The 57,206-nt window shown below is 64.9% G+C and carries 50 protein-coding genes and 1 tRNA gene (1 of these 51 only partly in view); 27 read left to right on the forward strand and 24 right to left on the reverse strand.

Annotation, left to right across the window (positions count from 1 at the left end):
* The 4 genes in view from VSR71_RS03425 to VSR71_RS03440 are tightly spaced (at most 28 nt apart) and all read right to left on the reverse strand, a layout consistent with a single transcriptional unit that may run on beyond the window.
* Positions 1–694, reverse strand: the 5' portion of a protein-coding gene (locus VSR71_RS03425) for a phosphoadenylyl-sulfate reductase (RefSeq protein ID WP_342912510.1). 110 nt of this gene lie to the left of the window's left edge; 694 of the gene's 804 nt are visible here — the first part of the coding sequence; its start codon is at positions 692–694; the stop codon falls past the left edge of the window.
* Positions 691–1,275 (reverse strand): DUF934 domain-containing protein, encoded by a 585-nt coding sequence (locus VSR71_RS03430; RefSeq protein ID WP_342912511.1) that lies wholly within the window; start codon positions 1,273–1,275, stop codon positions 691–693. Before VSR71_RS03430 ends, VSR71_RS03425 begins: the two co-directional genes overlap by 4 nt.
* Before the next feature lie 18 nt (positions 1,276–1,293).
* Positions 1,294–2,976, reverse strand: coding sequence for a nitrite/sulfite reductase (locus VSR71_RS03435; protein WP_342912512.1), 1,683 nt, complete (start codon positions 2,974–2,976; stop codon positions 1,294–1,296).
* A gap of 28 nt (positions 2,977–3,004) precedes the next feature.
* Positions 3,005–3,778, reverse strand: a complete 774-nt coding sequence (locus VSR71_RS03440; RefSeq protein WP_342912513.1) for a sulfite exporter TauE/SafE family protein — start codon at positions 3,776–3,778, stop codon at positions 3,005–3,007.
* Between the two features lie 165 nt (positions 3,779–3,943).
* Here VSR71_RS03440 and VSR71_RS03445 point away from each other — a divergent pair, with 165 nt between their 5' ends.
* From VSR71_RS03445 to VSR71_RS03460, 4 genes are all read left to right on the forward strand, one after another.
* Positions 3,944–4,885: a CysB family HTH-type transcriptional regulator gene (locus tag VSR71_RS03445; protein ID WP_342912514.1), complete on the forward strand. Its 942-nt coding sequence runs from the start codon at positions 3,944–3,946 to the stop codon at positions 4,883–4,885.
* Between the two features lie 85 nt (positions 4,886–4,970).
* Entirely contained in the window at positions 4,971–6,155 is a 1,185-nt protein-coding gene (locus VSR71_RS03450; protein ID WP_342912515.1) for a class I SAM-dependent methyltransferase, read from the forward strand.
* Between the two features lie 66 nt (positions 6,156–6,221).
* The gene (locus tag VSR71_RS03455; protein WP_342912516.1) at positions 6,222–7,403 is read left to right on the forward strand and encodes an ABC transporter substrate-binding protein; all 1,182 of its coding nucleotides are present in this window, start codon (positions 6,222–6,224) and stop codon (positions 7,401–7,403) included.
* Positions 7,404–7,417: 14 nt separating this feature from the next.
* Complete coding sequence (locus tag VSR71_RS03460; protein ID WP_342912681.1) at positions 7,418–8,329, forward strand: NAD(P)-dependent oxidoreductase; 912 nt, start codon at positions 7,418–7,420, stop codon at positions 8,327–8,329.
* 31 nt (positions 8,330–8,360) lie between these two features.
* Here the strand turns inward: VSR71_RS03460 and VSR71_RS03465 are convergent, their stop codons facing one another.
* On the reverse strand, positions 8,361–9,287 hold the full coding sequence (locus tag VSR71_RS03465) for an alpha/beta hydrolase (protein ID WP_342912517.1): 927 nt from the start codon (positions 9,285–9,287) through the stop codon (positions 8,361–8,363).
* A 194-nt stretch (positions 9,288–9,481) separates the two neighbouring features.
* Between VSR71_RS03465 and VSR71_RS03470 the strand changes: the two genes are divergently transcribed.
* From VSR71_RS03470 to VSR71_RS03500, 7 genes are all read left to right on the forward strand, one after another.
* Positions 9,482–9,566 (forward strand) — tRNA-Leu (locus tag VSR71_RS03470).
* A 176-nt stretch (positions 9,567–9,742) separates the two neighbouring features.
* Complete coding sequence (locus tag VSR71_RS03475; protein WP_342912518.1) at positions 9,743–10,972, forward strand: tyrosine-type recombinase/integrase; 1,230 nt, start codon at positions 9,743–9,745, stop codon at positions 10,970–10,972.
* 171 nt (positions 10,973–11,143) lie between these two features.
* Positions 11,144–11,881, forward strand: a complete 738-nt coding sequence (locus VSR71_RS03480; protein ID WP_342912519.1) for a hypothetical protein — start codon at positions 11,144–11,146, stop codon at positions 11,879–11,881.
* Between the two features lie 204 nt (positions 11,882–12,085).
* A complete protein-coding gene (locus tag VSR71_RS03485) occupies positions 12,086–12,295 on the forward strand; it encodes a helix-turn-helix transcriptional regulator (protein ID WP_342912520.1) in 210 nt (69 codons plus the stop codon).
* A 1-nt stretch (position 12,296) separates the two neighbouring features.
* Positions 12,297–14,834 (forward strand): DUF3631 domain-containing protein, encoded by a 2,538-nt coding sequence (locus tag VSR71_RS03490; RefSeq protein WP_342912521.1) that lies wholly within the window; start codon positions 12,297–12,299, stop codon positions 14,832–14,834.
* Position 14,835: 1 nt separating this feature from the next.
* Positions 14,836–15,477, forward strand: coding sequence for a hypothetical protein (locus tag VSR71_RS03495; RefSeq protein WP_342912522.1), 642 nt, complete (start codon positions 14,836–14,838; stop codon positions 15,475–15,477).
* A 126-nt stretch (positions 15,478–15,603) separates the two neighbouring features.
* Positions 15,604–15,993 (forward strand): HNH endonuclease signature motif containing protein, encoded by a 390-nt coding sequence (locus VSR71_RS03500; RefSeq protein ID WP_342912523.1) that lies wholly within the window; start codon positions 15,604–15,606, stop codon positions 15,991–15,993.
* 642 nt (positions 15,994–16,635) lie between these two features.
* Here the strand turns inward: VSR71_RS03500 and VSR71_RS03505 are convergent.
* Positions 16,636–17,676: an AraC family transcriptional regulator gene (locus tag VSR71_RS03505; RefSeq protein ID WP_342912524.1), complete on the reverse strand. Its 1,041-nt coding sequence runs from the start codon at positions 17,674–17,676 to the stop codon at positions 16,636–16,638.
* 108 nt (positions 17,677–17,784) lie between these two features.
* Here VSR71_RS03505 and VSR71_RS03510 point away from each other — a divergent pair, with 108 nt between their 5' ends.
* The 3 genes from VSR71_RS03510 to VSR71_RS03520 all read left to right on the forward strand — a co-directional run bounded on the left by VSR71_RS03510 (position 17,785) and on the right by VSR71_RS03520 (position 20,852).
* Positions 17,785–18,837, forward strand: a complete 1,053-nt coding sequence (locus VSR71_RS03510) for a 3-keto-5-aminohexanoate cleavage protein (protein WP_342912525.1) — start codon at positions 17,785–17,787, stop codon at positions 18,835–18,837.
* 144 nt (positions 18,838–18,981) lie between these two features.
* Positions 18,982–19,824: a TauD/TfdA dioxygenase family protein gene (locus VSR71_RS03515; protein WP_342912526.1), complete on the forward strand. Its 843-nt coding sequence runs from the start codon at positions 18,982–18,984 to the stop codon at positions 19,822–19,824.
* Between the two features lie 32 nt (positions 19,825–19,856).
* Positions 19,857–20,852 (forward strand): tripartite tricarboxylate transporter substrate binding protein, encoded by a 996-nt coding sequence (locus VSR71_RS03520; protein WP_342912527.1) that lies wholly within the window; start codon positions 19,857–19,859, stop codon positions 20,850–20,852.
* Between the two features lie 148 nt (positions 20,853–21,000).
* Here the strand turns inward: VSR71_RS03520 and VSR71_RS03525 are convergent, their stop codons facing one another.
* On the reverse strand, positions 21,001–22,038 hold the full coding sequence (locus VSR71_RS03525; RefSeq protein WP_342912528.1) for an AraC family transcriptional regulator: 1,038 nt from the start codon (positions 22,036–22,038) through the stop codon (positions 21,001–21,003).
* Between the two features lie 149 nt (positions 22,039–22,187).
* Between VSR71_RS03525 and VSR71_RS03530 the strand changes: the two genes are divergently transcribed.
* From VSR71_RS03530 to prpC, 7 genes are all read left to right on the forward strand, one after another.
* Positions 22,188–23,249 carry a 3-keto-5-aminohexanoate cleavage protein gene (locus VSR71_RS03530; RefSeq protein ID WP_342912529.1) on the forward strand — a complete coding sequence of 354 codons (1,062 nt, stop codon included), beginning with the start codon at positions 22,188–22,190 and terminating at the stop codon, positions 23,247–23,249.
* Between the two features lie 133 nt (positions 23,250–23,382).
* Positions 23,383–23,958: an RBBP9/YdeN family alpha/beta hydrolase gene (locus VSR71_RS03535; protein WP_342912530.1), complete on the forward strand. Its 576-nt coding sequence runs from the start codon at positions 23,383–23,385 to the stop codon at positions 23,956–23,958.
* A 134-nt stretch (positions 23,959–24,092) separates the two neighbouring features.
* A complete protein-coding gene (locus VSR71_RS03540; RefSeq protein WP_342912531.1) occupies positions 24,093–25,433 on the forward strand; it encodes an MFS transporter in 1,341 nt (446 codons plus the stop codon).
* A gap of 123 nt (positions 25,434–25,556) precedes the next feature.
* A complete protein-coding gene (locus tag VSR71_RS03545) occupies positions 25,557–26,537 on the forward strand; it encodes a quinone oxidoreductase (protein WP_342912532.1) in 981 nt (326 codons plus the stop codon).
* Between the two features lie 22 nt (positions 26,538–26,559).
* The gene (locus VSR71_RS03550; RefSeq protein WP_342912533.1) at positions 26,560–27,408 is read left to right on the forward strand and encodes a TauD/TfdA dioxygenase family protein; all 849 of its coding nucleotides are present in this window, start codon (positions 26,560–26,562) and stop codon (positions 27,406–27,408) included.
* A gap of 8 nt (positions 27,409–27,416) precedes the next feature.
* Positions 27,417–29,066: a fatty acid--CoA ligase gene (locus VSR71_RS03555; protein ID WP_342912534.1), complete on the forward strand. Its 1,650-nt coding sequence runs from the start codon at positions 27,417–27,419 to the stop codon at positions 29,064–29,066.
* A gap of 159 nt (positions 29,067–29,225) precedes the next feature.
* On the forward strand, positions 29,226–30,383 hold the full coding sequence (prpC, locus tag VSR71_RS03560; RefSeq protein ID WP_342912535.1) for a bifunctional 2-methylcitrate synthase/citrate synthase: 1,158 nt from the start codon (positions 29,226–29,228) through the stop codon (positions 30,381–30,383).
* Between the two features lie 683 nt (positions 30,384–31,066).
* Here the strand turns inward: prpC and VSR71_RS03565 are convergent.
* Together VSR71_RS03565 and VSR71_RS03570 are read right to left on the reverse strand one after the other, a co-directional pair.
* Positions 31,067–31,351 (reverse strand): BrnA antitoxin family protein, encoded by a 285-nt coding sequence (locus tag VSR71_RS03565; protein WP_342912536.1) that lies wholly within the window; start codon positions 31,349–31,351, stop codon positions 31,067–31,069.
* The gene (locus VSR71_RS03570) at positions 31,311–31,583 is read right to left on the reverse strand and encodes a BrnT family toxin (protein ID WP_342912537.1); all 273 of its coding nucleotides are present in this window, start codon (positions 31,581–31,583) and stop codon (positions 31,311–31,313) included. The genes VSR71_RS03565 and VSR71_RS03570 overlap by 41 nt, the downstream gene beginning before the upstream one ends.
* Before the next feature lie 210 nt (positions 31,584–31,793).
* Here VSR71_RS03570 and VSR71_RS03575 point away from each other — a divergent pair, with 210 nt between their 5' ends.
* The 4 genes from VSR71_RS03575 (at position 31,794) to VSR71_RS03590 (ending at position 38,061) form a co-directional block, all read left to right on the forward strand.
* Positions 31,794–32,537 (forward strand): M48 family metallopeptidase, encoded by a 744-nt coding sequence (locus VSR71_RS03575; RefSeq protein WP_063240163.1) that lies wholly within the window; start codon positions 31,794–31,796, stop codon positions 32,535–32,537.
* A 340-nt stretch (positions 32,538–32,877) separates the two neighbouring features.
* Positions 32,878–34,563: an aspartate-alanine antiporter gene (gene aspT / locus VSR71_RS03580; protein WP_342912682.1), complete on the forward strand. Its 1,686-nt coding sequence runs from the start codon at positions 32,878–32,880 to the stop codon at positions 34,561–34,563.
* Between the two features lie 96 nt (positions 34,564–34,659).
* Positions 34,660–36,345, forward strand: a complete 1,686-nt coding sequence (gene aspT / locus VSR71_RS03585) for an aspartate-alanine antiporter (protein WP_342912538.1) — start codon at positions 34,660–34,662, stop codon at positions 36,343–36,345.
* A gap of 90 nt (positions 36,346–36,435) precedes the next feature.
* Positions 36,436–38,061, forward strand: coding sequence for a bifunctional aspartate transaminase/aspartate 4-decarboxylase (locus VSR71_RS03590; RefSeq protein WP_342912539.1), 1,626 nt, complete (start codon positions 36,436–36,438; stop codon positions 38,059–38,061).
* A gap of 75 nt (positions 38,062–38,136) precedes the next feature.
* Here the strand turns inward: VSR71_RS03590 and hutG are convergent, their stop codons facing one another.
* The 11 genes from hutG to VSR71_RS03645 all read right to left on the reverse strand — a co-directional run bounded on the left by hutG (position 38,137) and on the right by VSR71_RS03645 (position 50,568).
* Positions 38,137–38,952: an N-formylglutamate deformylase gene (hutG, locus tag VSR71_RS03595; protein ID WP_342912540.1), complete on the reverse strand. Its 816-nt coding sequence runs from the start codon at positions 38,950–38,952 to the stop codon at positions 38,137–38,139.
* Positions 38,953–39,006: 54 nt separating this feature from the next.
* On the reverse strand, positions 39,007–40,413 hold the full coding sequence (locus tag VSR71_RS03600; RefSeq protein ID WP_342912541.1) for a formimidoylglutamate deiminase: 1,407 nt from the start codon (positions 40,411–40,413) through the stop codon (positions 39,007–39,009).
* Positions 40,410–41,684 carry an imidazolonepropionase gene (gene hutI / locus VSR71_RS03605; RefSeq protein ID WP_342912542.1) on the reverse strand — a complete coding sequence of 425 codons (1,275 nt, stop codon included), beginning with the start codon at positions 41,682–41,684 and terminating at the stop codon, positions 40,410–40,412. Before hutI ends, VSR71_RS03600 begins: the two co-directional genes overlap by 4 nt.
* Positions 41,681–42,289 carry a HutD family protein gene (locus tag VSR71_RS03610; protein ID WP_342912543.1) on the reverse strand — a complete coding sequence of 203 codons (609 nt, stop codon included), beginning with the start codon at positions 42,287–42,289 and terminating at the stop codon, positions 41,681–41,683. The genes hutI and VSR71_RS03610 overlap by 4 nt, the downstream gene beginning before the upstream one ends.
* Positions 42,286–43,986: a urocanate hydratase gene (gene hutU, locus VSR71_RS03615; protein WP_342912544.1), complete on the reverse strand. Its 1,701-nt coding sequence runs from the start codon at positions 43,984–43,986 to the stop codon at positions 42,286–42,288. The genes VSR71_RS03610 and hutU overlap by 4 nt, the downstream gene beginning before the upstream one ends.
* 209 nt (positions 43,987–44,195) lie before the next feature.
* Positions 44,196–45,770 (reverse strand): histidine ammonia-lyase, encoded by a 1,575-nt coding sequence (hutH, locus tag VSR71_RS03620; RefSeq protein ID WP_342912545.1) that lies wholly within the window; start codon positions 45,768–45,770, stop codon positions 44,196–44,198.
* Positions 45,771–45,835: 65 nt separating this feature from the next.
* Positions 45,836–46,594 carry a histidine utilization repressor gene (gene hutC, locus VSR71_RS03625; RefSeq protein ID WP_029046008.1) on the reverse strand — a complete coding sequence of 253 codons (759 nt, stop codon included), beginning with the start codon at positions 46,592–46,594 and terminating at the stop codon, positions 45,836–45,838.
* Positions 46,595–46,600: 6 nt separating this feature from the next.
* Entirely contained in the window at positions 46,601–47,380 is a 780-nt protein-coding gene (locus VSR71_RS03630; RefSeq protein WP_063240172.1) for an ABC transporter ATP-binding protein, read from the reverse strand.
* The gene (locus tag VSR71_RS03635; RefSeq protein WP_342912546.1) at positions 47,377–48,240 is read right to left on the reverse strand and encodes an ABC transporter permease; all 864 of its coding nucleotides are present in this window, start codon (positions 48,238–48,240) and stop codon (positions 47,377–47,379) included. The genes VSR71_RS03630 and VSR71_RS03635 overlap by 4 nt, the downstream gene beginning before the upstream one ends.
* 29 nt (positions 48,241–48,269) lie before the next feature.
* A complete protein-coding gene (locus tag VSR71_RS03640; RefSeq protein WP_428979344.1) occupies positions 48,270–49,205 on the reverse strand; it encodes an ABC transporter substrate-binding protein in 936 nt (311 codons plus the stop codon).
* 367 nt (positions 49,206–49,572) lie between these two features.
* A complete protein-coding gene (locus VSR71_RS03645) occupies positions 49,573–50,568 on the reverse strand; it encodes an NAD-dependent epimerase/dehydratase family protein (RefSeq protein WP_342912547.1) in 996 nt (331 codons plus the stop codon).
* Between the two features lie 9 nt (positions 50,569–50,577).
* On the opposite strand from VSR71_RS03645, the gene VSR71_RS03650 reads away from it, so the two are divergent.
* Together VSR71_RS03650 and VSR71_RS03655 are read left to right on the forward strand one after the other, a co-directional pair.
* Positions 50,578–51,636 (forward strand): CDP-6-deoxy-delta-3,4-glucoseen reductase, encoded by a 1,059-nt coding sequence (locus VSR71_RS03650; RefSeq protein WP_342912548.1) that lies wholly within the window; start codon positions 50,578–50,580, stop codon positions 51,634–51,636.
* A 288-nt stretch (positions 51,637–51,924) separates the two neighbouring features.
* Positions 51,925–53,112: an acetylornithine transaminase gene (locus tag VSR71_RS03655; protein WP_342912549.1), complete on the forward strand. Its 1,188-nt coding sequence runs from the start codon at positions 51,925–51,927 to the stop codon at positions 53,110–53,112.
* Positions 53,113–53,365: 253 nt separating this feature from the next.
* On the opposite strand, the gene VSR71_RS03660 is transcribed toward VSR71_RS03655, so the two are convergent.
* From VSR71_RS03660 to VSR71_RS03675, 4 genes are read right to left on the reverse strand one after another with little or no spacing between them, the layout of a single operon-like run.
* On the reverse strand, positions 53,366–54,082 hold the full coding sequence (locus tag VSR71_RS03660) for an ABC transporter ATP-binding protein (protein WP_342912550.1): 717 nt from the start codon (positions 54,080–54,082) through the stop codon (positions 53,366–53,368).
* A 31-nt stretch (positions 54,083–54,113) separates the two neighbouring features.
* The gene (locus tag VSR71_RS03665) at positions 54,114–54,890 is read right to left on the reverse strand and encodes an ABC transporter ATP-binding protein (protein WP_342912551.1); all 777 of its coding nucleotides are present in this window, start codon (positions 54,888–54,890) and stop codon (positions 54,114–54,116) included.
* Between the two features lie 13 nt (positions 54,891–54,903).
* Positions 54,904–56,061: an ABC transporter permease subunit gene (locus tag VSR71_RS03670; RefSeq protein WP_342912552.1), complete on the reverse strand. Its 1,158-nt coding sequence runs from the start codon at positions 56,059–56,061 to the stop codon at positions 54,904–54,906.
* A gap of 13 nt (positions 56,062–56,074) precedes the next feature.
* A complete protein-coding gene (locus VSR71_RS03675; protein WP_029045999.1) occupies positions 56,075–57,010 on the reverse strand; it encodes a branched-chain amino acid ABC transporter permease in 936 nt (311 codons plus the stop codon).
* Positions 57,011–57,206: the final 196 nt, after the last annotated feature.

The raw sequence follows: 57,206 nt of genomic DNA on the forward strand, positions 1-57,206 counted from the left end.
GCTCGCAGCCGATGCTGGGATAGCCCTTGGCGTGCAGGTCGTTGACCGGCACATTGTGGCGCTTCAGGTAGGCCCACACCTCGGCCTCGCTCCAGTCCGCCAGCGGGTTGAACTTGGGGATGCCGCGGGCTTCGTCCTGTTCCTCGAACGGCAGTTCGGCGCGCGTCACGGCCTGCTCGCGGCGCTGGCCGGTCAGCCAGGCGTCGGCGTGCGACAGCGCGCGGTTGAGCGGCTCGACCTTGCGGATGCCGCAGCATTCCTTGCGCAGGTCGATGCCGTCGTAGAAGCCGTTGAGGCCGTGCTTCTTCAGGTAGTTCTCGACTGCCTCGGCGTCCGGCGTGTATTGCTCGATGCTGTAGCCGTAGTGCGACTGCACCTTGTCGAGCACCGCCAGCGTCTCGGCGTGCAGGCGCCCGGTCTGCAGCGTGAAGACACGGATGCCGGCGCGCACGGCGGGGGAGCCGCGCAGGATGGCATCGGTCAGCACCATGTCTTCGGCCGCCAGGCTGGAGGCAAAGCGCGCGCGGAAGAAGCGCGCGGCGATGCCGGCGAGACGCTCGCCCAGCTCGCGCTCCTTCTGTTCCAGCGCTTCGATGCTGCCGGTGTACTCGGGCGCGACCCACAGAGCGGGCGGACGCAGCGCCGATACCGCGCCGGCATCCACCACGGGGATATCGCTCAGCACCGTGCTCATGCCGTGGCCTTCGGTTGCACGGCGCCGCCTTCGGTGCGGGCGCGGCGGAACAGCGGCAGCGGTTCGTCGACCGAAGCCTGGTAGGTCACGGTGAACTCGGTGAAGCCCTTGATGGCGTCGTCGATGTTCTTGTCGGCGCGCACCGCGAAGGCGTCGAAGCCGCAGCGCTTCATGAAGTTGAGCTGGTCGCGCAGCACGTCGCCGATGGCGCGCAGCTGGCCTTCCCACTTGTAGCGGGTGCGCAGCAGGTAGGCCGTGGAGAAGCCGCGGCCGTCGCGGAACACCGGGAAGTCCACCGCCACCAGCGACACGCGGTCAAAGTACGCGGCGGCATCGCCCGGCTCGTCTTCCGGGGCCAGCCACACGCCGGTGCGGGCGGCATCGCGGCCGGCCAGCAGCGCTTCATTGGCCTTCCACACCGACAGCGGGAACAGCACGGCGTCCTGGCCCTGCGCGGCGGCAGCGACCTGCTCTTCGGTCAGCGGTTGCTCTTCAGTGGCGCGCAGCACGGTCCAGTTGTCTTCGGCGATCACCGGGGTGACGTTCGCACCGTCGCGTTGCAGTTGAATGATCTTTGCCATGTTCAGTCTCTCCGGTCCTCAGGCTTCGGCGCGCTCGCGCGGCTGCTTGTCTGCGTAGACACGCTCCTTGAACGGGGCGATGCCGATGCGGGACAGGGTTTCGATAAAGCGTTCGTCTTCGATGCGGTTGGCCACGAAGGTGTCGATGATGCGGGTCACCACTTCGGGCATTTCCTCGGCGCTGAACGACGGGCCGATCACCTTGCCCAGCGCGGTCTTGTTGCCCTGGGCGCCGCCCAGCGTGACCTGGTACCACTCCGAGCCGTCCTTGTCGACGCCCAGCACGCCGATGTTGCCGACGTGGTGGTGGCCGCAGGCGTTGATGCAGCCCGAGATGTTCAGCGAGATCTCGCCCAGGTCGTAGACGTAGTCGAGGTCGTCGAAACGGTCCTGGATCGCCTGCGCGATGGGGATCGACTTGGCGTTGGCCAGCGAGCAGAAATCGCCGCCTGGGCAGGCGATGATGTCGGTCAGCAGGCCGATGTTGGGCGTGGCCAGGCCAGCCTTCTTCGCCAGTTGCCACAGCGCGTACAGGTCCTGCTTCTTCACGTCCGGCAACACCAGGTTCTGCTCGTGCGCGACGCGCAGCTCGCCGAAGCCGAACTGGTCGGCCAGGTCGGCCACGGCTTCCATCTGCGCGTCGGTGGCATCTCCCGGGGGCGAGGCCAGGCCCGGCTTGGTCGACAGCGTCACCGCGGCGTAGCCCGGCACCTTGTGGCCGTGCACGCTGCGGCTGACCCAGCGCGCGAACGCCTTCTCTTGCAGCAGGTGGTTCTCGTACGAGGCGTCGGTGTCGGCCAGCTTTTCATACGCGGGCGGCGTGAAGTACTGCGCCACGCGGTCGAACTCGACCGGCGTCAGCGTGGCCGGGCCGTCCTTGCTGTGCTGCCATTCTTCCTCGACTTCCTGCGCGAACTTCTCCACGCCGATGGCCTTCACCAGGATCTTGATGCGGGCCTTGTACTTGTTATCGCGGCGGCCATAGCGGTTGTACACGCGGATGGCGGACTCGACGTAGGTCAGCATGTGCTGCCACGGCAGGTCGTCCTTGATCACCGAGCCCAGGATCGGGGTGCGGCCCAGGCCGCCGCCGGCCAGCACGCGCAGGCGCAGCTCGCCCGCGTCGTTCTTGTAGGCGTAGATGCCGATGTCGTGCATCTGCACCACGGCACGGTCGTCGGCCGAGGCGGAGATGGCGATCTTGAACTTGCGCGGCAGGAAGGCGAATTCTGGCTGGAACGTGCTCCACTGGCGCAGCAGTTCGGCCAGCACGCGCGGGTCCGCCGACTCGTCCGGCGCCACGCCGGCGAAGTGGTCGGTGGTGATGTTGCGCACGCAGTTGCCCGAGGTCTGGATCGCGTGCATCTCGACGCTGGCCAGTTCGGCCAGCACGTCGGGCACGCGCTCCAGCTCCATCCAGTTGTACTGGATGTTCTGGCGCGTGGAGAAGTGGCCATAGCCGCGGTCGTATTCGCGCGCGACATGCGCCAGCTTGCGCATCTGGTCCGACGACAGCAGGCCGTACGGAATCGCCACGCGCAGCATGTAGGCGTGGCGCTGCATGTACAGGCCGTTCTGCAACCGCAGCGGCAGGAATTCTTCCTCGGTCAGCTCGTCCGACAGGCGGCGGCGCACCTGGTCACGGAACTGGGCGACGCGCTCGGCAACGATGCGCTGGTCATATTGGTCGTACTGATACATGGCGGGGTCCGTTCAGTATTCGTTGAATTCAGGAAACGAGCTTGATGGCGACAAGCGTCAGCGTGGTCGCCAGGGCGGCGCGCACAAGCCGCTCGGGCAGTGCCCGCGACAGTTGCGCGCCCAGCCAGATGCCGGGGATCGAACCCACCAGCAGCGCTAGCAGCAAATTCCAGTTGACGGTGCCGAGCCACACGTGGCCCAGCCCGGCCAGCGCCGTCAGCGGGACGGCGTAGGCGATATCGGTGCCGGCGACTTCGGCCGGCTTCATATGCGGATACAGCAGCAGGATCAGCGTGGCGCCAACCGCGCCGGCGCCGATCGACGACACCGTCACCAGCACGCCGATCACGGCGCCGACCACGATGGTGGCGATGACCTGGGCGCGGCCATGCAGCTGGAAGCGCGGGTTGCGCTCGAGCCAGGCCAGCATCTGCTTGCGGAACAGCAGCGACAATACGGTCAGCAGAACAGACACGCCGATGGTCACGCGGATCGCATGCAGCCACTGGGCGTTGAGCTCGCCGGCGCTCTTGAGCACCAGGATGGCCACTACCGCCGTCGGCAGGCTGCCGATGCACAGGCGCCGCACCACCTGCCACTGCACATGGCCATGCGCGCGGTGCGCGATCGTGCCGAAACCCTTGGTGATCGCCGCGAAAGCCAGGTCGGTGCCGACCGCGGTCGCCGGCGAGAAGCCGAACAGCAGCGTCAGCAGCGGCGTCATCAGCGAGCCCCCACCCACGCCGGTCAGACCGACGAGGACGCCTACAAACAGACCGGAAACGGTATAGGCCAGCGACATGGGGGACTCGGTGGGCCCTGGCCCGTGAGGCTCGCATCACAATCCGGGGGCTGCGAGCGGACGCACTGAGGGCAGGACGTTCATTAACAAAGTTCGAGAATCGTAATAAACTGGCCTCATACCTCAAACTAATAAGAAGTTGTTTGTTTATACGACCCGAGTTATATGAACCTGCACCAGTTTCGCTTCGTGCGCGAGGCCGTCCGGCAGAACTACAACCTGACCGAAGCCGCCAAAGCGCTCTACACGTCACAACCCGGCGTGTCCAAGGCCATCATCGAGCTGGAAGAAGAGCTGGGTGTCGATATCTTCACGCGCCACGGCAAGCGCATCCGCAGCCTGACCGAGCCGGGGCGGCGCATTCTCACCTCTGTTGAGAAAATCCTGCAGGAGGTCGAAAGCCTGAAGCGGGTCGGCATGGACTATGCCGCACAGGACCAGGGCAACTTCACCATCGCCACCACGCATACGCAGGCGCGCTACGCGCTGCCGCGGGTGATCGGCGAGTTCACCAAGCGCTACCCCAAAGTCCGGCTGTCGATCCAGCAAGGCAACCCGTCGCAGATCGCCGACATGCTGCTGCATGACCAGGCCGATATCGGCATTGCCACGGAGGGCATCACCGACGACAAGAGCCTGGTGTCGCTGCCGGGTTACCAGTGGACGCATATGGTGATTACGCCACCCGATCATCCGCTGCTGGACAAGAAGCACCTGGCGCTCGAAGACCTGATGGGCTACCCGCTGATCACCTACGACCCCCACTTCGCCGGCCGGCCCAAGATCGACAAGGCCTTCGAGCTGCGCCACCTGAAGCCGGACATCGTGCTCGAGGCGATCGACGCCGACGTGATCAAGACTTACGTGGAGATCGGCCTGGGCGTGGGCATCGTCGCCGGCGTGGCCTATGATGCCGAGCGCGACCGCAATTTGCGCGGGATTTCCGCCGGCCACCTGTTCGGCAGCAATGTCACGCACCTGGCGGTCAAGCAGGGCGCCTACCTGCGCAGCTTTGTCTACACCTTTATCGAGCTGTTCTCGCCGACGCTGAACCGCAAGCTGGTCGAACAGGCCATGTCGGGCGAGCACGAAGCCTACGAACTCTGAGCGCGGCAGCCCGCCGCCTCGCTATATAAGAAGCAGAACCCAACATGCATTCCCAATCCGTCACGCCGCGCCGGCCGGAGGCGCTGTGAGCGAACCCATCAGCGAAGCCACCAGCGAACTGCCCCGCATCCACTGGACCGAGGACGGCACCGAGCGCAGCGCCGCCTGGCGCTCCGAGGCCGGCAATCCGCCGCCGCGCCGCGTGGTGGTCGCCGACGACACCACCAGCGCCGACACCGCCTACCGGCTCGCCTGCGAAGGCACTGCCCTGCTGTGGCGCGGCGACTTCCAGAACGCGCGCCAGCTGCTCAACGCCATGGCGCGGCGTACCGAGCGCAAGCCCAAAAAGGCCAGCCGCCCGGGCCAGAAAGCCAAGGGGGCCAAGGGCGCGCCCGGCTCCACCACCGAGGCCTTCCACCTGCACCGGCTGTCGCAGTCGCAGCGCGCCCGCACGCTGGGCATGCTGCTGCTGCCGTTCGAGGCCGACCACAGCGTGCCGCTGCGCCGCGCGCCCGATGTGAGCGAAGCCTGCGAGCAGGTCTACGGCCCGGCGGGCGAGCCCTATGTAGCGTCGCTGCGCGAGTTGCTGGGCATGATCGGCGCCTATGAGTGGCGCAGGAAAGGCGTGGAGATCCCGGCGCTGGAAGACCGCATCCATCCCTGGTACGGCGTGTTCTCGCCGGTGCGGGGCGAGTATGTCGACCTGGTTGCCGCCGAGCCGCTACCGTCCAGGTCGCTGGCCTTTGACATCGGCACCGGCACCGGCGTGCTGGCCGCGGTGCTGGCCCGGCGCGGCGTGCAGCGCATCGTCGCCACCGACCAGGACCCGCGTGCACTGGCCTGCGCACGCGAGAACATCGGGCAGCTCGGCTACGCCGGCGCCGTCGAGATCGTGCAGGCCGACCTGTTCCCGCAAGGCCGCGCGCCGCTGGTGGTGTGCAACCCGCCGTGGGTGCCGGCCCGGCCTAGCTCGCCGGTCGAGCGCGCCGTCTACGACCCGGACAGCGCCATGCTGCGCGGCTTCCTCGATGGGCTGGCCGCCCACCTGGAGCCCGGCGGCGAAGGCTGGCTGCTGCTGTCCGACCTGGCCGAGCACCTGGGCCTGCGCCCGCGCGCGCAGCTGGAAGGCTGGATCGAGGCCGCAGGGCTGAAGGTGCTGGGCCGCTCCGATATCCGCCCGCGTCATCCGCGCGCCGCCGATCCCAGCGATCCGCTGCATGCCGCGCGGTCGGCCGAAGTGACCTCGCTCTGGCGGCTGGGCGTGCGCTGACGCGCGTGCCCTTGCAGGCGGAGTTCGGCTATCCTTCCCGTCACAAATAAGACTGGAGGAGACAAGATGCCGAAGTTGTTCCGCGCGTTGCCCCGCCTGCTGCCCACCGTCGTACTTTCCACCCTGCTTTGCGCCAGTGCCGCCGCGCTGGCCGATATCCGCGTCGGCATCGACGTGTCCACCACCGGGCCGGCGGCCTCGATCGGCATTCCCTCCAAGAACACCGTGCTGATGTGGCCGCAGACGCTGGGCGGCCAGAAGGCGCATTACGTGATCCTGGACGACGGCTCCGACCCGGCCGCGGCGGTGCGCAACGTGCGCAAGCTGATTTCGGAGGAAAAGGTCGACGTGATCGTCGGCCCCAACATCACGCCGACCGCGCTGGCCGCGCTCGATGCCGTGTCCGAGGGCGAGACGCCGATGGTGGCGCTGGCCGCGTCGGCGTCGATCGTCGAGCCGCAAACCGACGCCAAGCGCCGCTGGGCCTTCAAGATGCCGCAGAACGACTCGCACATGGCGACCGTGCTGACGGAATACATGAGCAACCACGGCATCAGGACCGTCGGCTTCATCGGCTTTGCCGACGCCTATGGCGAAAGCTGGTGGCGCGAGTTCTCCAGGCTGGCCGAAGTGCGCAAGATCAAGGTGGTCGCCAACGAGCGCTTCTCGCGCAACGACACTTCGGTGACCGGCCAGGTACTCAAGCTGATGGCGGCAAACCCCGACGCGGTGCTGATCGCCGGCGCCGGCACGCCCTCGGTGCTGCCGCAGAAGACGCTGGGCGAGCGCGGCTACAAGGGCAAGGTCTACCAGACCCACGGCATCGCCACCTGGGAATTCCTGCGCATGGGCGGCAAGGACGTCGAAGGCACGCTGTTCCCGACCGGCCCGGTCGTGGTCGCGCGCCAGCTGCCCGAAAGCCACCCCGTGCGCAAGGTCGCGCTGGACTTCGTCACCCGCTACGAGGGCAAGTACGGCCCCGACAGCGTGACGCAGTTTGCCGGCGACGCCTGGGGTGCGTGGCTGCTGCTGGACGACGCCGCGCGCCGCGCGCTCAAGACCGGCGCCCAGCCCGGCACGCGCGAATTTCGTGCCGCCATGCGCGACGCGCTTGAATCCACCACCAACCTCACCATCCCTAACGGCGTGCTGAACCTGAATGCGAAGGACCATCAGGGCTTCGACCAGCGTTCGCGCGTGATGGGGGTGATCCGCAACGGCAAGTTCGCCTATGCGGGCGACAAGTAACCATCGCCCGCCGAATCCAGCATCCTGAAAGGAAGCAACGCATCATGACCACTTCCCCCCCTTCCGTCACCGTTGCCTTTATCGGCCTGGGCGCCATGGGCTCGCACATGGTCCGCCACCTGCTGGCCGCCGGCCACACCGTGCGCGCGTTCGTGCGCCGCCCCGAGGCCGCCGAAGCCGCGCGCGCCATGGGTGCGGAGCCGTTCTTCACGCCCGCCGAGGCCGCGCGCGGCGCCAGCGTCGTCTTCACCAACGTGACTTCGTCCGAAGACGTGCGCGAAGTGCTGCTGGGCGAGCAAGGCGTGATCCACGGGGCCGCGCCGGGCACGGTATGCGTCGACCACAGCACCATCTCGCCGGTGGTCACGCGCGAGATCGCCGCGGCACTGGCGGCGCGCGGCCTCGAGGCGCTCGACTGCCCGGTCTCGGGCGGCACCATGGCCGCCGCGTCCGGCAAGCTGACCATCATGGTCGGCGGCAAGCTCGAGGTGCTGGAACGCGTGCTGCCGCTGCTGGAGCTGCTGGGCACGACCATCACGCATATCGGCGACAACGGCGCCGGCCAGGTCGCCAAGCTGTGCAACCAGATCGCTCAGGTGGTCAATATCGAAGGCATCGCCGAAGCCATGCGCTTTGCCTCGGCGCAGAACGTCGATACCGGCCGCGTGCTGCAAGCCATGTCGACGGGCATGGCGGGCAGCCGCATGCTCGACCTGATGGGGCCCAAGATGGTGTCGCGCAATTTCGCCGCCGGCATCGAGGCGCGGCTGCACGACAAAGACTTCGGGCTGGCGCGCGATATCGCCGAGGAGATCGGCCTGGACCTGCCGGCGATGCAGGCCACCTCGGCGCAACTGCGCACGCTGATGGCCAACGGCTGGGGCAAGGACGATACCTCGTCGCTGCTGCGCGTGCTGGAGGGCTGAGGGCCGAGCTCAGGCGCCGGTCAGACGCCGGTCAGACGCCGGTCAGACGCAATACGGCGCGCACCAGCGCGCTGTCGGCATCATTGAAGCCATCGAGCACGTTGAAATGATGGCATCCCGGCAGCACGAGATCGCTCACTGCCGGACTGCGGACATTGGCGCGCCATGCTGCCCGCATCAGCGCATGCTGACGGTGGTATTCGGCCGCTTCCAGCTCGCCCACCGCGAGCGACAGCGGCGCGGCGGTGGCTGGCGTCATATACGCCGGCGACAAGCGCGCCACATCGTCTTCCGACAGCCGCAGGTCGCATTGCAGGAACGCGGCGCGGCGCAGCGGCTCCATGTCATACAGCCCGCTGACCGACAGCCCGCCCTTGACCAGGTCCGCGGGCAGGTCTTGCGCCAGCTGCGGCCAGCGTGCCGCCATCAGCATCGCCACCAGGTGGCCGCCGACGGAATGCCCGGCGGCGAACAGCCGATGCGGATCATGCCCTAGCTCGACCGATTGCCGGTACAGCCACGCCACGCTGCGCAGCACTTGCCGCACGATCTCGGGCACCGTCACCGACGGCACCAGCGAATAGTTGACCACGGCCACCGACACGCCGAGCGCCGGCAGCACGCTGGCGACGAAACTGTGATCGCGCTTGTCGAGCGCGCGGTAGTAGCCGCCGTGGACGAACACCAGCAGCGGCGGCGCCACGCCCTCATCCGCCAGCGCCGTCGCCGGGAAATAGTCCAGCGTCTCATCCTGCGGATGCCGCGAAGCTGCATCCGCATAGCCCAGGTCGGCGATAAAGCCGCCGCGCCCGCGCACCCGCGCCGACCAGTCGCCCCAGCGCGCCATATGCGCCGGGTTGTCCGGCACATTGGCGCGGTTGTTGTATTCGCGGTCGTAAAAGCCGGGGTCCTGCGAGGGCAGGCTGGCAAGGCTCGCCAGCGTGGCTTGGTCGGTCATGGCGGTCGGTGGATGCGAAGTGTGGGCGGGTTGCCGCGGCCGCGGTGGTGCGCGGTGACGGCGATGCTAACCGCAATCGCCATGCACCAGTTATCCGGACCACTACCATCGCCATGGCGGCCGGTTGTCGGCCGGGGGGAATTGCGGCATAATCGCCGGCTCAGCCCGGCATCGGTTCCGATGCCGTCACACCTGCCCGGGTGGTGAAACAGGTAGACGCAGGGGACTCAAAATCCCCCGCCGCAAGGCGTGTCGGTTCGAGTCCGACCCCGGGCACCAAGTACAATTCCCAAGCAGTCCCAAGAATTCCGGAAACCCCCGCCCAGCCTAGCTTTGCGGGGGTTTTTGTTTCCCGAGCAGTCCGAGAACCTCCGTTGACAGCGGGGGCATCTTGGGGGTACATCTGGGGGTATGTGGCGTGAAGTACCCCATCCCTCGCGAAATGTACCCCCACCATGCCTACCACTGACATTGCGATCAAGAACGCGATCAAGGCCTCCAAGGACGCTGACAAACCGCTCAAGCTGTTCGATGGCGGCGGGCTGTTCCTGCTCATCACCCCAGCCGGGGGGCGATACTGGCGGCTCAAATACCGGATGGCCGGGAAGGAAAAGTCGCTAGCGTTGGGCGTCTATCCTGACGTGGGGCTGGCGGCGGCGCGAAAGAAGCGCGAGGCGGCGCGCGAACGGGTTGCGGCAGGGGTAGACCCGGGCGAAGCGAAGAAGGCCGAACAGCGGGCCGCCAAGTTGGCCGCAGACAATTCGTTCGAGGCCGTGGCGCGTGACTGGCTGGAGGAGCGCAAAAGCATGGTGGAGGAGGCGCAGCACATTAAGACCCTGGCCCGCCTTGTGAATGACGTGTTTCCTTGGCTCGGCAACCGGCCGATCACGCAGATCGACGCACCGGAGATTCTGGCGGTACTCAAGCGGATCGACAGCCGGGGCGCTCGTTTTTCCGCCCATCGGGTCCGCTCGGAAATCAGCCGCGTATTCCGCTATGCAATCAAGGAAGGCAAAGCCAAGTCCGACCCGGCCAAAGATCTGATCGGCGCCATACCGCCAGCGGTGGAAACGCACTTTGCCGCCATCACCGACCCTGCCAAGGTAGGTGAGATGCTGTGCGCCTTCGACGGGTTCAGCGGGACGTTCACTGTACTGTGCGCGCTCAAGCTTGCCCCACTGTTGTTCGTCCGGCCTGGCGAGCTTCGCAAGGCTGAGTGGGCGCAGATTGACCTAGACCGGGCTGAGTGGCGCTATTGTGTCAGCAAGACCAAAACGGATCATCTTGTTCCCCTTGCCGACCAAGCCGTAGCCATCCTGCGCGATCTACATGCCCTAACGGGGAATGGTCAATACGTGTTCCCCGGGGCGCGCTCGGCCCAGCGGCCGATGAGCGAGGCTGCAATCAACGCTGCGCTGCGGCGACTGGGGTACGACACGCGCACCGAGATCACCGGCCATGGCTTCCGGGCGATGGCGCGCACGATCCTGCACGAGGAGTTGCACCAAAAGCCCGAGGTAATCGAGCACCAACTAGCACATGCCGTACCGGACGCCTTGGGAGCGGCATACAACAGAACGCGGTTCATCAAAGAGCGGCGGACGATGATGCAGGCTTGGGCCGACTATCTTGATGAACTCAAGCGGGGTACTGGGGTGCGGCCGCCCCCCCGTTCCGAAGCGTGATCGCGACCTCATTCCGACCAGTTCCCGTACAATTCACACTGATCTTGCATTGTATGCAGCAGCACTAGCGGCGAATTGCGGCCGCTAGTACGGATGCGATCCTGAATACCCCCATCAGCCAATGGAGAGAGTCGGATGAACCGATAAAGCCCTAACTAGGTAGGAGGTTCAATGGACGATTGGAACAGCGACCATTGCGACGGCATCGATCCTGAAGAGATCGATTCGCTTTGGAATCTTCATGAGGATTTCAGTGTGGCTCACGCGGCGGCGCTTGTGGCAGGCTACGAGCCGACGTTGATTGATCGTTGCAAGAGCGATTCTTCATTTCACAAGCTCTTTCCCAAGTACGGCGTCACCTTAGATGCTCTGACCAAATCAATCACCAACAATCGCTTGCGGGCGACGCTTCGTTACTCGGCGCGGGAGTATGGATACGCCGATTCATTAGAAGAGATCGACCTGGCAGAGTGTGGCCTGCCGTCTGGCCCGGGCAGTACGGCGCACGAGGGTGAAGAGTTATCCCCTGACGCTCGCTTCTTCTACCGACCTTTTCCCGACTGGTCTCTTAGCACGGTGTCCCGGGATGATTTGACCCAATGGCTGACTCGGCGGGGCATCAAGGCAGGTTTCTTCTTCCCCACTACTACTAACGGCCCCGGATATCTGGACTCCGAGCATCCACGCTATGCGCCAAAATTGGCGGCTGCAGTGCGCGCCTGGGAGGCGGTGACCGATACAAACGGTAAGCACCCGAAGCAGGCGCTGACAAAGTGGCTGCGGGAACACGGCGTGGAGTTCGACCTAACCGACGCAGACGGGAAACCAAATGAAACGGGAATCGAGGAAATAGCCAAGGTCGCAAACTGGCAGCCTAGCGGTGGCGCCCCCAAGACTCCCGGCATCTAACCTCCATTCAGATCCGCGTCGGCGCTGACTTAGCGCCGACGACGCTTTCAAACCCCACCCTCATTCGGCAGGAATTCCTCCTCCCTCCCCCCAGTCATTCGCAGGGGGTTTTCGTGATTCGCCTGCCTATTCCCCGGCGTTCGGAAATAATTGAATGGACCATGTGTTCCCGGATGGGCCGGGACGATTCACTACAGGTGAAACATGGCCGAGCAACTCCGCGCTGCATTGGCAATCCTGCGCCGCAAGCAGGTAGAGCAGGAAACCGGGCTGTCCCGCAGCACAATCTATGCCCGCATCAAACTCAGAACTTTTCCGCCGGCCGTCCAGTTGGGGCCGCGCTCCGTCGGCTGGCGGCGCGGCGATATAGATGCGTTCCTGGCTAATCCCTCCGAGTACAGGGCGGAGGACTGAAATGGAAAAGAAAGAAGCCAAGATTCGCGCCGCGACAGAGAGCATCTACGTGACGGGGGGCATGAACGCACCGCAGATGCATGATCGTGATCTACATGAAGCGCTGACTCAGGCTTGCGCGGACGTCGGCATCGAGTACAAGGACGTCCCCGCCGATGGGCAATGGCACCGTACCAATGTGCTAAACGACTGCAGTGGTAAGGGTGACGCTGCTATCAAGGTATTTTCTGATGGCGCGGGCGGCATCGTTTGCAACTGGAAAGGCGAAACGCAAGTGTTCTTCGCTGACGCTGGCCGAAAGCTGTCGGATGCCGAACAGGCAGACCGCAAACGTCTTGCAGATGCCGCTCGGGTAGAAGCAGAAGCCGAGCGCCAGAAACAGGCGAGCCGCGCCGCTTTGCAGGTTATGGCTGTCACCCAGGCGGCGACCAAAGCCACCGCGGATCATCCGTATTTAACGAGCAAGGGTATTGCACCTGCGGGCCCGCTGTACGAGATGGCAGTAGAGCGCCTGGTGGAACTGATCGGATACCACCCAAAAACAAGCGGCGAGCCTTTGAGTGGGCGCATCCTGCTCGCGCAGGTATCTATCAACGGCGAGCCCGCCACCTTGGAAATGATTGACGAGCGCGGGCACAAATCGGCTCTGTACGGTGGCGCGAAGGCTGGCGGGTACTGGTGCACTAACGAGCTTCCAAAGACGGATGCCGACGCTACCGTGCTGATTTGCGAGGGCGTGGCCACAGCTATCTCTGCGTACGAGGCGACGGGCCATACGGCAGTGGCAGCGCTGTCCTGCGGCAACCTGGAACGTGTGGCCCAGGCTATGCGGGCGAAGTACCCAGCGGGCGAAATCGTGATTTGTGCCGATCTTGGCAATGGGCAGACTGACGCGGAGCGGGCCGCACAAGCCGTCGGCGGGCGCGTGGCGCTGCCGGTATTCGCGGGGGGCTTGGAGATCGAAGGCAAGGCTCCTACCGATTTCAACGATATGCATGCCCTAGCGGGTTTAGACGCGGTGCGCATCTGCATTGAGGGTGCCGCGGCACCCGGCGACCTCACAAATGCCAAAATTGGCGGGCCGGAAACCGACGAGCAGGCAGTAGCACGTCTGGCGGCGCTCACTCCATTTCAGTATGACCGCGTGCGCAACACAGAAGCCAAGCGCATGGGCGTACAGGTTAGCACGCTTGATCGGAAAGTGAAGAATTGGCGCGGCAATGCGGCGGCTGCGGACGCCGCTCCTTTCGCGGATGTTGAGCCGCACCCGGATCCTGTAGACGGCGCGGTGCTGCTATCGGAAATAGCCCGCACTATCCGCCGCTTCGTCGTCTGCGACCCGGAGGCGGTGGTTGCTACGGCCCTTTGGTGCATGGCTGCCTGGCTGGTGGATCAAGTCAGTGTCTGCCCTATCCTACTCATCAACGCCCCGGAGAAGGCTTGCGGCAAGACGCAATTGCTGACGGTGACAGGGAATCTCGTCCCGAAGCCTGCACAGGCGGCAGGCATTTCCCCGTCCGTTCTGTTCCGCATGATCGAGAAGTACCAGCCCACGCTGCTGGTGGACGAGATCGAAACGGTGCTGACCAGAGAAGCGGAAGAACTGCGCGGCCTGATGAACGCCGGCCATACCCGAGATTCCGCCTATGTCTGGCGCAATGTCGCGGTGGGCGATGACTTTGAGCCTAAGCGATTCAACGTGTTTGGCTTTAAGGCCATTGCGGGCATCAACGCTAACAAGTTGGCCGAGACCATTACCAGCCGCGCCATTGTTGCCACGTTGCGCAAGAAGCGCCCCGAGGAATCCGTCGAGCGCCTGCGTCATGCCGAACCGGGACTGTTCGATAATCTGCGCGCCAAGCTAGCGCGGTGGGCCGAGGATAATGCCGAAGCCATCCGGCTAGCCCGTCCTGACCTACCGGACGCATTGGGAGACCGGGATCAGGACAACTGGGAACCGCTGCTGGCCGTTGCCGATCTGGTTGGCGGCTCTTGGCCGAAGTACGCGCGTTCGGTAGCGCTCAAGCTGTCCGGCAGGGAGCAGGCGCAAAGCACGGGGTCTGAACTGCTGGCGGACATTCAAGAGGTATTCGAGAGCAAGCGCGTAGAGCGGATTTCGTCCGTCGATCTGGTGGCGGCGCTCTGTAAGGACGAGGAAAGGCCGTGGGCAACGTGGAACCGGGGCAAGCAGATTACCCCGCGTCAATTTGCCCGGAAGCTGGACGAGTACGGCATTAAGAGCAAGACTTTGCGCATTGGCTTCGAGGTATGCAAAGGGTTTGCCAAAGATGCTTTTGCGGATGCCTTCTCGCGCTACCTCCCCCAAAGTACCGAGCAATCGGTAACAAGGTTACAACCCAACGCCCTTGCGGGTTTCAGCGTTACTGAAAGCAGTCATGTGACCGCAACAGGAAACTCTTCGGTAACGCCGAATCTCGCGCCCGCTAAGGCCTGTAACCCTGTTACCGATAAGGACGACAATTTGGGGGCTGGTACGGGGGACGATATCGCTGATAACGCTGGCTCAGTGGAGGTGTGACATGGGCGTGCGTGAGCTTTTACATGACCTGCGCATGTCGGGGTATCGGGTGGACGTCAGCGGCAACAAGCTGCGCATTACTCCCGCCACGGTTCCCGCCGACCTGCTGGCAGCAGTGAAGGCCAATAAAACTGCTCTACTGGCGCTGCTGTCCGAAGCGCATCCCCGATGGGGCATCCGCATTAAGGGTGGCCGCGCGGTCGAGGTAGCTGCCTGCCCGCCGATGACACGGGCCGAGGTGCTGGCGAATTATCCCGACGCGGTGGATGCGACGCCATGCCCAAGCGTGTCGGGCGCGGAAGCGGTACGTTCCGATCTTGCCCAGGCGGTGGGAGACGTGGCAGACGCCGAGGCCTGGCCGGACGCACAACGGGCGCATTTACTTGCTTTGGTGGTCCGCCAGCCCGCCTTTACCTTGGCCGATGACCTGGCGCACTTCCGGCAACGTCTGCACGCCCTGCATGCTGCAAATCGTGCCGCGGAGATTGCGGCGTGCGCCTGCAGTACCTGCGCTCACCTGGAAGAACACATGGCAGGGATTCGCTGCGCAATGGCACGCGCGATGGATTGGCGGCATCACGCTTGGATTGACGCGCCCGAACAGGCGAATGACTGTGGACTATATGAGAGGGGCGAACGATGATCGATGAGTTAATCGAAGGCAAAGATGTACAGCACGGCGAGCACTAATGGCAGCACCATACGGCTAAAATGCGCGCTGCGGCAGGCAAGTCCTTATGAAGGGCTCTGACATGCCGGAGTACTTTCGATGCCCGAACGCCCAAAACGCCCATGCCGGCATCCCGGCTGCGGCGCGCTCGTCAGTAATAAGGAAGGACTCTGCCCGCTTCACCTGGCACAGCACCGGCAACAGGTCAACGCGCGGCGCGCGCCGCCGGCAGCAGGATGCAGCTATAGCAGCGCGTGGCGCAAAGCTCGTGCGGCCTATCTGCGCGCGCACCCGCTCTGCGAGTGCGACGAGTGCAAAGCGCTAGGCCGGGTTCTGCCGTCGACTGTGGTCGACCACATCAAGCCACACCGGGGCGATATGTCCCTGTTCTGGGACCGCACGAACTGGCAGGCGATGAGCAAGCCCTGTCACGACCGCAAGACAGCGCGCTTCGATGGCGGCTTCGGTCGACCCCGCCGCGAGCTGTAGCAGCGACCCGGCAGAAGCACGAACAGTCGATGTGCGTCAACAGGCATAGCACGGCGCTGTGTGCGCTGGCGCACGTCGCATACGGCACATCGTTGCAGTGCAGCGTGCCGCACCGGGCACATCTCGCGGCGATGTGTCGCACCCGGCACAGCAGGGGTAGGGGGGTGACGATCTCTGCATGTTGCAGGGCGGTGATCGCGCGTGAGCGCAGATTCTCACTGCCGCAAAATTAAGCAGGGAGGCCAATTGGTAGCGCGAGCCACAGTCTCTTCGCGGTCATAAACTGTCATTTAGCCGGCGGCTTCCCAATGACCCAATTAGAGCTGACTAATTGACCTAGCTAAATGGAAGAAGAGGATCATGTAGCGGGCGGGCGCCAACCGCCGATGCTCCATCCGATGGTGCGCGGCGCCCTCATAGGCATTGGCGATCATGATCGACGTGCCTATGGCCATATGGTTGCACCCAAGCTTTCTTAAGTTTGTGGCGCCGCGTTTGTAGGAACCGGGTCTCCCTGTCGCTCCGTGACCGCTCTCCCCGCCAATCCATCATCATCGGCAGGCGCCTGCTGTGAGATGTCGGATAGCTTGATCTGCGCTGCATATCGACAAGGTGGCCGCATTCCGAGCTGTCGACCGCGCGTCAATTGCGACGCGATGGATTGGGCCCTGTATCTTTCCCGCGTCTTTGCAGGCGCAACTTGCGTGCCGAAGGCGATTCCCCCAACAGGTTCCTGTGCCAGCGCGAGTATCCACTGAGCTCGGAGAACCCGAGCAACAGGGCCACCTGGGCCAGCGGCCGATTGGATTGAGCAAGGTAGCGGTCTGAAAGCTGCTCGCGAATCTCGGTCGTCAATGCCGTAAAGGTCTGGCCTTCGCTGGCCAGCTTCCGATGAATTGTCTGGCGCGCCACGCCCAGGTGCTTGGCCACTCTTTCGACGGAACAGCGCCCGTCGGGCAGCAAAATGGCAATGAGCTGACGCACTTCCCGCTCGATGCTCCTGTCCTCCGGGTCGCGGATTTTTTGCCACAGGCCGGCCGTGTATCTGGCCATCACCGGATCTGAGGACGGCAGCACGGCATCCAACTCGGCATTGGTGCAGACGAAGCCGTCAAACTCCGCACCAAATTCCAGCCCATGGCCAAACATTTTCCGATGGAGGCTGACGTCGTCGGGCCTGTCATGGACAAAGCAAACACTGCGAGGCGACCAGTCGTCGCCCAGGTAAATCTGGGTGAAACGCACCATGGCCCCAAGGACCAGTTCCACGGCTTGGCGCGACGGACCTTGCGGCTCATGCAACGCGTCCTTGCGGATGATGCATTTGTCGCCGCTGTCTTCCATGTGCATGTGCAGCGCCTCGTTATGCATACGCATGTGCTGCAGCAGGAAGCCCAGCAGATGGCGCATAGTCGGTGCGTCGCGCGCGGCCAGGCCCAGATACCCCAATACGGATAGCCGCCTGGTCTTGGCCATGCGCAAGCCGAAGTTATCGACCTGTGACTGCCTGGCGGACTCCTCAAGCAGTTGCCTCACTAGCCGTATCGGCACCTTCAGCTCGCTCTCGGTCAAACAGGCCGGGTCCAGCCCCACCTGGCGGGCCATCTGATAAGGGTTAAGCCCCACGCTTTGCGCGACTTCAACATAGCCGGAGAGGATGGCGCTGCGACCGTAGGGAATCATGACAAGGGAGGCAATGCAGGGGCGACGAAATGACAAATTAATGTTACGTAATGTCAAGCCTCATGACAAGGCGCAACTGATAATGGGCTTCCACTTCAGGAGACAAGCATGCAATTCCTCGACGACTCGTTGCTCCCCGAAAACCAGGAGCCCCTGGTCATTCAAGTTGCGCCGTACGGCCCACAGTACCTGCCTGGCGACTGCGACGATATTCCTCTCAGCATGGACGAGCAGGTACAAAAGGCCGTCGACTGCTACAACGCCGGCGCGACGGTGCTGCATGTCCACGTCCGAGAAGCGGACGGCAAGGGCTCCAAGCGCCTGTCGATGTTCAACGAGATGCTGAGCCGCCTGCGCGATGCGGTGCCCAAGATGATCCTGCAGGTGGGCGGCTCGATTTCCTTCGCGCCCGAAAGCGAAGGCGCGGCCGCCAAATGGCTCAACGACGACACGCGTCACATGCTGGCCGAACTGGATCCCAAGCCGGACCAGGTAACGATTGCGATCAATACCAACCAGATGAACCTGACGGAACTCAAGACACTTGAGGATCTGTCAGGCACTTCTCTGGCCGATCCCGCCTACTGGAATGCCTACCGGGAAATGACCATTCCCTCGGGGCCGAACTTCGTCGAGGAGCATCTCAAGCGCCTCCAGGCCAACGGCATCCAGCCGCACTTCATGTTAGGCGACGTGGGGCAACTGGAATCCGTCGAGCGCCTGATCCGCCGTGGCATCTACACCGGCCCGCTGGTGCTGAACTGGGTCGCGATCGGCGGCGGATTTGACGGCCCCCACCCACGCAATATGATGGAATTCATCAACCGCTGCCCGGACGGTTCGGTGCTGACCATTGAAGGCACCATGCGCCACGAGCTGCCCCTGACGACGATGGCCATTGCCATGGGCCTGCACACGCGTGTCGGCATCGAAGACAACTTGTGGGGCAAGCGGGGAGAACGTGTCGGTTCGGTCAGGCAGATTGAGCAGCAGGTGCGAATCGCTCGCGAACTGCACCGCGAGGTGGCAACAGCCGACGAGGCACGGCGTATCTACAGGATCGGCGAGCATTACCGGAACGCCGACGAGACGTTGGCCACGCTTGGCTATCCGCCCAATCGCCAGCCGGGCCAGCGCGGACTGCCCCGGCGCGCGGCCTGAGGGGCCACGATAGGCCTCGGCCCCAGCGGGCAAGCGAGCTCATGGGCGGGCTGGGCGCGAACCTGGCGTTGCATGCCCATCGGGACCTGGAAGCTCGCAAGACCGCCGGGTCCTCCATGTTCGTAATCTGAAGGAGCCCCTCCCATGCGAGTGGAACAACTGACCTGTTCAATCGGCGCCGAACTCTCTGGCGTCCACCTGGGCGATGCTGCGCGCGATGACGCGCTGTTTGGCGAAATCAAGGCGCTGCTGCTCAAGCATCGTGTGCTGTTCCTGCGCGATCAAGACATTTCCCGCGCAGAGCATGTCGCCTTTGCACGTCGCTTCGGTGAGCTGGAAGACCACCCTGTGGTAGGGAGCGACCCCGAACATCCGGGCCTGGTGCAGATATACCGTAGCGAGGAAAAGAACCCCTACGAGAACACCTATCACACCGATGGGCTATGGCGGCCACGGCCGCCAATGGGTGCCGTGCTGCGCTGTATCGAGTGCCCGCCGGTGGGCGGCGACACGATCTGGGTCAACATGGTCGAGGCCTATAAGCAGTTGCCCGACGAGATCAAGAAGAAGATCGCCACCTTGCGCGCCAAGTCCAGCATCGAACATTCGTTCGGCGCTGCGATGACCCCTGAGGCACGCGCCAAGCTGGCAGCGGAAAACCCGCCCGCCGAACATCCCGTGGTGCGCACCCACCCGGAGACCGGCGAAAAGATTCTCTACATCGGAAGCTTCACGACCCACTTTGTCAATTTCCATACACCGGAAAATGTGCGCTTCGGCCAGGACAAGGTTCCCGGGGCTAGCCATCTTCTCAATTACCTGCTCAGCCAGGCCGCCATCCCCGAGTACCAGGTACGCTTCCGCTGGCGCCCCAACAGCGTGGCGATCTGGGACAACCGCAGCACCCAGCACTACGCGGTGATGGACTACTGGCCTGCTCCACGCAAGATGGAGCGCGCCTCGATCGTCGGCGACAAGCCGTATTGATATCCATAAAATCGAATGGAAGGAGACACTTGATGAAACGCCCGTCGAATCCCCGGCGTCGCAAGCTGAACTGGATGCTCGCATCCGGCGTGGCGCTGGCGCTGATCGCTCCTCTTGCCATGGCACAGGACTGGCCGAGCAAGCCGGTCCGGATCGTGGTGGGCGGCCCACCGGGCGGTACGGCCGATACCCTGGCCCGACTGCTTGCCGAAGGCCTGTGGCCGGCACTGGGCAAGCCCGTGATCGTCGAGGCCAAGCCAGGCGCAGCGGGCAGCATTGCCGTCAACGATCTGATGTCCTCGCCTCATGACGGCCACACCTTGCTCCTGATTCAGGGCGGCATCGTTTCCGAAACCCCCCTCGCAGTCAAGACATCCTACGATCCGTTCAAGGACTTGAAGCCGCTGGTCCAGCTCACGCGCACAGGTTTGGTACTGGTCGGGAACACGAACTTCCCGGCAAAGAACCTCAAGGACCTGATTGCATACGTCAAGGCCAATCCTGGCAAAGTGAGCTATGCATCGTACGCAAGCGGCATGCGTGGTCATACCACGGGGTTGCAGTTCAACAAGCTCGCCGGGTTGGACATGATCCACATCGGCTACAAGGGCTCGCCTCCGGCCCTGCAGGACGTGATGGGTGGCCACGTGCCGCTGATGGTCGACGGGATCGCAACCTCGCTGCCCATGATCAAGGCGGGAAAGATCAAGGCGTTCGCCGTCAATACGCCGACCCGTATCTCCTCGCTGCCCGACGTACCGACCTTCGCAGAACTGGGATTCCCCACGCTCAGCGAAGTCGGCTGGATGGGCCTGTGGTCCACGCCGGATGTCCCCGCCGCGGTGCAGGCGAAAGTCCGTCAGGCAACGTTGCAGTATCTCCAGCAGCCCAAGGCGCAGGAGCGGATCAAGGCGATCGGCATGGAGGTAGGTTTGCCGCTCACCACCGAGGAACTTACCAAGGATCTGCGCACGGCTTATGCGCGCCAGGACGCTGTCCTGCGCTCGATCAATTTCAAGGCGGAGTGACGCCAGCACGTCCAGACGCCCGCGAGCCAACGGCGCGTGGCTCGCGGGTTATGCCGGCAAGCATTGGCAGGGTTGCTTGCCAATGCGCTTGGCCGGGTGGCGCTGTCGGCCGTCCTTGATATAACCGTGTGCGTCCGCTAGTCCTATTTCAAACACCACCTCGGAACTGCACTGGTGACGTCATTTGAGCCTGCTTCCATTTCGAAACGGTCATTCCGAAGTGCTTTCTGAACCAGAACGCAAATGCGCTTGCGCTGGAAAAGCCGAGCAGATCCGCGAGTTCGATCAGCGAGCGGTCGCTGTCGAGAATTTGTCGCGCGGCAAGTTCGGACCGAACCACCTGGAGCAACGACGAAAAGCTGGTGTTCTCGATCGTCAGGCGCCGATGCAGGGTACGGCGATCCACGCCGAGGTGACTCGCTACCTGGTCGGCTGTACATCGGCCATTGGGCAGCATCGCAACAATGACCTGCCGAATGGTATGCGTGGCACTTTCGTTCGCACCCGACAAAGCTTGATCCAGAAAGCGGCGAGCATAGGGTGCCATCTGGTAATCATTGGCAGGCCGACGCGAAGCCAGGTCCTTGGCGTGGCACACGATGCCGTTGAAGCTCGCGTTAAATTCGACGGCCAATCCAAAAAAGGCCTTGTGGCACGTCGCCCCGTGCGGTGGACGGTGCTCGAAGCAGATGCTGCGCGGTCGCCAGCTTGGCCCCAGGAGTTCTTCGATGATCCGATAAAGCACACCGACGGCCATCTCGATCGCCTGCCGTACTGAGTCCTTATCGTCCGCCAGGATGTCTTCGCGAATCAGCACGGCGTCACCATGGTCTTCGATGCAGGTGAGCAACGACGCATTGATGAGTCGCATGTAGCGGCACAGGGCCTCCAGAGCCTCGCGCGCCGTAGCTGCCTCACGCATCACAGCACTGATGGGGCCCAGGTTGGACAGTCGCCGGCTCATCGCCAGTCGCAAGCCGAAGTCTTCCACCTTGGCAACTGCCGCACTGCGCTCCAGCAGTTGCCGCACCGCAGTGGCGCTGATGGGGGCGTCAGGGTCCGCGAGGGCGCGCGCACTCAACCCGGCCTTGCGCAACATGCCCGATGGATCCAGCCCGACATGACTCGCCAGGTCCGCGTAGCCGGTCAGGCTGGCGCTGCGAATCATGGGGAGGTGTGGCGACATGGCAGCGTCCCAATTCAGACATTTGATGTCCCAAATAATACATCAAACTTGGTGATCCGATCCTAGGATTCCACCTGCTGAGCGGAATTCATTCTTCCGGACCCCAGGAAGCATTCACAGCGCTTTATTTCAACATCAGGAGACTACTCATGCATTTCCAAGACGGCGCCAACTTCCCCGAGAACCAACAGAAGCTCGTGATCACGGCCGCCCCGTACGGCCCCGAGTGGATGCCTGCCGACTTCCCGGAGGACATTCCGGTGACGATGGAAGAACACATCCAGAAGGCCGTTGACTGCTATAACGCTGGCGCAACCGTGCTGCATCTGCATGTGCGCGAACTCGACGGCAAGGGTTCCAAGCGTCTGTCCAAGTTCAACGAGCTGATTGCCGGCGTGCGGGCCGCGGTGCCCGACATGATCATCCAGGTGGGCGGCTCGATTTCCTTCGCTCCCGAGGGCGATGGCGACGTCGCCAAGTGGCTGTCCGACGATACCCGCCACATGCTGGCCGAGCTGGAGCCGGCGCCCGATCAGGTTACGGTCGTCGTCAACACGAACCAGATGAATATCATCGAGCAGATGTGCGACGCCGACCTCCGTGGCACTTCGCTTGCAGAACCCGCCTTGAATTACGCCTACCGTGAAATGACGATTCCTGGCGGTCCGGAATGGCTCGAGGAACACATCCGCCGGCTCTCCGCCAACGGCATCCAGTCGCATTTCCAGCTTGCCAACATTACGCAGCTCGAAACGCTCGAGCGCATGATGCGCCGTGGCGTGGCCAACGTGCCGCTGATCCTCACCTGGGTGGCGCTCGGTGGTGGCTTTGACGCGCCGAACATCTACAACCTTGCCAACTTTGTCCGCGCCTGTCCGGATGGCTCCGTGCTGACGGTCGAGTCGACGATGCTGAACGTGCTGCCGATGAACATGATGGCGATTCCCATGGGCCTGCACGTACGCTGCGGCATCGAGGACAACATCTGGACGCAGCGCAGGGATCGCAAGATGAGCACGGTCGAGCAGATCGAACAGCTGGTCCGGATTTCCAGCGAATTTGGCCGCGACATCGCCAACGCCAGGGAAGCGCGCGAGATCTACAAGATCGGTACCTTCTACCAGAATGCGGATGAAACGCTGGCAGCCAATGGCTTCTCGCCGAACCGTGCGTCCGCTCAGCGCTCCGCACCGCATCTGGCCGCTGCATAAGGGCAGCATGGCCGCCGCCTGCCGCAAGCAATATGGACTTGGCTTGTGCCTACCAGCGAGGACGATCCAGCTTCGCTGGTAGGGCAGGCAACCCTCACATTTGGATACAGCCATACCACAGAGGAAATTCTTCATGACCGCGTCAACCGTTCTCATCGTCCCCGGCTTGCGAGACCAAGTCGAAGAACACTGGCAAACCTTGCTGGCGGCGAGCCTGCCAGGCGCTCGCACCGTTCCGCCCATGGGGCGCGGAGATCTTGACTGCTCGCGCCGTGTCGCCGCCATCGAGGAGGCGGTCGCAAGCATTGCGGGCCCCATCATCATGGTGGCGCATAGCGGCGGCTGCGTCATGATGGCGCATTGGGCCTTGGTCACCGCGCATGCGGCACGCATCAAGGGCGTCCTGCTCGCAACGCCGCCAGATTTCGAGCGGCCCATGCCCGAGGGATACCCTCCCCTGTCGGCGATCGAGGCGGGCGGCTGGCTTCCGGTACCACGCCAGAGGTTGCCGTTTCCGAGCCTGGTGGCGACGAGCCAGAACGATCCGCTCGGCGAGCTTCCCCGGGTTCTCGAACTGGCTCGCGCCTGGGGCAGCGAGGTGTTCGATCTCGGTAAGGTGGGCCACCTCAATCCGGCCTCAGGATACGGCCCCTGGCCAATGGCTGAGCAGTTGATCGCCAGGCTGGAAGCAGGTTCCACAGTCCAATAAACGAACACCGGCTTTTGCCTGCCCGTGGCGCCAGACCCGGGCAGGGCAGCAGCCGGAACCTGGATGCTCGACATCAACCTCGCAGATTTGGAGGTGGCCTTCAATGTAAAGGCCGCCCCATACCGGAGACACTCATGAACCTACATTCCGCCGAAACGCAGCCTGGCGGCAGCGACGATTATCTCGTCAGCCGTTCCCGCGCCTGGTTTGCCTTTGCGATGACCTTCGCGTTGATGCTGTTCGATTACATCGATCGCCAGATCATCGTGTCATTGTTTCCCCATTTGAAGCTCGCCTGGGGCCTGTCGGACAAACAACTCGGCGCCCTCGTGTCGATCATCTCGATCGTCGTTGCGCTGTGCGGTCTTCCCGTCGCGCTGCTGGCTGACCGGGTCAGCCGCGTCAAAAGCATCGTTGTCATGGCCGCGATCTGGAGCCTGGCAAGCATTTCCTGCATGTTCACCCGCAACTACGGCCAACTGTTTGCCGCGCGCGCCATGGTTGGCGTTGGCGAAAGCGGTTATGGCTCGGTTGGCGCTGCCCTGATTGCCAGCCTGTTTCCGAGGCGGCTGCGATCGGCGCTGCTGGGCGCCTTCTTTGCCGCGGGCTCGGTGGGCGCGGTGCTTGGGGTCATGCTGGGTGGTGTCATCGCCGAACGATGGGGTTGGCAGGCAGCCTTCGGGGTGGTGGGACTGCCCGGCCTGATTCTGGCATTGCTTTACTTGCTGGTGCCCGACTACGAGACCGTGGCGCTGACACCGCGACTGGAGAATGCGCAGCAATCGGCGAAGAACTTTGTCAAGCACATCGTGACCGCGCTGTCCGAATCCCGCACCGTATGGTGGACCTGTATGGGCGCCGCATTCCAGCTCATCGTCGTCTCCACGGTCTGGGCGTGGTTGCCCAGCTATTTCAACCGGTTCCACGGCGCCGCCCCCGATGTGGCGGCAAAGCAGGCCGCGCTGATCGTCCTGTGCGGCGCGCTGGGCGCGTTCATCTGGGGCGTGGTTGTAGACAAGGCGGCATCGCGCCAGCGTCGCCACAAGCTCTTCGCAATGGCCACTTTATGCGTGGTGACCTTGCTGGTCTTCCTCGCGGCCTTCGGGGGAACTGGCCCCGGCAGCCAACAGTTCATGCTGATTGCGTTCGGTGGCTTCCTGATGACGTGCACAGTGGGACCGGCCGCGGGAATCGTGCTCGATGTGGTGCACCCCGGCGTGCGGTCCACCGGTGCGGCACTGCTGTCACTCTTCCAGAACTTGCTTGGACTCGCCGTGGGTCCCTTCGTGGGTGGCGCGGTGTCAGATGCGTGGGGCCTGCAAACGGCGCTCGCCGTGATGCCAGTATTCGGACTCCTCGCCGCCGCTTGCTTCGTGCTGGCCGCCCGTAGCTACGAATCCGATTTGCGCCGCGTGGCAGACGTGTCAATGGACGCGGCCCCCGAGGGAAGCCGCCCTTCTGCCGCATTGGCCTGAGCTTTCATACCAACGAATATGGACAACCGCTCCCGCTCCTCGAATGGCCTATAGCGATGCGCGTAGCGCTACGAGTCGGCAGCGGTCTGCATCCCCGATATCCCAAACCAACAGGAGACAAACATGGCGAGTGCTGTTCGCTTCTATGAAACCGGTGGCCCCGAAGTCCTGCGCTACGAAGCGGTCGAGGTGGGCGAGCCCGGTCCCGGCCAGGTCCGCCTGCGCCATCAGGCGGTGGGCCTGAATTTCGCCGACACCTATTTCCGTACTGGCCTGTATCCGGTGCCGCTGCCTGCCGGCATGGGAGTGGAAGGTGCTGGCGTCGTCGAGGCAGTCGGCCCCGGCGTCAGCAACCTGGCGGTTGGTGACCGCGTGACCTACACCGGCTTTCTCAATACGCTGGGTGCCTACAGCACTGAACGCCTGGTTCCGGCCGCTCCGCTGATCAAGCTGCCGGACGCCATCCAGTGCGAAACGGCTGCTGCCATGACCATGCGCGGGCTGACCTCGGCCTACCTCCTGCGCCGCATCTACGCCTTCAAGGAGGGGGATGCCATCCTGCTGCATGCCGCCGCCGGCGGCGTCGGGCTGATCGTGTCGCAGTGGGCCAAGCTGCTGGGTCTGACCGTGATCGGCACAGTCTCGAGCGAAGCCAAGGCGGAAGTCGCACGCGCCCACGGCTGCGACCACACCATCGACTACACGCGCGAAGATGTGGCCAGGCGCGTGCGCGAGCTGACCGATGGTGTGGGTGTGAACGTAGTGTTCGATAGCGTCGGCAAGACCACCTTCGAGGCTTCGCTCGATTCACTCAAACGCCGCGGGCTGATGGTCTGTGTTGGCACGGCCTCTGGCCCGATCCCCCCGTTCAACCCACAATTGCTTGCGACGAAGGGCTCGCTTTACCTGACCCGTCCCGCACTGGCCGACTATATCGCCGACCCCGCCGAGAAGGCCGAGCTCGCGGGCGAATTGTTCGGCCACGTGGCTGCGGGCCGAATCAAGATCGAGATCAACCAGCGTTACGCCCTCGAGGAGGCGGCACAAGCGCATCGCGACCTCGAAGCTCGCAAGACGACCGGCTCGTCGGTCTTTGTTATTTGACGGTGACAAGGACCACCACATCATGCGTATCGAGCAACTGACCTGCGCCATTGGGGCCGAGCTGACCGGCGTCAAGCTACAGGATGCCGTTCACGACGAGGGCCTGTTTGCGGAAATTCGCGCCGCGCTCCTCCGGCACCGCGTGCTGTTCCTGCGCGATCAGGACATGGCGCGTGCGGAGCACGTGGCCTTCGCGCGCCGTTTCGGCGACCTGGAAGACCACCCTGTGGTGGGGAGCGACCCCGAGTATCCCGGATTGGTACGCATCTATAAGAGCGCCGATCAGCCGAATGACCGCTATGAGAACGCCTGGCACTCCGATACCACCTGGCGGGAAGCTCCGCAGTTCGGGGCCGTCCTGCGCTGCATTGCATGTCCGCCGGTCGGTGGCGACACCATGTGGGCAAACATGGCGCTGGCCTACGAGAAACTGCCAGAACACGTCAAGTCCGAGATTGGCGACCTACGTGCCCGCCACAGCATCGAAGCCACCTTTGGTGCCGCCATGCCCATCGAAAAGCGGCTGGCACTCAAGGCGCAGTTCCCTGACGCGGAACATCCGGTCGTGCGCACCCACCCGGAAACCGGCGAGAAGATTCTGTACGTTAACGCCTTCACCACCCACTTCACCAACTTCCACGTCCCGGCGCGCGTGCGCTATGGCCAGGACGCCAATCCAGGCGCCGCCGATCTGTTGCGTTATCTAGTCAGCCAGGCCTGCATTCCCGAGTACCAGGTGCGCTGGCGCTGGCAGCCCAATAGCGTCGCCATCTGGGACAACACCGCCACGCAGCACTACGCCGTCATGGACTACCCGCCTTGCCATCGCAAGATGGAGCGCGCCGGCATCATCGGAAGCAAGCCATTCTGAGCATCGACATGCAAGACAACCTGATCGCGCCGACGCCATCGGCCTATGCGTTCCCCCTTCTGGTCAAGCAACTGCTGCTGAATGCAATGAGCATTCATGGCGAGCAGGAAATCACTTATCGCGGAGAGCGCCGCTACAGCTTCCGGCAGTTCCGCGATCGCATCGGCCAGCTTGCCTCCGTGCTGAACACGCTGGACGTCCGCCGCGGCACCACCGTCGCAGTCATGGATTGGGACAGCCATCGATATCTGGAGAGTTACTTCGCCATCCCGATGATGGGCGCCACGCTGTTCACCGTCAATGTGCGGCTGTCCGCGCAGCAGATCCTCTATACGCTGAACGATTCCCGCGCCGAGGTCATCCTCGTCCACGTGGATTTCATGCCCATGCTCGAAGAGATCCTGCCGGCGTTGTCATCGGTGCGGCGGGTGATCGTGATCGGGGACGGCGTGGCGATTCCGCCCAATACCCTGCCGGTGGCAGGCGAGTACGAAGCCTTGGTGGCGCAGGCGCCGGCCGACTTCCACTTCCCCGACTTCGATGAAAGGACGCGGGCAGTCACGTTCTACACCACTGGCACGACCGGCGACCCCAAGGGCGTGGCCTACAGCCACCGCGACATCGTCATGCATGCCATGTCGACCGCGATAACCCTGTGCGCGCCACGCGAAGGCCAGCGCCTGCATCGCGAGGATGTCTACATGCCGATCACGCCCATGTTCCACGTGCTGGCCTGGGGCATGCCGTACATCGCGATCATGTTGGGGCTAAAGACCGTACTGCCGGGACGCTACGTCCCGGAGCGGCTGGTGAGCCTGCGCGAGTCGGAGCGTGTGACGTTCTCCCACTGCGTGCCCACCGTTCTGCAGATGGTGCTGCAGGCGGCCGAGGCGGCAAATCACGATCTGTCCGGGTGGAAGCTTATCGTCGGCGGCTCGGCCTTGCCTGCCGCGTTGTGCGAAGCGGCACTCGACCGCGGCATGGATGTGTTTACGGGCTACGGCATGTCGGAAACGGGGCCCATCGTCTCGCTCGCGCAACTGCCACCGGGCTATCAGCCGCGTGACCGCCAGGATGAGGTGCGCATGCGCTGTTCAACCGGTCGCCCGGTGCCGTTCGTCGATTTCCGTATCGTCGATGAAAACATGAACGACGTTCGCCGCGATGGCAAGCACCAGGGCGAGATCATCCTGCGCTCGCCATTTCTGACGAAAGGCTATGCCGGTAAGCCGGAAGCATCCGAGGAGCTGTGGGCCGGTGGCTACCTCCATACGCAGGACATCGCCGTCATGGGCGAGAACGGGTTCATCCAGATTGTCGACCGCGTCAAGGATGTGATCAAGACCGGCGGTGAATGGGTGTCCTCGATCGAGGTCGAAAGCCTCATCACCGGCGTTTCGGGGGTGCAGGAGTGCGCGGTCATTGGCGTGCGGGACGAAAAATGGGGGGAACGTCCAATGGCATTCGTCGTACGCAAGCCCGGAGCCAGCCTGAATGCCGAAGCGATTCGCGATGGACTGATGCGGCATGTCGAATCGAAGCGCATCAGCAAGTACGCCGTGCCCGATGACGCTTGCATCGCCTTCGTCGCTGAGATACCGAAAACCAGTGTCGGCAAGATCAACAAGAAGCTGCTGCGCGAACGCGCTGCCCAGTAGCGCGTACAAGAGACGAACATAGACGATCAAGCCAGCGCGACGCGCTGTCTGCGATAAGTTGCCCGCCAGTGCTACGGGAGCCCGGACTGGGATGTATCGGCAGCGCTCAATCCCGTCTGGACCAACTAGAGTTCGAGTCCGTTTCAAGGAGATCATTCGATGTCAGATGCCCAACTGCAAATTGCTCCCAAGCCCAAGAAGTCGGTTGCCCTGTCTGGCGTGAGCGCCGGCAGCACGGCGCTGTGCTCGGTCGGCCGCACCGGCAACGACCTGCACTACCGCGGTTATGACATCCTCGATATCGCCGACACCTGCGAATTCGAGGAAATCGCGCACCTGCTGGTGCACGGAAAGCTGCCGAACAAGGCCGAACTGGCTGCCTACAAAACCAAGCTGAAAGCGCTGCGGGGCCTGCCCGCCAACGTCAAGGCCTCGCTGGAGTTGGTACCGGCGTCTGCCCATCCGATGGACGTGATGCGCACGGGCGTATCGGTGCTTGGCACAGTGCTGCCTGAAAAGGATGACCACAATGCCCCGGGGGCGCGCGACATCGCCGACCGCCTGATGGCCAGCCTGGGTTCGATGCTGCTGTACTGGTACCACTACAGCCACAACGGCCGCCGCATCGAGGTGGAGACCGACGATGACACCATCGGCGCGCATTTCCTGCATCTGCTACACGGCGAAAAGCCATCGGCGCTGTGGGAGCGTGCCATGCACACCTCGTTGATCCTGTACGCGGAGCATGAGTTCAACGCCAGCACGTTCACAGGCCGCGTGATCGCCGGCACGGGCTCGGACATGCACTCGTCGATCTGTGGCGCGATCGGCGCGCTGCGTGGCCCGAAGCATGGTGGCGCCAACGAAGTCGCATTCGAGATCCAGAAGCGCTACGACAGCCCCGATGAGGCCCAGGCCGACATCACCCGCCGCGTCGAGAACAAGGAAGTGGTGATCGGCTTCGGCCATCCGGTGTATGCCATTGCCGACCCGCGTAACCAGGTGATCAAGGATGTAGCGAGGAAGCTATCGAAGGCTGCCGGCTCGATGAAGATGTTCGACATCGCCGAGCGCCTGGAGACGGTCATGTGGGACATCAAAAAGATGTTCCCGAACCTGGACTGGTTCAGCGCCGTGAGCTACCACATGATGGGTGTGCCAACGGCGATGTTCACGCCGCTGTTCGTGCTCGCGCGCATCTCGGGGTGGACGGGGCACATCATTGAGCAACGCGCCGACAACAAGATCATCCGCCCGAGCGCCAACTACATCGGGCCGGAGAACCAGCAGTTCGTATCGATCGAGGAGCGCAAGTAAGGCGTAGGATGTCGCCCCTCGTCCTGGTGCCAGCAGGGGAACAAACGAGCAGTTCAGGATAAGGCCAAGACGGTCGCCGCCCCTCGACTTGCCAGCCGACCCTCGTCTCATTCGCAGAGGGGTACGCGAGTGACCGTGAAGGGTCGGCAACGGCCGTGCGACGAAGAGCGCGGGGGAACGGGCAGCGTCGACGCTGGCACGCCGGCTCAAGGCCCGGGGTTGAAGGGGAGTGAGTGATTGGTGACGTGTCAGATCAGGTCAGCCGTTGTTGCGGTGCAGGCCAGAACCGGACGCCCATGACAATGCCGACCAGCAGAGGTAGGACCGGAGCAGCCGGCCGCCGTGGCAATATGGGCTTGCCGATTAAGCCGATGCCCCCTTGATAGTGATGTGATAGTCGCCCACTGATTAATCACACCGGCTGTACGCGAGTAGTGCAATCGCGAAGACTGAGGCACCGAAACATGCCTTTCACGGTGCAGTGTTACGCTTCTGGGGGTACATTTAGGGGTACATAACCCAAGAAATCTAAAGCGCCCGCCTTACTACCTGGCCTTTCCAAGCTTGTTCGAGTCCGACCCCGGCACCAGATCCCTTCAAGGCCAGGCGCCCCATGGGGCGGCGATTCGTCAGGCCGCTTCGTTACTTGCGCATGTCCTTTTTCCTGCGACTGCGGCTCATCTTCAGACCTCGATTTCGTCGAGCCTGTGCGTTTTCAGCCAATCGCGAACCAATACATTGAGGCGAGTTTGCCAACGTGGCCCGCTCGCCTTCAGGGCTTCCAGGACATCGTCATCGAGACGCACAGTGGTAGCCGTCTTCGTGGTACCGCGCGGACGGCCGCGCCCTCGCTTGACCAGCTTGTCGCCCTTCAGCAAGTCGGCCTGCTTGAAAAACTCGTCTGTCAGCTCCGGTGCATCATCCGGATCAACCCAGGTAGTGGACATATCGCGCTTGTTCCCGTTCATTGGCTTTCCTCATGCTGATGATGCGGCGTGCCTCGCCGCGCGTCGTCCATACCATCACGACCATACGGCCATCCAAGGTCCCGACAGTGATATAGCGGGGCTCTGGATAGCGTTCCCGCGTGTCTTCGCCAGTGAAATGGATACCTGCGAAGACCTCAGCAGCCCGCGCAAAATCGAGTCCGCGCTCGCCTAGGGTCCTGTCTCGCTTGGCGGGATCGAATTCAATGATCACGGTATTAATTGTACTTACGAATATTAGGAACAGGCAACGGTATTTTTGTACGTACGAAATTATCTCTACATCACAGGCTGATTCCGTCACGTCGCTTATACCCGCGATTCCTTACGGCTGAAGATTGAAAGTGTGTCGGACAGCGCCCACTGGTCTCCATGCGACTGGCTTCCTATGCTATGGCATTGCCATCCTGTCACCGGAGCCACCATGAGCCGACTGACCCTTCCCGCCCTCGCCTGCGCCACCCTGCTGGCCGGCTGCGCCGGCGCCAATGTGGAAAACCTGACCCAGGCCGGCGGCAGCCTGTTCACCGCGGCCACGCTGTCGGACACCAACGTCAAGACGCTGTCCGACCAGTCGTGCGCGGAAATGGACCAGAAGAACACCATTGCCCCGCCCGACAGCACCTACGCCAAGCGGCTCGCGAACGTGATGAGCGGGCTGGGCAACACCGGGCTGCCGCTCAATGCCAAGGTCTACGTGACCAAGGACATCAATGCGTGGGCCATGGCCAACGGGTGCGTGCGCGTGTACAGCGGGCTGATGGACTTCCTCAGCGACGACGAGGTGCGCGGCGTGGTCGGACACGAGATCGGCCATGTGGCGCTGGGCCACACCAAGGCGGCGATGCAGGTGGCCTACACCACCGCCGCTGCGCGCGGCCTGCTGGGATCTACCGGCATTGCTTCGCTGACCGCGCTGTCGTCGTCGCAGATCGGGGATCTGGCGGAGACGTTCGTCAATGCGCAGTTCTCGCAGCGCCAGGAAACCGCCGCGGACGATTACTCCTTCAACCTGCTGACAAAGAACGGCGCCAACCGGCAAGCGCTGGCGTCGGCGTTCCGCAAGATGTCGCAGCTTGACGGCGGCCAGTCGAGCATGCTCAGCACGCACCCCGGTTCGTTGGAGCGTGCCAAGCATATCGAGGATCGCCTGGCCGGCGGGCGCTGAGCGCGCCGCATTCTTTTGCGCCGCCGCCCCCGTTCGGGGGACGCGGCCGCACCCAGTGTTTCCCTCTCCAGACATCACACGCGTCATGCGCATTCCCGCGCGCATTCCTGGTGCGCAATGCCCGCGCGCGGAATGTTGACAGCGTTTAATTCAGTCAAGAAAGCTTTCAATATGCCGGCCCGAAACCGGCGGGGATAATGCCTCACGCTGCATTTGCCAGTCGATGCAGTCGCGCGCTGCAGATGCGGCACCGGCCCCGGCACAGTGAGTGCGCGGCGGCACGCGTGGCATCGCAGTCATTGTCTTTCCCGCCCCGAGGACACGCCGCCGCGCCATGGAAATGCTCTCCGCCCTGCTCGCAGGGCAGCCAGAAATCGCACTGTTCCTTGCGCTCGCGGTTGGCCATGCGATCGGTGCGATTCGCTTCGGCCCGTTCCAGCTTGGCGGCATCTGCGGGACGCTGATCGCCGCGCTGGTGATCGGGCAGTCCGGCGCGAAGCTCGACGACGATGTCAAGAACGTGGCCTTTGCCGTGTTCATCTTTGCGCTGGGCTTTACCGGCGGTCCGCAGTTCTTTGCCAATGTCGGGCGCGAATGGCGCATCGGCCTGCTGTCGCTGGTGGAAGTGTTCGTGCTGCTGGCGCTGCTGGCCATCGCGGTGCCGCTGCTGCGGCTGGACCAGGGCACGGCGGCGGGATTGCTGGCCGGTGCCGCCACCGAATCGGCGGTGATCGGCACCGCTTCCGAAGCGATCGCGCGGCTCGGCATCCCGGCTGAGCAGGTGCGCGTGCTGCAGACCAATATCGTCACCGCGTACAGCGTGACTTACCTGTTCGGGCTGGTGTCGATCGTGCTGTTCACCAGCCAGCTCGCGCCATGGCTGCTGCGGGTGAACCTGCGCGAATCGGCCGCACAGCTGTGGCAAAAGCTTGGCGGCGAGAACGACATGGGCGACGGCCAGCGCAGCGCGCTGCCGCTGCTGGTGGGCCGCCTGCTGCGGGTCGAACGGATCGTGGGCAAGACCGTCCTCGATGCCGAACGGACCGTGCAGCTTGGCGTCACCATTCGCCGCATCCGCCGCGGCGGCGACACCTTCCGGCCGGCGCCAGCCGAAATCCTGCGCGACGGCGACGTGATCCTGGCCGTGGGCCGGCGCGACGCGATGGTCGACTTCGCCCGCAACGTGGGCACCGAGTTGCCCGACGAACCCGGCATGGATGCCGTGCAGGCCGAGCAGGACGTTCTGCTCACCCGCAAGGAAGTCGCAGGCCTGTCGCTGGCGCGGCTGCGCCAGGTGGCCGACGTCGGGCTGGCGCGCGGCGTCTACATCCAGCGCATCACGCGCATGGAGCATCGCATTCCAACGCTTGCCAGCACCGTGCTGCGCCGGGGCGACGTGCTGACGCTGAGCGGGCCGCAGGAAGCCGTGCAGCGCGTGGTGCCGGAGCTTGGCTACCTGGTCACGCCGACGGTCAAGACAGATTTCGTGTTCCTCGGCGTCGGCGTGCTGCTGGGCATGCTGCTCGGCGCGCTCAGCGTGAAGGTGGGCCAGGCCGACCTGACACTGGGCACCGGCGGCGGCTGCCTGGTATCGGGACTGATCTTCGGCTGGCTGCGTGCGCGCGCCCCGGTGCTGGGCTCGCTGCCGTCGCCGGCGGCGGAGATCCTCAAGGACTTCGGGCTGGCCACGTTCATTGCCGCGGTGGGCCTGTCGGCCGGGCCGGACGCGGTCACGCTGGTGCGCGAATACGGCTTGATCCTGCCGGTGGCCGGCATTCTGGTCTCGGTGGTGCCCGCGGCGATCTCGCTTGCGATCGGCCACTGGTGGCTCAAGCTGGAAACCCCGATCCTGCTCGGCGCGGTCGCCGGCCAGCACTGCAGCACGCCGACCATCATGGCGCTCACCAACGCCGCCGGCAACGGCACGCCGGTGATCGGCTACACCATCACTTACGCCATTTCCAACGTGCTGCTGCCGCTGCTGGGGCCCATAGCGGTGGCCATGTCCGGCGCGCTGGCGCGCTAGCCGGACCAATGCCTGCGCGTACACCGCTTACCCAACACCACCCCCAGACGATGCAACGCCTCTCCCAACCCGCATCATTCGTCTCAGGAGCCTTCGATGGAATGGTTGCATGACATTTTCCAGAAGTCGCCCGAATCGGCGCTCTTCCTTTCCCTGGCGGTCGGCTACGCCATCGGCAAGATTACTTTCGGGCGCTTCCAGCTCGGCGGCGTGGCGGGCTCGCTGCTCGCCGCGGTGGTGATCAGCCAGTTCGGCGTCGAAATCGACAATGGTGTCAAGGCCGTGATGTTTGCGGTCTTTATCTACGCGGTCGGCTATGAGAGCGGCCCGCAGTTCTTCAACTCCCTGAACCGCAGCTCGCTGCGCGAGATCGCCATGGCGGTCTTCATGGCGGTGTGCGGGCTGGTCACGGTGGTGGTGCTGGCCAAGCTGTTCCATCTCGACAAGGGCCTGGCCGCGGGGCTGGCCGCCGGCGGCATGACGCAGTCGGCGATCATCGGCACGGCGGGTGACGCCATCACCAAGCTGGGCCTGCCGCCCGACCAGGTCAAGACGCTGCAGGCCAACGTGGCGATCGGCTACGCCGTGACCTACGTGTTCGGCTCGCTGGGCGCGATCATTGTCTGCGTGAACATCCTGCCGCGCTTCATGAAGTCGGACCTGAAGACCGACGCCAAGAAGGTCGAGGCGCAGCTGCACGGCGGCCTGCCGCAGTTCGGCCCGGGCCAGCGCGGTGCGCTGCCGCGCCTGGTGGGCCGGCTGTTCCGCGTGAACGACGCCAGTGGCAAGACCGTCTCGCAAGTGGAGATCGGCGGCGAGGACCTGGTGACGGTCGAACGGGTGCAGCGCGGCGGCAAGCAGATCGAAGTCACGCAGGACCTGGTGCTGCAGCACGATGACCTGGTGCTGCTGGTCGGCCGCCGCGACGCGATGGTGCCGGCGGCGGCACAGATCGGGGAGGAAGTGGCCGACGCCGAAGGCATGGGCGTGGTCATGCAGTCGCGCAACGTGGTGTTCACCGCCAAGGGTATGAACAACAAGACCGTGGCCGAGATCGTCGACATGGTCGGGCGCGACATGCGCCACGGCGTCTATATCGAGCGTATCGAGCGCTATGACCACCCGCTGCCGCTGCTGCCCGAACTGAAGCTGCAGCATGGCGACATCATCACGCTGTATGGCACCCCCGCCGATACCAAACGCGCGGTTGAGATGGCCGGCTACGAGCTGGTGCCCAGCGAGAAGACGGACTTCGTCTACTTCGGCGCCGGCGTGCTGGTGGGCCTGCTGATCGGCCTGCTGGTCTGGCGCATCGGCTCGATCCCGCTGACGCTCGGCGCGGGCGGCGGCGCGCTGCTGTCGGGCCTGGTGTTCGGCTGGGCGCGGTCCAAGCACAAGATGTTCGGCGCCATGCCGACCGCCGCGTGCCAGCTGCTGAAGGACTTTGGGCTGGCCGCGTTCGTCGCCATCGTCGGCATCAACTCGGGCCTGCAGGCCGTGTCCACCCTGCGCCAGAGCGGGCTGACCATCTTCATTCTGGGCGCGGTGGTGACGCTGCTGCCGCTGTTCCTGACGATGCTGTTCGGCCGCTACGTGCTCAAGTATGACAACGCCGCGCTGCTGGCGGGCGCGCTGTCCGGCTCGCGCAGTGCCAACCCGGCCTTCGGCGGCATCCTCGACAAGGCCGAAAGCCCGGTGCCGACCGTTCCCTTCGCCATCACCTACGCCCTCGCCAACGTGCTGCTGACCCTGCTGGGGCCGCTGGTGGTGGGCCTCGTATAGCCCTTCCCTGACTCTTCACGCTGCGCGGGCCGCTGCCTGGCACCCCGGTCCGCCAGCTCAATCCGACAAGCGTCTACACAGGAGCAAGCCATGAGTAAAGTCGACATTTCCAAGCTGGCCAGTCTCTCCCCGTTCGAGCTGAAGGACGAGCTGATCAAGCTTGCCAGCAGCGACGCCGAACGCCTGATGCTCAACGCCGGCCGCGGCAATCCCAACTTCCTTGCCACCGTGCCGCGCCACGGCTTCTGGCAGCTGGGCCTGTTCGCCATGCGCGAATCGGAGCGTTCGTTCTCTTACATGCCCGAAGGCGTGGGCGGCTTTCCGCGCCGCGATGGCATCGAGGAGCGCTTCGACCTGTTCGCGCGCGAGTTCGCCGACACCCCGGGCGTTATGTTCCTGGCCGGTGCGGTGTCGTACGTGCGCGACCAGCTGGGCCTGAACGCCGGCGACTTCCTCTACGAAATGTGTGAAGGCATCCTCGCCTGCAACTATCCGGTGCCGGACCGCATGCTGAAGCTGTCCGAGACCATCGTCGGCCAGTACATCCGCAAGGAGATGATCGGCAACCATCCGTTCATCGGCGAGTTCGACCTGTTCGCGGTCGAGGGCGGCACCGCGGCGATGACGTACCTGTTCAACACCATCCGCGAGAACCACCTGCTCAAGGCCGGCGACACCATCGCGCTCGGCATGCCGATCTTCACGCCGTATATCGAGATCCCCGAACTGAACGACTACCAGCTGGTAGAGCTGTCCGTCGACGCCGATCCCGAGTCGCGCTGGCAATACTCGAACAAGGAACTGGACAAGCTGCGCGACCCCAAGGTCAAGGCCTTCTTCCTGGTCAACCCGAGCAATCCGCCATCGGTGCGCATGAGCGACGAAAGCCTGGAATACCTGGCATCGATCATCGAAGAGCGCCCCGACCTGATCATCCTGACCGACGACGTCTACGGCACCTTTGCCGACAACTTTGTCTCGCTGTTCGCAATGTGCCCGAAGAACACCATCCTGGTGTATTCGTTCTCCAAGTACTTCGGCGCGACCGGATGGCGCCTGGGCGTGATCGCCACGCACCGCGACAACATCTTCGACCAGCAGATCGCCGAACTGCCGCAGGCGCAGCGCGATCAGCTGAACAAGCGCTACAGCTCGATCACGACCGAGCCGCAGAAGCTCAAGTTCATTGACCGCCTGGTGGCGGACAGCCGCACCGTGGCGCTGAACCACACGGCTGGGCTGTCGACGCCGCAGCAGGTGCAGATGGTGCTGTTCTCCCTGTTCTCGCTGATGGATACGCCGGACAACTACAAGAACGCGATGAAGCGGCTGATCCGCAGCCGCAAGGCCGCGTTGTACCGGGAGATTGGCATTGCTCCGGAGAGCGATGACCCGAACGCGGTCGACTACTACACGCTGCTCGATATCGAACAGCTCGGCGGCAAGGCGATCGGGCCGGAGTTCGTCAAATGGGTGATGGAGGCGGTCGAGCCCAACGAACTGCTGTTCGAGCTGGCCGACGAGGCTGGCGTGGTGTTGCTGCCGGGCCGCGGGTTCGGTACGCGGCATCCCTCTGGCCGGGTTTCGCTGGCCAACCTCAATGAAGCTGACTACGCCAAGATCGGCCGCGCGATCCGCAAGCTGTTCGAAGAGTATGTGGAGAAGTACAACGCAGCGACGGGGAGCAAGGCGAACAAGAACGTCGTGAAGAAGTAAGCCTTCGTTGGCGTGCGCTGGGGCCCGGCATGATGCCGGGCCTTTTTTATATGCCGCCGCGCCCCGCCTGGCGCCTTAGCGCGATTCGACGAACGCGAGCACAGTGGCCAGCAGGCCTTGCAGCGCCGGCTGCAGCCCCGCCGAGCGCGCCTCGTCATAGGCGAACGGATACGTCTCGCTCATATACGCACACTGCGACAACTCGAGCTGCACCGCATGCACGCCATCCTGCGGCTTGCCATACTGGCGCGTGATATAGCCACCCTTGAAGCGCCCGTTGAGCACCGCGGTATGGCCGGGCACCGCGCTCGCCAGGTCGAGCAGCTGGTTCGCCAGTCCCGCGTCGCAGCTCTCGCCATTGGCCGTACCGAGGTTGAAATCCGGCAGCTTGCCTTCGAAGAAGCGCGGCAGCAGCGAGCGGATCGAATGCGCGTCCCACAGCGCGACCGTGCCGTGCTCTGCCTTCAGGCGCGCCAGTTCCGCTGCCAGCGCCTCATGGTACGGGCGCCAGATCGCGTCGCGGCGCGCAGCGATTTCCGCGTCGTCGGGGCCGTTGCTGCCATCGGCGTACAGCGCCGTCTTGTCGAAGGTATCGACCGGGCACAGTCCGGTGGTGTCCTGGCCGGGGTACAGGTTGGCGTTGTCGGGCGGACGGTTCAGGTCGACCACGTAGCGCGAATGCGTGGCAACCAGCACCGAGGCGCCCAGCTCGCGGGCAAAACCGTACAGGCGTTCCAGGTGCCAGTCGGTGTCGGGCACGGTGCGGGCCTCGGCGGTGAGCCGCTGCGAGACCGAGGCCGGCAGGTGCGTGCCGACGTGCGGCATCGATACCAGCAGCGGGCGCGTGCCGCGATGCAGGGTGAAGGCGGGGATATCGGTGGAGAAGGACATGTTCTTTGCAATGCGTTGGGCGGTGCCCGAATTTGTCGCGTATTTGGTCGCGTATCAGTCGGCCAGCAGGCTCGCGCGGGCGGCGATGAACTGCCGTGCCGCTTCGCCCTGCAGCGCATGCGCGCCATGCTGCACGCGGCTGCGGCCGCCGGTGCGGACCTCCGCTAGTGTCTCATGACCGTGGTTCGCGAACACGTGGGTGGCCAGCGCCTGCGCGCCGTCGAGACCGGCCAGCGTCGGGTGCGCACCGTCCAGCACCACGAAATCCGCCTGCTGGCCAGGCGCGAGCCCGGTTACGTCGCGGCCGCTGGCGCGTGCGCCCCCCGCCACCGCTTCGAGATAGAGGCGGTCGGCCACCTGCAGGTGGGTATCCGAGGCCAGCACGTTGCGCTGCTGCAGGCCCAGCCGCTGGCCGTACTCGAACAGGCGCAACTCCTCCGCCACGCTGACGCTGGCATGGCTGTCCGAGCCGATGCCCCAGGCGCCATGCTGCGCGAGGTAAGGCGCCGCCTCGAACACGCCGTCGCCGAGGTTCGCTTCGGTGGTCGCGCAGATGCCGGCCACGGCGCCGCTATGCGCGAGGCGCCGGCGTTCGTCCCAGTCCATGTGCGTCGCGTGCACCAGGCACCAGCGCGCGTCGACGTCGACATGATCGAACAGCCATGTCACCGGGCGCGTGCCGGACCAGGCGATGCAGTCGTCGACTTCGCGCTGCTGCTCGGCGATATGGATATGGACCGGCGCCTGCGCATCGATCGCCTTCAGCCCCGCCAGCGCATGCAGCAGGCTGTCTTCGGGCACCGCGCGCAGCGAATGCGGCGCCATCCCGAGGCGCGCGCCGGCTTGCGCGCACACGGGCGACAGCCGCTCCAGCAGCCGCAGCATGGCGTCGGTGTCGTGCAGGAAGCGGCGCTGCTCTGACAGCGGCGGCTTGCCGCCGAAGCCGGCGGTCTGGTACAGCACCGGCAACAGCGTCATGCCGATGCCGGTGCGCTGCGCCGCGCGCAACAGCCGCAGCGACATCTCGGCGGCGTCGGCATAAGGCTTGCCGTTGGCATCGTGGTGGACGTAGTGGAACTCGCACACGCTGGTATAGCCCGCGCGCAGCATCTCGATATAGAGCTGGGTGGCGATGGCTTCCAGCGTGTCGGGCGAGATCCGCTGCGCGAAGCGGTACATTAGTGTGCGCCAGCTCCAGAACGAATCGGCGCCGGCGGGATTGTCGCCCTGCGCTCGGCTGCGGTATTCGGTCAGGCCGGCAAAGCCACGCTGGAATGCATGCGAATGCAGGTTGGGCATGCCCGGCAGCACCGGGCCCGCGGCGCGCGGCACGTCGGCACTTGCGGCGGCACCGGTCTGCACGGTGGTCAGCCGGCCCGACTCGTCCCAGGCGAGCAGCACATCGCGCGCCCAGCCTTCGGGCAGCAGGGCCCAGTCTGCGAACAGCTGCGATGCGCTCATGGCTGTGCCTCCGCTTGTGCCGGATATACGCGCCCCTGCCGCACGACCATCGCGGCGGGATTGCGGCCGAACCAGTACGCCAGCTCCGCCGGCGAATCGACGCGCCACAGCACGAAGTCGGCCACCCGCCCCGCTTCCAGCTTGCCGTGGCGATCCGGTGCGCCCAGCGCGCGCGCCGCATGCAGGGTCACGCCGGCCAGCGCTTCGGGCACCGTCAGGCGGAACAGCGTGCAGGCCATATTCATCATCAGCAGCAGCGACGTCACCGGCGACGTGCCGGGGTTGTGATCGGTCGAGATCGCCATCGGCACGCCGTACTGGCGCAGCAGCGCGATCGGCGGCAGGTTGGTATCGCGCAGGAAATAGTAGGCGCCAGGCAGCAGCACCGCGACCGTGCCGGCTTCGGCCATCGCGGCAACGCCGGCCTCGTCGAGATGCTCGAGATGGTCCGCCGACAGCGCGCGATGGCGTGCCGCCAGCGCCGCGCCGCCGAGGTTGCTGAGCTGCTCGGCGTGCAGCTTGACCCGCAGGCCGTGGCGCGCGGCGGCATCGAAAACGCGTTCCGTCTGCGCGATCGAGAAGCCGATCGATTCGCAGAAGGCATCGACGGCGTCGACCAGCCCTTCTTCGGCCAGCGCCGGCAGCATGGTGCCGCATACCAGGTCGATGTAGTCGTCGGCGCGTCCCGCGTATTCGGGCGGCAGCGCGTGCGCACCGAGGAAGGTGGTGTGCACCGACACGCCGAACTGCTCGCCCAGCCGGCGCGCCACGCGCAGTTGCTTGCGCTCGGCTTCCAGGCTGAGGCCGTAGCCGGACTTGATCTCGATGGCGGTCACGCCTTCGGCGAGCAGCGGTCGCAGGCGCGCGGCGGCCTGCGCGAACAGCGTGTCTTCGTCGGCGGCGCGGGTGGCGCGCACGGTCGAGACGATGCCGCCGCCGGCGCGCGCGATTTCCTCATAACCGGCACCGGCCAGCCGCATCGCGAACTCGTCGGCGCGCTGGCCGCCGTAGACCAGGTGGGTATGGCAATCGACCAGCCCCGGCGTGATCCATGCGCCGTTGGCGTCGTGGCGCGGCAGGTCGCGGCATGACTGCGGCAATTCGGCGGCAGCCCCGAGCCAGGCGATCCGGCCTTGTTCGACCACGAGCACGGCATCGCGAATGGCACGCGCCGGGTCGGCATCGGGCAGCAGGTGGCAGTTGTGCCAGACACCGTCGGCGCTGGCAGCGTGGGCGGCGTGGGCGGCGCCAGGTACGGAAGGCAGCGTCATTGGTCGGACTCCATTTCGAGCGTGACACACAGGCACAGCGCGTCGCCGGCACCTGGTGCAAAGGCTTGCCAGCCAGCTGGTTCGCCGGCGGGATACAGCACGCCCTGCCCCGCGTCGAGCGCGACCGCCGGCTGCGCGTCCTGCGCCAGCCAGCTGCCGGACACGGCAAGCAGGCAAACGGTATCGGCGCCGGTGCTGACGGCAAACCCCTGTCGGAAGGCTTCGACGCGCGCGCGGCAGCGGCCACGCCGCGTCATCACGTTGAAGTCGCGCGTGGCGCCATCGAGCAGCGCGGCCTGCAGGCCGGTGTCGCCCGGGAATGCAAAGGGTGCGCCCGGCTGGGCCAGCCGGTGGCTGAAGCTGCCATCGTCGGCGCGCAGCATCACGCCCGCGCCGTCCAGCAGCACGATCTGGCGGTCGATGCCGGGGAAGGCGGAGAACGGGCCATCAGCTTCGATATCGGCCACGCTCAGGCGCCACACGAAGTCGTCCATGCCCGCACCCGGCGGCCACACCGCGATCTCGCGCGTGTTGCCGCCGCCATTCTTCCAGCGCGTCGGGTCGATGGCCGCGAGCGTGAAGTGTTGTGACACCACGGTGCTCATGCGCCCTTCACCATCGGCAGGTTCAGGCCCTTTTCGTGCGCGCATTCGATGGCGATGTCGTAGCCCGCATCGGCATGGCGCATCACGCCGGTGGCCGGGTCGTTCCACAGTACGCGTTCGATGCGCTTGGCAGCGGCATCGGTGCCATCGCACACGATCACCACGCCGGAATGCTGTGAGAAACCCATGCCGACGCCGCCGCCATGGTGCAGGCTGACCCACGTTGCTCCACCCGCCGTGTTCAGCAGCGCATTGAGCAGCGGCCAGTCCGAGACCGCATCCGAGCCGTCGCGCATGGCTTCGGTCTCGCGGTTGGGCGACGCCACCGAGCCGCAATCCAGGTGGTCGCGGCCGATTACCACCGGCGCCTTCAGCTCGCCCGACTTCACCATCTCGTTGAAGGCCAGGCCGGCGCGGTGGCGCTCGTCCAGGCCGACCCAGCAGATACGCGCCGGCAGGCCCTGGAAGGCAATGCGGTCGTGCGCCATGTCGAGCCAGCGGTGCAGGTGCTTGTCCTCGGGGAACAGCTCCTTCATCTTGGCGTCGGTCTTGTAGATATCCTCGGGATCCCCTGATAGCGCCACCCAGCGGAATGGGCCCTTGCCGCGGCAGAACAGCGGGCGGATATAGGCCGGCACGAAGCCCGGGAAATCGAAGGCGTTCTGCACACCTTCGTCGAACGCGACCTGGCGGATGTTGTTGCCGTAGTCGACCGTCGGCACGCCCAGCTTCTGGAATTCGAGCATGGCCTGCACGTGCTTGACGATCGACGGGCGCGCGGCCGCTTCCACCGACTTGGGATCGTGCTTGCGCGCGTGTTCCCACTGCTCGACGGTCCAGCCTTGCGGCAGGTAGCCGTTGACGAGGTCGTGCGCCGAGGTCTGGTCGGTAACGATATGCGGACGCATGCCGCCGCCCTGCGCGCGCCTGGCCAGTTCCGGCACGATGTCGGCGGCGTTGCCGAGCAGGCCCACCGAGATCGCTTCCTTCTTCTGCGTAGCCTCGGCGATCATCGCCAGCGCCTCGTCCAGCGTGGTGGCCTTCTTGTCGAGGTAGCGCGTGCGGATGCGGAAGTCGATGCGCGATTCCTGGCACTCGATCGCCAGCACGCAGGCACCCGCGAGCACGCCGGCCAGCGGCTGCGCGCCGCCCATGCCGCCGAGTCCGGCGGTCAGGATCCATTTGCCCGACAGGTCGCCGTCGTAGTGCTGTCGGCCGGCTTCGACAAAGGTCTCGTACGTGCCCTGCACGATGCCCTGCGTGCCGATGTAGATCCACGAGCCCGCGGTCATCTGGCCGTACATCATCAGGCCGGCGCGGTCCAGTTCATTGAACTTGTTCCACGTGGCCCAGTGCGGCACCAGGTTGGAGTTGGCGATCAGCACGCGCGGCGCGTCCGGGTGCGTGCGGAACACGCCGACCGGCTTGCCCGACTGCACCAGCAGCGATTCGTCCTCAGCCAGGCGGCGCAGGCTGTCGAGGATGGCGTCGAAGCATTCCCAGTTGCGCGCGGCCTTGCCGATCCCGCCGTACACCACCAGGTCCTGCGGGCGCTCGGCCACGTCGGGGTCCAGGTTGTTCTGGATCATGCGGTAGGCGGCTTCGATCAGCCAGTTCTTGCAGTGCAGCTGGGTGCCATGCGGGGCGCGGATTTCGCGCTGGCCGCGCTGGAGGGGTTGGGATTCGGGAGCGTTCATGTGTTGTTCTCCTTTGGATGGCGCTGGTGGCGCGATCAGATCGGTGTCGTGGCGATTGGTACGTCGTCGGCTTTCGGATACGCTGGCCCTCACCCCCGGCCCCTCTCCCGCGCTGCGGGAGAGGGGAGCAAACCGCTGGCCTCTCCAACACTGTCTGGTGTCTCCCCTCTCCCGCTTGCGGGAGAGGGGCGGGGGTGAGGGCCGGCGTATCAACTTGCGTTGGTCGGCAAAATCTCCCGCACGGCCGCAGGCCACCCCGCACCCGCATCGCCCTGCACCACCCACTGCTTCATCGCTTCGATATCCGGCGCCAGGTAACGGTCGCCTTCCACAAAATCTACGCGCGCACGAATGCGGGCCAGTTCCTGCTCCACCAGCGGCGACGACTTCAGCGGCCGGTGGAATTCAATCCCCTGTGCCGCGGCCATCGCCTCGATGCCGACCACCACCGCGGTGTTGGCCGCCATGTCGCCCAGCCGGCGTGCGCCGTAGGTGGCCATCGACACATGGTCCTCCTGATTGGCCGAGGTCGGCAGGCTGTCCACGCTGGACGGATGCGCCAGCGACTTGTTCTCCGACGCCAGCGCGGCCGCGGTCACCTGCGCGATCATGAAGCCGGAATTCAAACCGCCATCGCGCACCAGGAACGGCGGCAGGCCGGACAGGCCGGTATCGAGCAGCAGCGCCAGCCGGCGCTCGGAAATCGCACCGATCTCGGCGATCGCCAGCGCAATGATGTCGGCGGCGAAAGCCACCGGCTCGGCGTGGAAATTGCCGCCGGAGACCACGTCGCCCTGCTCGGAGAACACCAGCGGGTTGTCCGACGCGGCATTGGCCTCGATCTGCAGGATGCGCGCGGCGTGCTGCAGGTTGTCCAGGCAAGCACCCATCACCTGCGGCTGGCAGCGGATCGAATACGGGTCCTGCACGCGGCCGCAGGCCTTGTGCGAATCGACGATCTCGCTGCCGTCCAGCATCGCGCGCACGGCGCCGGCCACGGCGATCTGTCCGGCCTGGCCGCGGGCTTCATGGATGCGGGCGTCGAACGGCTTGACCGAGCCCTTGATCGCTTCCAGCGACAGTGCGCCCGCCACCAGCCCGGCGGCGAAGGTGTCCTCGGCGGCAAACAGGCCAGCCAGCGCCAGCGCGGTCGACACCTGGGTGCCGTTGAGCAGCGCCAGGCCTTCCTTCGGGCCCAGCTCGAATGCCTTCAGGCCGGCACGGGCCAGGCCTTCGGCAGCCGGCACGCGCTTGCCGTCGACCAGCACGTCGCCCACGCCGATCAGCGTGCACGACATATGCGCCAGCGGCGCCAGGTCGCCCGAGGCACCGACCGAACCCTTGGCCGGGATGCACGGCGTCACACCATGGTTGACCAGCGCCAGCAATGCCTCGATCAGTTCCGGACGCACGCCGGAATGGCCGCGCGCCAGGCTGACCGCCTTGGTGGCCAGGATCAGGCGCACCGTATCCTCGGCCAGGTCCGGACCGGTACCGACGCTGTGCGACAGCACCAGGTTGCGCTGCAGCTGCGCCAGCTTGTCGTTGGGGATGCGGGTCTGCGCCAGCTTGCCGAAGCCGGTGTTAATGCCGTAGACCACGGCGTCGGCGTCGATGATGTCCTGCACGGTGGCCTGCGCGGCGCGCACACCGGCCCAGGCGGAATCGGCCATGGCCACGCGCACTTCGCCGCGGTAGATGCGGCGCAGGTCGGCCAGGGTGACTTGGCCCGGCTGCAAGGTCAGCAGCGGGCGGGAGGCTTGGTCGTGTTGGCTCGCAGTCATTTGTATGTTCCTGTCTATACAGCTTAGGCTAAAAATTGAACCAAAGGCAGATCCCCCGAGGGGAATCAGCCGAAAGCGGGATTGCCGTCGGCGCGGAAGCGGCTGCCGAGGCGGTAGCGGTTGCCCGGATGCAGGCAGCGAACGAATGTCACTGGCACGCCGTTGGTCCAGGTGCGGCGGGTCAGCATCAGGCAAGGTTGCGTAGGCGGCATTTCCAGTTGCGCGGCCTGCTCCGGCGTGGCGGCAATGGCATCGACCACGTGCTCCACCTGATCGTAGGGCACGTGGCGCAACAGGTATTCGCCGGGCTGGGTCGCGCTGAAGTCCTGGCCGATGAAGTCCGGCGCCACGCGCGGGTTCACGTAGCGGTCTTCCAGCTGCACCGGCACGCCGTCTTCGCGATGCACGCAGACTGAATGGAACACCGACTCGCCGGTATGCAGCTCCAGCGCGGCGGCCACCTCGATCGATGCCGAGACCCGCTCGACCAGGATCACGTCACAGGCATAGTCATGCCCGCGCATGCGGATCTCGTCCTGCAGGTTGACCACCGACAGCAGCGTCGACTGCGGCTTGTGCTCGGCGACAAAGGTGCCCACGCCGGCCACGCGCACCACCCGCCCCTGCTCCGACAGCTCGCGCAGCGCCCGGTTGACGGTCATGCGCGAGACGCCGAAGCGGTTGACCAGCTCCTGCTCCGACGGCACCCGGTCGCCCGGCTGCCACGCGCCGCTCTGGATCTGGCGGGCGATGTACTCCTTCACCTGCTGGTAAAGCGCGGTGGGAGAGGAAGCGGGAGTGGCGGAGCCGACGGCGTGGTTCATGGCGTTTCAGTGCTCGGCCGCGGCAATTGCCTCGGCGCGGATTTCCTCGGTCAGCCGCGCCTTGAGCGCGGAAAACTCCGGAGAAGTCTTGATGGTGTAATGGCGCGGATGCGGGAAATCGACCGCGATATCGCTCTTGATCCGACCCGGCCTGGCGGAAAACACCGCCACCCGGTTGGCCATGAAAATGGCCTCGTCGATATCGTGGGTCACGAATAATACCGTCTTGCGCGACGCTTCCCATATGCCGAGCAATAACTCCTGCATCAGCACGCGGGTCTGGTTGTCGAGCGCGCCGAACGGTTCGTCGAGCAGCAGGATCTTGGGATCGTTGGCCAGCGCCCGCGCGATCGCGGTGCGCTGCTGCATGCCGCCCGACAGCTGCTTCGGGTAATGGTGCTCGAAGCCGCGCAGCCCCACGCGCTGGATAAAGAAGTCGCTGCGCTCCTTCTGCTCCGCCGCGCTCATGCCGCGCTCGCGCAGGCCGAAGCGCACATTCTGCTCGATCGTCAGCCATGGGAACAGCGTGTACGACTGGAACACCATGCCGCGGTCGGCGCCGGGATCGGAGACCGGCTGGCCGTCGAGCAGCACGCGGCCGGTGGAAGGCGTGTCCAGCCCGGCCACGATGCGCAGCAGCGTGGACTTGCCGCAGCCCGACGGGCCCAGGATGGTGACGAAGTCGTTGTCGCGCACTTCGAAATCGACCGGCTGCAGCGCCAGCGTCTGCCCGCCGCGCGGGTTGGAGAAGGTACGCGAGACCTGCTGGATGGACAGTGCGCTCATTGGATCGAACTCCACGGGAACAGGCGCTGGTTGGCGCGCTTGAAGACAAGGTCGGAGACCAGCCCGATGCAGCCGATCACGATGATGCCGAAGATGATCTGCCCGGTATTGAGCAGCGCCTGGCTGTCGGTGATCATGTGCCCGATCCCCGACGAGGAGCCGATCAGCTCGGCCACGATCACGTAGGTCCAGGCCCAGCCCAGCACCAGCCGCAGGATCTCGGCGATTTCCGGCGCCGCGCCCGGGATCAGCACGCGGCGCACGATGCCGGCGCTGTTGGCGCCCAGCGTGTAGGCCGCCTCGATCAGGTCCTTGCGCGCGCCGCCGACCGCCACCGCCACCATCAGCACGATCTGGAAGAACGAGCCGATAAAGATCACCAGCAGCTTCTGGGTCTCGCCGATGCCGGCCCACAGGATCAGCAGCGGGATAAAGGCCGAGGCCGGCAGGTAGCGGCAGAACGACACGAACGGCTCGAAGAAGGCCTCGGCCGCCTTGTACGCGCCCATGAAGATGCCCAACGGCACCGCGATCACCGCCGCCAGCACGAAGCCGCCGACCACGCGCCACACCGTCATGCCGATGTCGCCGATGAAGTTGTGCTCGGTGAACAGGATCAGGCCCTCTTTGGCCATCGTCAGCGGATCGGCCAGGAACGTGCGCGGCACGAAGCCGCCCAGCGTCACCGCGGCCCACACGCCGAAGAACAGCACGAAGAAAGACAGGCCCAGCATCCAGCGCTTGTTGGGCGACACCGGCACCAGCGGTGCCAGCCAGGGATGGCGCCGGCGCGCCGGTGCCGCCGTGGGGGCGGACACCGCGGCTGCGGGCGCGTGGGAACCGATTCGGGCTTGCGTCATGACGTTACGCCTCCTTGCGACTGCCTGGCTTACTTGAGGAAACGCGCGTCATACAACGCCGTCACGTCGGGCACCTGGCGGATCACGCCGATGTCCATCAGCACGCCCGCCGCTTCCTTGCTGAAGCTGGCGAGTTCGCCGGAGAAGAACTTCTTGTTGGCCTCGCGATCCTGCCAGCGCAGGTAGGCGGCCGACTTGGCGAACTGCTCGGCGGACTGCTTGACCGCGGCGCCCATGATCTCGTTGGACTTCTCCGGCTCCTTGCGGATCATCTCCAGCGCCTCGAAGTAGCTGTCGACCAGCGCCTGCGCCGCCTTGGGGTTCTCCTTGAGCCACTTGGGCGTGCAGCCCAGCGTGTCGGTCACCATCGGGTAGTCGAGCGTGGTCGCAAGGATCTTGCCCTTGTCCGGGTTCTGGCGGACGGTGGACAGGTAGGGCTCGTAGGTCATGGCGCCGTCGTTCTGGCCGGCCACGAAAGCCTGCGCCGCCGCCTGCGGCGACAGCGTCGTGGTCTTGACGTCCTTCAGCGACATGCCGTTCTTCTTCAGCATCCACGCCAGCCCGAAGTACGGCGCGGTGCCCGGCGCATCGACGCCGATGGTCTTGCCCTTCAGGTCGGCAAAGCTCTTGACGTCGCTGCGCACGGCCAGGCCGTCGGCCCCGTAGGACTTGTCGAGCTGCACGATCTGCGTGATCGGCACGCCGTTGGCGTTCCAGGCCACATGGGTTTCGACGGTGGTCGCCGCGCACTGGATCGCACCGGCGGCCAGCGCCAGGTGACGGTCCTTCTGCGGGATCATCTTGATGTCTACCTCGACACCGTTCTTCTTGAAGATGCCGGCCTTGTCGGCCAGCGACAGCGGCGCAAAGCCGGTCCAGCCGCTCATGCCGAGCGTGACCTTGGTGGTCTGCGCGTTGCCTGCGCCTGGCATGGTGACTGCCGCGGCAAACAGCGCGGCCTGCATTGCCTTGCGGCCACGAATCCTGCCTTGAATCCTGCCCAGCATGCGGCTTTCCATCCTCATCGGTACGCTCCTTTGGTGTGTCCGTCGACGGCGAGCCATGCTTGTGGCGCGCTCGTTTTCGGGCATTAAACAATGCCTGTATATACAAGTCAATGTAGGGCTTCCCCCGAGGGGCTAGACGTCACTTCGCCGCAGAAATCGGCTGCACGGCGCGGAGGTATCTACCACCACAACGGTGTCGTGGCTTGTCATGGGTGCGGAAAGCACCACGTCGGCGTACCAGAAGTGTTGCTGTATAGACAGGACTGAAGTGACGCGAGGATGAGCAAACCCCGTGCCAGGGCACGGGGTGCGACCGCGGGCGCGGTCAGGCGTCGAAGAAGGAGGCGACCGTGGGAAAGCGCAGCCGCAGCCGCAGTTCGCGCTTCAGGCGGCGGTTGTCGAGCCGGCGCGACTCGCTCATGAAGCTCAGCAGCGTCGGCTCGATTACGTCGCGCGCCTGGCCGCGCGTGATGCGCGGCGGGCGCGGCAGGCCGCGGCGGTCAGCCACCAGGTCGAAGTAGTCGGCCATGCGCAGTTCGGTATCGTCGCTGGCGTGGACCACGCGCTGCGGCCGGCCGCGGAACAGCGCCGCAACCATGATGCGGGCCAGGTCGTCGGCATGGATATGGCTGGTGTAGACGTCGTCCTGGGGCACCAGCGCGGGCGTGCCGCGCTTGAGCCGGGCCACCGGCAGCCGTTCGGCGGCATAGATGCCCGGGATGCGCACGATGCTGGCGCGCCAGCCGGCATCGCGGCCAAAGGCGCGCACCGCCCCCTCGGCGGCCACGCGGCGGCGCGCGCGCGCCGTCTGCGGTCGCACGGCATGGAATTCCGACACCCGCGCGCCCTGCCGGTCGCCGTAGACGCCCGACGTGCTGGCGTAGACAAAGGCAGGGCGGCGAAGGCCCCGGTCGGGTAGAATGGCGGGCTCGCCGCCAGGCGTGACGCCCTGCCGCCAGGCCTTGCGGCGCAAGGCGGCGAGCAAGGCACGCGTACGCGGATCGCCCTCGCCCTGACCGGGCGGCGGCGCCAGGTCCAGCACCTGCGTGGCCAGCCCCCGCAGCCGCGCCAGCGTCACCGGCCGGTCCAGGTCCGCCACCAGCGGCACCGCGCCGGCGGCGCGCAGTTCGGCGCGCCGCACCGGCTGCGACGTGACGGCAAACACGCGCATGCGCGACGACAGGATTCGCAGGCAGCGCGTCCCCACATCCCCGCACCCGACGATCAACAGGCGCGGACGGCCCAGCCGGCGGCTGGGGACCGGGAGAACCGGCGGGAGCGGGAGGCGCGAGGGCTGCAGCATCGACTGAATTTTGCTCATAGACCGATTATGGCTTATCAAGTAACCGTCATGCCCAGTGGCCACAAGTTCGAAGTGGCCGCGGACGAAACCATCCTCGGCGCGGCCCTGCGCCACAGCATCGGCCTGCCCTACGGCTGCAAGAACGGCGCCTGCGGCTCGTGCAAGGGCCGCGTGCTGGAGGGCACCATCGAGCAGGGCGACCACGCCCCGGCCGCGCTGACCGCGCAGGAAAGGACCGAGGGCCGCGCGCTGTTCTGCTGCGCCAACGCGTCGTCCGACATTACCATCGAATGCCGCGAAGTCCACGGCGCCGGCGACATCCCGATCAAGAAGGTGCCATGCCGCGTGACCTCGCTGGAGCGCCTGGCCGATGACGTGATCGCCATCAAGCTGCAGCTGCCGGCGACCGAGCGCATGCAGTACCTGGCCGGCCAGTACGTGGAATTCCTGCTGCGCGACGGCAAGCGCCGCAGCTATTCGATCGCCACACCGCCGCACGAGGACGGCCCGATCGAGCTGCATATCCGCCATATGCCTGGCGGCGCCTTCACCGACTACGTGTTCGGCACCAAGGAAGGCGCCCCGGCGATGAAGGAGCGCGACATCCTGCGCTTCGAGGGCCCGCTGGGCAGCTTCTTCCTGCGCGAGGAATCGAATACCCCGATCATCCTGCTGGCTTCCGGCACCGGCTTTGCCCCGATCAAGGCCATCGTCGAGCACGCCGCCTACACCGGCATCACGCGCCCGATGACGCTGTACTGGGGCGGCCGCCGGCCCAAGGACCTGTACATGCACGCGCTGGCCGAACAATGGGCGCGCGACCTGCCCAACTTCAGGTACGTGCCGGTGGTGTCCGACGTGCTGCCCGAAGACAACTGGCAGGGCCGCACCGGCTTCGTCCACCAGGCCGTGATCGCCGACCACCCCGACATGTCGGGCCACGAGGTCTACGCCTGTGGCGCGCCGGTGATGATCAACGCCGCGCGCGGCGACTTCACCCGCCAGTGCAAGCTGCACGAAGACGCGTTCTTCGCCGACTCGTTCACCTCCGAGGCCGACATGCACGCGGCCACGCCGGCTGCCTGACCCCGGCCGCACGCCGTTCCGTCAGCGCAACAATGCCCGGGTCCGCCAAAATTGGTTTTGACACCCGGGCGCGTGCACCTTATATTTGCCCGCATGCATACGACCTTCAACCGACGCCGCAGCTTCCGTACGTCGCTCCCCGCTGGGGTGCCGCGCGGCTGACCGTCGACTGCGTCTGTTCAGGTCAACGAGCCACGGGCAACCCCCGTGGCTTTTTGTTTTTTGCTGCTTTTTTGTTTGCCCTTCGCCCGTCCGTCCATCGTTTAAAGCCGACCCCTGGAGTCCGCCATGGCATTTGCTGAGTTTCCCGTCCAATCCCTGATGTACATCACCAACCGGCCCGAGCTCGTCTTCACCGAGGGCAAGGGCTCCTGGCTGACGGACCACAACGGCAAGCGATACCTGGACTTCGTGCAGGGCTGGGCGGTCAACTGCCTGGGCCACTCCAACCAGGGCATGATCGACGCGCTGGTCGAGCAGTCGAAGAAGATCATCAACCCGAGCCCGGCGTTCTACAACGAGCCGATGCTGCGCCTGGCCCGGCAGCTGACCGACCACAGCTGCTTCGACAAGGTCTTCTTCGCCAACAGCGGCGCCGAAGCCAACGAAGGCGCGATCAAGCTGGCGCGCAAATGGGGCCGCAAGCACAAGAACGGCGCCTACGAGATCATCACCATGGACCACAGCTTCCATGGCCGCACGCTCGCCACCATGAGCGCGTCGGGCAAGGCCGGCTGGGACACCATCTTCGCGCCGCAGGTGCCGGGCTTCCCCAAGGCCGAGCTGAACGACCTGGCCTCGGTCGAGAAGCTGATCACCGACAAGACCGTGGGCATCATGCTGGAACCGGTGCAGGGCGAAGGTGGCGTGATTCCCGCCACGCGCGAGTTCATGCAGGGCCTGCGCGCACTGGCCGACAAGCACAAGCTGCTGTTCATCGTCGATGAAGTGCAGGCCGGCTGCGGCCGCTGCGGCACGCTGTTCGCGTATGAGCTGTCGGGCGTCGAGCCGGACATCATGACGCTGGGCAAGGGCATCGGCGGCGGCGTGCCGCTGTCGGCGCTGCTGTGCAAGGCGGAAGTCGCCAGCTTCGAGGCCGGCGACCAGGGCGGCACCTACAACGGCAACCCGCTGATGACCGCGGTGGGCAGCGCCGTGATGGAACAGCTGACCGCGCCGGGCTTCCTCGACGACGTCAAGGCCAAGGGCGAATACCTGAAGGAGCAGCTGCTGGCGCTGTCGGCCGATTTCGGCATGGAAGGCGAACGCGGCGAAGGCCTGCTGCGCGCGCTGCTGCTGGGCAAGGACATCGGCCCGCAACTGGTGGAAGAAGCGCGCGACATGGCGCCGCAGGGCCTGCTGCTGAACGCGCCGCGCGCCAACCTGCTGCGCTTCATGCCGGCGCTGAACGTCACACGCGAAGAGATCGACCAGATGATCGGCATGCTGCGCACGCTGCTGAAGAAGCTGGCCTGATCCTTCAGGTCATCTGCAGACGGCAAAAAGCCTCGCATTGCGCGAGGCTTTTTGCTTTGCAGCCGGATCAGCAATCATCGCCGCAGAGGAGTGAGGGAGAGGGCCAGCATCGCAGAACCCGCGCACACTGGCCGAGCCGGCGCGCGCGGGGCCCCGCGGCAAGGGGAAAGGCCTTGCGCCTGCGAGCGCCCGCCCTCTCCCTCACCCCTCTTGCGGCAGCGGGGTTGCCGGAATGGGAGCGGCGGCGCGCCGCTTACTCGCCCAGGTAGGCCGCCCGCACCTTGGGATCGTCCAGCATCTGTTTGGCCTCCCCGCTCATGGTGATCAGCCCGGACTCCATCACGTAGCCGCGGTGCGCGGCCTGCAGCGCCAGGCGCGCATTCTGCTCGACCAGCAGTACGGTCACGCCCTGTCCCGAGATATCGCGCACGACCTCGAAGATCTTGTCGACCATGATCGGCGACAGGCCCATCGAAGGCTCGTCCAGCAGCAGCACCTTGGGCTGGCTCATCAGCGCGCGCGCCATCGCCAGCATCTGCTGCTCGCCGCCGGACATGGTGCCCGCCAGCTGGTTGGCGCGTTCCTTCAGGCGCGGGAAGATGCCGAACATGCGGTCGACGTCGGCCTTGATGCCGGCCTCGTCGTTGCGCGTGTAGGCGCCCATCTGCAGGTTCTCGGTAATGGTCATGCGCGCGAACACGCCGCGGCCTTCCGGCACCATCGCCAGCCCCTGCTTGAGCAGCGTGTAGCTGGGCACGCCCTTGATCGACTTGCCCATGTACTCCACATCGCCGCCGGCCCAGCCCTGCAGGCCGGTGATGGCCTTCATGGTTGTGGTCTTGCCGGCGCCATTGGCGCCGATCAGCGTGACCAGTTCGCCGTCCTGGATGTCCAGGTCGATGCCCTTGACGGCCTGGATGCCGCCGTACGCGACCTTCAGGCCGGAGATCTTCAGTACTGTCTGTTTCATTGCCGGTTGTGTCATTGCTTTCCTCCCGCCATCAGTGCGCCGAAGTGCCGAGGTAGGCCTCGATCACCGCGGGGTTGTTCTGCACCTCGTGCGGCAGGCCCTGGGCAATCACCTTGCCGTAGTCCAGCACGGTCAGGCGGTTGCACAGCCCCATCACCAGCTTTACGTCGTGCTCGATCAGCAGGATGGTCCTGCCGTCGTTCTTGATCTTGTCGAGCAGGCCGCGCAGCTCGACCTTCTCGGTCGCGTTCATGCCCGCGGCCGGCTCGTCCAGCGCCAGCAGCTTGGGCTCGGTCGCCAGTGCTCGGGCGATCTCCAGCCGGCGCTGATGGCCGTACGACAGGTTGCGCGCGGTGAAGTTGGCGTACTTGCCGATGCCGACATAGTCGAGCAGGTCGTGCGCCATGTCCTCGATGCCCTCTTCCTCGCGGCGCACCGAAGGCGGCCGGAAGATCGCGCCGAACAGGCCGGCCTTGGAACGCACGTGGCGCCCGACCATCACGTTCTCGAGCGCAGTCATCTCGCCGAACAGGCGGATGTTCTGGAACGTGCGCGCGATGCCGGCCTTGGCCACTTCATGCACGGCCGTCGGCTGGTAGGCCTTGCCGCCCAGCACGAACTCGCCTGAATCCGGCGTGTACAGGCCGGTGATGACGTTGAAAAAGGTAGTCTTGCCGGCGCCGTTGGGGCCGATCAGGCCATAGATCTCGCCCGGCTTGATCTGCAGGCCCACCTCGGACAGTGCCTGCAGGCCGCCGAATCGCTTGTTGACCCCCTGTACCGACAGGAGGAAATCGTTGTTGCTCATGTTGTCCTCCTGGTCAGAAACGGCCCACGCTGCCCGCACGGCGCACCACCGGGCGGTCTTCCTTGCGCGGCGACGGCCAGATGCCTGCCGGGCGGTACAGCATGACGCCAACCAGGGCCAGGCCGAACAGCAGCTGGCGCAGCACTTCGGCATCGACGATGACATGGCCGAACAAACCGGTCTGCATCGGCTCGGCCACCACGCGCAGCAGTTCCTGGAAGCCCACCAGCAGGATGCCGCCCAGGATCACGCCCGGGATATGGCCCATGCCACCGAGCACCACGATGGCCAGCACGTAGATCGACTCCCACAGCGTGAACGATTCCGGCGACACGAAACCCTGGAACGCGCCGAACACCGCGCCCGAGGCGCCGCCGAACGATGCACCCATGGCAAAGGCCAGCAGCTTGATGTTGCGGGTGTTGATGCCCATCGCCTTGGCCGCGATCTCATCCTCGCGGATTGCCACGAAGGCCCGGCCGATACGCGAAGTCTGCAGCCGCAGGCACACGAACACGATCACGATGACCAGGAACACCAGCAGGTAGTAGTACATGAACACCGGCGAGAACTTCAGCCCGAAGATCTCGTGCGACTTGGAAAAGTCGAAGCCGAAGATATGGACCGGGTCGACCGCCGTGATGCCCTTGGGCCCGTTGGTGATGTTCACCGGACGGTCCAGGTTGTTCATGAAGATCCGGATGATTTCGCCGAAGCCCAGCGTCACGATGGCGAGATAGTCGCCGCGCAACTTGAGCGTCGGCGCCCCCAGCAATACGCCAAAGGTCGCGGCCACCAGGATTGCCAATGGCAATACAAACCACATCGACAGGTGGATGCCGGTGGGAAACAGTTGCTGGATCCACTCGAACTGGTTCGCCAGGTGCGGCGAACCCAGCAGCGCCATCATGTAGGCGCCCACCGCGTAGAACGCGATATAGCCCAGGTCAAGCAGGCCGGCAAAGCCCACCACGATGTTCAGGCCCAGCGCCAGCATGATGTACAGCAGCGCAAAGTCCAGCACGCGGACCCAGTAGTTGCCGCCCAGGGTCTGGACGATGAACGGCGCGCACAGCGCGACCACCAGAAAGCCGATCAGTGCGGCCAGGGTCTTGGCCGGCACCTTCGTCGGGGCCGCGACGGCGGCCGTGGATGGAATCGGGGTATTCATGGATTCGCTCTCCTCAGGCGCGATCCGCCACGCGTTCGCCCATGATGCCGGACGGACGGAAGACGAGCACGGTGATCAGTACGATAAAGGCGAAGACGTCCTGGTAGTTCGAGCCAAACACGCCATTGGTCAGGTCGCCGATATAGCCGGCACCCAGCGCCTCGATCAGGCCCAGCAGCATGCCGCCGACCATCGCGCCGGCAAGGTTGCCGATACCACCGAGCACCGCGGCGGTGAACGCCTTCAGGCCCGGGATAAAGCCCATGTAGAAGTGGGCGTTGCCGTAGTTGGTGGCCATCATCACGCCGGCCAGCGCCGCCAGCGTGGCGCCGATCATGAAGGTGGCGGAGATGACGAAGTTGGGGTTCACGCCCATCAGGCCGGCCACCTTCTGGTTCTCGGCGGTGGCGCGCATGGCACGGCCGAGCTTGGTGCGGTTGACCAGCGCGAGCAGGCCCGACATGACCATCACGGCCAGGCCGATGATGACCATTTCCTTGCCGGTGATGGTGGCGCCGGTCGTGCCGATGTCGATCGGTTCCGACGGCAGCAGTTGCGGGAAGGTCAGCGGGTTGCGCGACCAGATCAGCATGCCCATCGTCTGCAGGATGATGGACACGCCGATCGCGGTAATCAGCGGGGCCAGCCGTGGCGCATTGCGCAAGGGCCGGTAGGCGATACGCTCGATGGAATAAGACAGTACTGCGCAGACCGGCATCGCAATCAGCGTTGCGATCACCAGTGTCAGCCATTCGGGCAAGCCGGGGGCAAACTTCTGCAGACCAAGAATCGCTGACAGGGCGGTCAGCGCGCCGATCATCAGGACATCGCCGTGGGCGAAGTTGATGATCCCCAGAATGCCGTAGACCATGGTGTAGCCCAGTGCGATCAGCGCATAGATGCTGCCGAGCACCAGACCGTTCACGATCTGCTGGATAAAGATATCCATGAAAACTCCTGCTTCAGTCCCTTACCTGACGGCATGGTGTGGATGCCGGGGGGGACATTGATGTGGTGATGGGTAACGTTGCTGAGGTTGGGTTGCTGGTAAGCGGCCCGCCATGCTCCATCCAGGGTAAGGATGCTTCTACATTAGGCGAGGCTAAAAAGAACGGCACCGCAAAATACTCACGGTGCCGTTCGGA

This window comes from Cupriavidus oxalaticus (assembly GCF_038900635.1).
GTDB classification, from domain to species: Bacteria; Pseudomonadota; Gammaproteobacteria; order Burkholderiales; family Burkholderiaceae; genus Cupriavidus; species Cupriavidus oxalaticus_B.

Bases quoted from the DNA above. Each gene is read 5' to 3' on its own strand.
- VSR71_RS03430 (WP_342912511.1), bottom strand. From the start codon at position 1,275: ATGGCAAAGATCATTCAACTGCAACGCGACGGTGCGAACGTCACCCCG.
- VSR71_RS03435 (WP_342912512.1), bottom strand. From the start codon at position 2,976: ATGTATCAGTACGACCAATATGACCAGCGCATCGTTGCCGAGCGCGTC.
- VSR71_RS03440 (WP_342912513.1), bottom strand. From the start codon at position 3,778: ATGTCGCTGGCCTATACCGTTTCCGGTCTGTTTGTAGGCGTCCTCGTC.
- VSR71_RS03445 (WP_342912514.1), top strand. From the start codon at position 3,944: ATGAACCTGCACCAGTTTCGCTTCGTGCGCGAGGCCGTCCGGCAGAAC.
- VSR71_RS03455 (WP_342912516.1), top strand. From the start codon at position 6,222: ATGCCGAAGTTGTTCCGCGCGTTGCCCCGCCTGCTGCCCACCGTCGTA.
- VSR71_RS03465 (WP_342912517.1), bottom strand. From the start codon at position 9,287: ATGACCGACCAAGCCACGCTGGCGAGCCTTGCCAGCCTGCCCTCGCAG.
- VSR71_RS03475 (WP_342912518.1), top strand. From the start codon at position 9,743: ATGCCTACCACTGACATTGCGATCAAGAACGCGATCAAGGCCTCCAAG.
- VSR71_RS03480 (WP_342912519.1), top strand. From the start codon at position 11,144: ATGGACGATTGGAACAGCGACCATTGCGACGGCATCGATCCTGAAGAG.
- VSR71_RS03485 (WP_342912520.1), top strand. From the start codon at position 12,086: ATGGCCGAGCAACTCCGCGCTGCATTGGCAATCCTGCGCCGCAAGCAG.
- VSR71_RS03490 (WP_342912521.1), top strand. From the start codon at position 12,297: ATGGAAAAGAAAGAAGCCAAGATTCGCGCCGCGACAGAGAGCATCTAC.
- VSR71_RS03495 (WP_342912522.1), top strand. From the start codon at position 14,836: ATGGGCGTGCGTGAGCTTTTACATGACCTGCGCATGTCGGGGTATCGG.
- VSR71_RS03500 (WP_342912523.1), top strand. From the start codon at position 15,604: ATGCCCGAACGCCCAAAACGCCCATGCCGGCATCCCGGCTGCGGCGCG.
- VSR71_RS03505 (WP_342912524.1), bottom strand. From the start codon at position 17,676: ATGATTCCCTACGGTCGCAGCGCCATCCTCTCCGGCTATGTTGAAGTC.
- VSR71_RS03510 (WP_342912525.1), top strand. From the start codon at position 17,785: ATGCAATTCCTCGACGACTCGTTGCTCCCCGAAAACCAGGAGCCCCTG.
- VSR71_RS03515 (WP_342912526.1), top strand. From the start codon at position 18,982: ATGCGAGTGGAACAACTGACCTGTTCAATCGGCGCCGAACTCTCTGGC.
- VSR71_RS03520 (WP_342912527.1), top strand. From the start codon at position 19,857: ATGAAACGCCCGTCGAATCCCCGGCGTCGCAAGCTGAACTGGATGCTC.
- VSR71_RS03525 (WP_342912528.1), bottom strand. From the start codon at position 22,038: ATGTCGCCACACCTCCCCATGATTCGCAGCGCCAGCCTGACCGGCTAC.
- VSR71_RS03530 (WP_342912529.1), top strand. From the start codon at position 22,188: ATGCATTTCCAAGACGGCGCCAACTTCCCCGAGAACCAACAGAAGCTC.
- VSR71_RS03535 (WP_342912530.1), top strand. From the start codon at position 23,383: ATGACCGCGTCAACCGTTCTCATCGTCCCCGGCTTGCGAGACCAAGTC.
- VSR71_RS03540 (WP_342912531.1), top strand. From the start codon at position 24,093: ATGAACCTACATTCCGCCGAAACGCAGCCTGGCGGCAGCGACGATTAT.
- VSR71_RS03545 (WP_342912532.1), top strand. From the start codon at position 25,557: ATGGCGAGTGCTGTTCGCTTCTATGAAACCGGTGGCCCCGAAGTCCTG.
- VSR71_RS03550 (WP_342912533.1), top strand. From the start codon at position 26,560: ATGCGTATCGAGCAACTGACCTGCGCCATTGGGGCCGAGCTGACCGGC.
- VSR71_RS03555 (WP_342912534.1), top strand. From the start codon at position 27,417: ATGCAAGACAACCTGATCGCGCCGACGCCATCGGCCTATGCGTTCCCC.
- prpC (WP_342912535.1), top strand. From the start codon at position 29,226: ATGTCAGATGCCCAACTGCAAATTGCTCCCAAGCCCAAGAAGTCGGTT.
- VSR71_RS03565 (WP_342912536.1), bottom strand. From the start codon at position 31,351: ATGAACGGGAACAAGCGCGATATGTCCACTACCTGGGTTGATCCGGAT.
- VSR71_RS03575 (WP_063240163.1), top strand. From the start codon at position 31,794: ATGAGCCGACTGACCCTTCCCGCCCTCGCCTGCGCCACCCTGCTGGCC.
- aspT (WP_342912682.1), top strand. From the start codon at position 32,878: ATGCTCTCCGCCCTGCTCGCAGGGCAGCCAGAAATCGCACTGTTCCTT.
- aspT (WP_342912538.1), top strand. From the start codon at position 34,660: ATGGAATGGTTGCATGACATTTTCCAGAAGTCGCCCGAATCGGCGCTC.
- VSR71_RS03590 (WP_342912539.1), top strand. From the start codon at position 36,436: ATGAGTAAAGTCGACATTTCCAAGCTGGCCAGTCTCTCCCCGTTCGAG.
- hutG (WP_342912540.1), bottom strand. From the start codon at position 38,952: ATGTCCTTCTCCACCGATATCCCCGCCTTCACCCTGCATCGCGGCACG.
- VSR71_RS03600 (WP_342912541.1), bottom strand. From the start codon at position 40,413: ATGAGCGCATCGCAGCTGTTCGCAGACTGGGCCCTGCTGCCCGAAGGC.
- hutI (WP_342912542.1), bottom strand. From the start codon at position 41,684: ATGACGCTGCCTTCCGTACCTGGCGCCGCCCACGCCGCCCACGCTGCC.
- VSR71_RS03610 (WP_342912543.1), bottom strand. From the start codon at position 42,289: ATGAGCACCGTGGTGTCACAACACTTCACGCTCGCGGCCATCGACCCG.
- hutU (WP_342912544.1), bottom strand. From the start codon at position 43,986: ATGAACGCTCCCGAATCCCAACCCCTCCAGCGCGGCCAGCGCGAAATC.
- hutH (WP_342912545.1), bottom strand. From the start codon at position 45,770: ATGACTGCGAGCCAACACGACCAAGCCTCCCGCCCGCTGCTGACCTTG.
- hutC (WP_029046008.1), bottom strand. From the start codon at position 46,594: ATGAACCACGCCGTCGGCTCCGCCACTCCCGCTTCCTCTCCCACCGCG.
- VSR71_RS03630 (WP_063240172.1), bottom strand. From the start codon at position 47,380: ATGAGCGCACTGTCCATCCAGCAGGTCTCGCGTACCTTCTCCAACCCG.
- VSR71_RS03635 (WP_342912546.1), bottom strand. From the start codon at position 48,240: ATGACGCAAGCCCGAATCGGTTCCCACGCGCCCGCAGCCGCGGTGTCC.
- VSR71_RS03640 (WP_428979344.1), bottom strand. From the start codon at position 49,205: ATGCAGGCCGCGCTGTTTGCCGCGGCAGTCACCATGCCAGGCGCAGGC.
- VSR71_RS03645 (WP_342912547.1), bottom strand. From the start codon at position 50,568: ATGAGCAAAATTCAGTCGATGCTGCAGCCCTCGCGCCTCCCGCTCCCG.
- VSR71_RS03650 (WP_342912548.1), top strand. From the start codon at position 50,578: ATGGCTTATCAAGTAACCGTCATGCCCAGTGGCCACAAGTTCGAAGTG.
- VSR71_RS03655 (WP_342912549.1), top strand. From the start codon at position 51,925: ATGGCATTTGCTGAGTTTCCCGTCCAATCCCTGATGTACATCACCAAC.
- VSR71_RS03660 (WP_342912550.1), bottom strand. From the start codon at position 54,082: ATGAAACAGACAGTACTGAAGATCTCCGGCCTGAAGGTCGCGTACGGC.
- VSR71_RS03665 (WP_342912551.1), bottom strand. From the start codon at position 54,890: ATGAGCAACAACGATTTCCTCCTGTCGGTACAGGGGGTCAACAAGCGA.
- VSR71_RS03670 (WP_342912552.1), bottom strand. From the start codon at position 56,061: ATGAATACCCCGATTCCATCCACGGCCGCCGTCGCGGCCCCGACGAAG.
- VSR71_RS03675 (WP_029045999.1), bottom strand. From the start codon at position 57,010: ATGGATATCTTTATCCAGCAGATCGTGAACGGTCTGGTGCTCGGCAGC.